A 51,224-nucleotide genomic window follows, 5' to 3' on the forward strand; every position below is an offset into this window, starting at 1 on the left:
TTGCCGTCCTGCTCGTCCGGCACCCGGTTCAGCTGCATCCGGGTCGAGGACGCCCCGGAAGCCTCCGCTTTGAGCTGGTTCCACTCGTCCCACGCCATGGTGGCTCCTCCTCGTCGACCCGTCGATGCGGTAGCAACGCCGGACCGCATCCTATTGAGGGACACGAGCGGCGCCACCGCCGGGACGGGGGTTCCGGGGCCTTCACACGTCCTTCGCAAGGGAAAATTCCGTTTGCGGTGGGATGGGGCGGGTGTGACCCGACCACGCTCGACAGTTGTCGGTGGCGGCTGCTTGACTCGATGGTCCACACGGGGAGGGGAACCCAGTCATGCGCAGTGGAGTCAGAACGGGGATCGTCGGGGGAGTGTTCCTGGTCGTCGCCGGCGGCGTCGGGTACGGGGGGTACAACCTCTGGACCGGGATCACCGGCGGTTCGACGGACATCGGGACGCAGTCGGCGCCGCGGACGGGGCCGGTGACGCCGGAGGAAGTCACCGCGACCGCGCGGGAGTTCCTCGCCGCCTGGGCGGCCGGCGAGGCCGATCGGGCCGGTCAGATGACGAACGATCCGGTGACGGCGGGCCCGGCGATCGCCTCGTACCGGGAGGGGGCCGGCGTCTCGGAGGCACGGATCACGCCCGGGACGCCGGTCGGGGCGACGGTGCCGTTCACCGTGACGGCGACCGTGACGTACGGCGGGGTGTCGAAGCCGTGGACGTACGAGTCGAAGCTCGCCGTGGTCCGCGGCGAGTCCACCGGCCGGCCGCTGGTGCGGTGGGCGCCCGCCGTGCTGCACCCGAAGCTCACCGCCGGCGCCACGCTGCGGACCGGCACGGCGAAGGCCCCGGCGGTGAGGGCCGTCGACCACAAGGGCGTCGCGCTGCCGCCCGAGAAGTACCCCTCCCTCGGACCCGTCCTTGACGCGCTGCGGCAGCGGTACGGCGGGAAGGCCGGCGGCGAGGCCGGGGTCGAGACCTGGATCGAGAACGAGAACGGCACGCCGAGCAGCACGCTCCTCGTGCTGTCGGCCGGGAAGCCCGGCGAGCTGCGGACGACCATCGACGCCGAGGTGCAGGCGGCGGCGGAGAAGGCGGTGAAGCGGTTCCCGAAGGCGGCCGTCGCCGCCGTCGAGCCGTCGACGGGAGCGATCCGGGCGGTCGCCAACAACCCCGCCTCCGGCTTCAACACCGCCTTCCAGGGCAAGCAGGCCCCCGGCTCCACGATGAAGATCGTGTCGGCCGCGATGATGATGCGGTACGGGATCGCCCAGCCGGGCACGCCCGTCGAGTGTCCGGCGACCGTGCAGTGGGACGGGGCCACCTTCCAGAACCTCGGCCGCTTCACCACCTCCGGCGATCTGACCAACGCGTTCGCCATGTCCTGCAACACCGCCTTCATCAAGGCGATCAAGCCCCTCCAGGCCAAGGGCGTCCACAACACCGCGCTCGGCGACACCGCCCGCGAGTGGTTCGGACTCGGCGAGTTGTGGTCGGTCGGCGTGCAGACCACCGACGGGTCCGTGCCCGAGTCCAGCGGCACCGAGACCGCCGCCTCGTACATCGGCCAGGGCAGGATCACCATGAACGCGCTCAACATGGCGTCGGTCTCCGCCACCGTGAAGGACGGCCGCTTCCGGCAGCCGTACCTGGTCCCGAAGGACCTGGACGGGCGGGAGTTCGCCACCGCCGAGCCGCTGCCGGACGCGGTCGCCTCCGGGCTCCGGAAGATGATGAAGGAGACGGCCACCGGCGCGCGCGGCACCGCCGTGCGGGCGATGACCGGGGTGCCGTCGCCCAAGGGCGCGAAGACGGGTTCGGCGGAGGTCGGGACGCAGTCCACCTCCAACAGCTGGTTCACCGGCTACTCGGGCGACCTCGCCGCCGCGGCCGTCGTCGAGGCCGGCGGCCACGGCAGCGACGCGGCGGGCCCGGTGGTGGCGGACGTGCTGAAGGCGGGCTAGCCGGGCCTTTCCTTCCGGGTTCCTCCGGGTTCCTTCCGGGTTCCTTCCGGGTTCCTTCCGGGTCGGGCCGGCAGGATCCGGAAGGAAACCCCGGTCCGGACGCCCCCCCCGGTGACCAGGGGGCGGAAAGGCGTCGCATGGCTCGTACACCTACCGCTACCGTGCGGGCATGACGACCGACGCCTCCGCCGCCCACCCCCAGTTCGCCGCCGCCCTCGCCGAGGCGGGCCTCGACGTCGAGGTCCGCCGCTTCCCCGACGAGACGCGCACCGCGCAGCAGGCCGCCGACGCCATCGGCTGCCGGGTCTCCGAGATCGTGAAGTCGCTGATCTTCGCCGCCGACGGGGTGCCGGTGCTGGTCCTGATGGACGGGGCCTCGCGGGTGGACGTCGAGCGGGTCCGGGAGGCGCTGGGCGCCGGGGAGGTCACGCGGGCCGACGCGCGCGTGGTCCGCGAGACGACCGGGTACGCGATCGGCGGCGTACCGCCCTTCGGGCACCGCACCCGGACCCGCGTCCTCGCCGACGAGGGCCTGCTCGACCACGCCCTGGTGTGGGCGGCGGCCGGCACCCCGCACTCCGTCTTCGCCCTGCCCCCGAAGGAACTGATCGCCCACGCGGGCGCGACCCTCGCGGACGTGCGTGAGCGTACGGCGTGACGCCATTGGTCGCGTGCGTGGTGCTGATCGCGGCGGTCACGCACGCGTCGTGGAACGCCCTCGCCCACCACATCCGGGACCAGCTGCTCTCCTTCACCCTCATCGCGGGCGGCGGAGCGCTGATCGGCCTGGCGCTCGTCCCCTTCGTCCCCGTGCCCGCCGCCGGGGCGTGGCCGTACCTGATCGCCTCGGCGGCGCTGCACGTCGCCTATTACGCGCTGCTGATGAAGTCCTTCACGCTGGGGGACTTCGGGCAGATGTACCCGATCGCGCGCGGTACGGCCCCGCTGGTCGTGACGCTCCTCGCGGCCGTCTTCGTCCACGAGGTGCCGGACAGCCGGCAGCTCCTCGGCGTGGCCGTGGCGTGCGCGGGCCTGACCGGCCTCGCCCTGTGGGGCGTCCGCGGCAAGGGCGCGTCGCAGGGGCCGGCGCTGCTCGCGGCCCTCGCCACCGGCCTGTCCATCGCCCTGTACACGGTCGTCGACGGCGTCGGCGTCCGCGCCTCCGGCACCACGCTCGGCTACATCGCCTGGCTGATGGTCCTGGAGGGCCTGGTCATCCCGGCGTACGCCCTGGCGGTCCGGCGCCGCGCGCTCCTGCCCGCGCTGCGCCCGCACGCGGCGCGCGGCCTCCTCGGCGCGGCCCTCTCGGTCGCCGCCTACGCCCTCGTCCTCTGGGCCCAGACCCAGGCCCCCCTCGCCCCCATCGCCGCCCTCCGCGAGTCGTCCATCATCGTCGGCGCCGCCATCGGCGCCCTCTTCTTCAAGGAGCGCTTCGGCGGCCCCCGGGTCGCCGCGGCCGGCCTGATGGTGGTGGGGATCGGCCTGATGCTGCACATGGGCTGAGCCCGGGCGGCGGCCGCCGCCCCGCGCCCTACGGCACGGGGGTGGGGTGCGCGACGGACGGGGCCGCCGGGCCCGGGGTCCGTGTCGGCGGCGGGGACGGCGGCGCGGACGGCGTGACGTCGCGGCTCGGCCGGTGGGCGGGCGGGACGGGGGCCGGCGAGGTGCCGGTGGGGAGCAGGGTGAGGACCGCGAGCGCGGCCGCGACCACGACGGCGGCGAAGGCGGCTCCGCAGACACGGCGGGTGCCCCAGGTGCGGCCCTCGGGAGGGGCGGCGGGGCGCAGGTCCCGGTGGGTGAGGAGGGCGGCCCGGGCGGCGAGGGCGGCGCGGAGGCGGTCCTCGGCGGGGGTCCCTCCGGGGCGGCGCGGGGTCGTCATCGGGACGCCTCCAGTCTCTTCTCCAGGGCGTCGAGGGCTCGGCTGGCGGTGGATTTGACGGTGCCCCGGGAGAGGCCGAGGGTCTGGGCGATCTGCGCCTCGGTGAGCCCGGACCAGTAGCGCAGGACGAGCACCTCGCGCTGGCGGCGGGTGAGTCCGGCCAGGGCGTCGAGGACCTCGCGGTGCTCCTCGGCGAGGAGGAGCCCCTCGTCGACGGGCGGTCCGGCGCCCTGGTGGGGCGGGGTGTAGGCGCGGGCGGTGCGGCGGCGGCGCAGGACGGAGCGGGACGCGTTGACGACGGCGGTGTGCAGGTACGCGCCGGGGTCCTGGAGGCCGGCGAGCGAGGTGCCGTACGCGCGGCAGACCGCGGCGAAGGCGTCCTGGACGACGTCCTCGGCCGTGTGCAGGTCGTCGACCAGGAACAGCGCGAGCCGCACCATGTCGAGCCGCCAGGCCCGGTACAGCTCGGTCAGGGAGGGCGGTCGCCCCTCGTCGTGCCACGCCGGCGGCGCGCGCAGGGGGCGGCCCCGGGGCACGTGGACGTCCTCGGCGCGGGACACGCGCGCGAGGAGACGGGACCACCACGTCGGTGGCGCTGCGGCTGTCGCGTACTGCATGGGACTCGTTCCGGAGTGCCGGCGGGGAGGGGCGGGCCGGCCCGCCCCTCCCCCTTGCCTGGTGCTACTTCGCGGCGCCGGCGCCCGGGTGGATCACCTCGGGCGCGCGCTCGGGGGCGACGGGGGCCGGGACCGGGACCGGGGTCGAGACGGGGGCCGGAACCGGAGCCGGGGTCGAGACGGGGGCCGGAACCGGAGCCGGGGTGGCCTCGCCCGCCGGCGTACGCGGCGCCGCGGGCCTCGGCGTCACGGCCTTCGGCGCCGCGGGCCTCGGCGTCACGGCCTTCGGGGCCGCCGCCTCCGGCGCGGGCGCCGCCTGGGGAGCCGCCGGGGCCGGGGCCGCCTGGTCCGGCGCCGTGGCCTTCGGCGCGGCCGGGGCCGGGGCCGGGCCCGCGTCGGCGACGGCCTGGGCGGTGAAGGCGCCGCCGAGGAGGAGTCCGGCGGCGGTGAGGGCGCCGAGGATCCGGGGGCGGCGCGGAGATGCGGTGGACATGGGTTCTCCCGAGGGGGCGAGGGGACACGGTCTGAAGGGCGCCTTCAACCCACCAGACGTGCGGCACCTCCCGGGGTTGCGCCCCGGCCGGGAAATTCTCCGGAGCGGCCTCAGTCGCCCAGGATCTCGCGGAAGTGCCGGTTCACGGCCAGGAGGCCGCCGTCGACGCGGAGGGTGGTGCCGGTGATCCAGCCGGCGTCGGCGGAGCCGAGGAAGGCGACGGCGGCGGCGATGTCGTCGGGGGTGCCGACGCGGCCCAGGGGGTAGGCGCGCGCGGCGAGGGCGGCGAGCCCGGTCTCCTTGCCGGCCCAGGCGGGGGTGGCGACGGTCCCCGGGTTGACCTGGTTGACGCGGACCCCGAGGGCCGCCGCCTCCCCGGCGAGGGTGCGGGTGAAGGAGCCCAGGGCGGCCTTCGCGGCGCTGTAGGCGTGGTCGCCGAAGTCGGCCTCGGCGTTGACCGAGCCGACGGTGACGACCGCCCCGGCGCCGGCCGCGAGGTGCGGGAGGGCGGCGCGGGAGCAGTGGACGGCGCCGAGGAGGGTGCCGTCGAGCTGGCGGCGCCAGTGCTCGTCGGGGTCGTCGGCGAAGGGGACGAAGGCGTTGTTGACGAGGACGTGGAGGGCGGGCAGCTCCCGGAACACGCGGTCGATCGACGCGCGGTCGGTGATGTCGAGGCGGACGGCCGCGGCGTCGGGCAGCTCCGCCGCCACCCGCCGGGCCGCGGCCTCGTCGACGTCCGTGACGAGGACCCGCGCCCCCTCCGCCGCCAGCCGGCGCGCGGTCGCCGCGCCGATCCCGCTGCCCGCGCCGGTGATCAGCGCCGTCCGCCCCGCGTACCGCCTCGTGAGATCCACCCTCCGATCTCAGCACCGCCTGCGGGGCCACGGCTACCCTCACGGCCCGCCGTGACGGAGGAACCGGGCGGTCAGGCCGGGCCGGGCGGGAGGTTCCGGGCGTCGAGGGACGCGCGGACCGCGCGGACCAGGGCCTGGGCCCTCGGGTCCGAGGTGACCGTCTTGCGCATGCCGTTGGTGACGTAGGCGAAGGCGGTGCCGGAGTCGGGGTCGGCGAAGGCGAGGGAGCCGCCGCGGCCGGGGTGGCCGAAGGAGGTGGGGCCGAGGAGGGGAGAGGCGGGGCCGTGGAGCATGTGGCCGAGGCCGAAGCGGGTGCCCACCAGGAGGACCCGGTCCGGGCCCGCCGATTCCTCGGTGCGGGCCAGGGCGAGGGTCGCGGGGGCGAAGAGCCGGGGGGCGCCGTCGGCGAGGGGGCCGAGGGTGGCGGCGTAGAAGCGGGAGAGGGCGCGGGCGGTGGCGACGCCCGCCGCGCCGGGGAGTTCGGCGGCGCGGTAGGCCGGGTCGTTCTCGTCGGGCCGCGGGGTGATGACCTCGAAGGCGCGGCGGGTGAGGGAGCCGGGGTCCTCCCACGCCTGGGTGACCGAGCGCTTGGGGCGGAGGCGGAGGGCGCCGGTGTCCTCGGGGGCCTCCACGGGGGCGACGCGGCCGACGCGGTGGGCCTCGGTGCCGGGGAGGCCGATCCAGAGGTCGAGGCCGAGCGGGCCGGACACCTCGTCCGCGACCCAGTGGCCGAGGGTGCGGCCGGTGACGCGGTGGACCAGGCCGGAGAGGAGCCAGCTGAAGGTGTGGGCGTGGTAGCCGTGGGCGGTGCCGGGCTCCCAGACGGGCGCCTGGGCGGCGATGGCCGCGGTGGACGTCTCCAGGTCGGTGGCCTCGGCGAGGGTGAGCGGGCGGTCGAGGACGGGGACGCCCGCCTGGTGGGCGAGGAGCTGCCGGACCGTCACGCGGTCCTTGCCGGCCGCCTTGAACTCGGGCCAGTAGGTGGCGACGGGGGCGTCCAGGTCGATCCGGCCGCGCTGGTGGAGGAGGAGGGGGACGGCGGCGGCGACCCCCTTGGTGGCCGAGCGGACGATCTGCGCGGTGCCCTCTTCCCAGGGTTCCGTGCCGTCGGCGTCCTTGGTGCCCGCCCACAGGTCGACGACCTTCGCTCCGTCGTGGTGGACGGCGACCGCCGCGCCCTTCTCCCCGCGCTCCTCGAAGTTGCGCAGGAACGCGGCCCCGACCGGTTCCCAGCCCGGCGCCACCGTGCCCTGGACGTCCACCTGACCCACTCATCCTTTCGTATGAACGGGTCCCATGGTCTCAGGCGACGGAACCCGGAACGAATCCGAAAGGCAGTTCGAGCCGGTGGCGGGCCATGAGCTCCTCGTCGGAGAGGATCGCGCGGGTCGGGCCGTCCGCGGCGATCACGCCCTCGCTGAGGATCAGCGCGCGCGGGCAGAGCTCCAGGGCGTACGGCAGGTCGTGGGTGACCATGAGGACGGTCACGTCGAGGGAGCGCAGCACGTCGGCGAGTTCGCGGCGGGAGGCCGGGTCCAGGTTGGAGGACGGCTCGTCCAGGACGAGGATCTCGGGCTCGGTGGCGAGGACGGTCGCGACGGCGACCCGGCGCCGCTGGCCGAAGGAGAGGTGGTGCGGGGGCCGGTCGGCGTACGCGGCCATGCCGACGCGGGCCAGCGCCCGCTCCACGACCGCGTCCAGCTCGGCGCCGCGCAGTCCGGCCGCGGCCGGGCCGAAGGCGACGTCCTCGCGGACGGTCGGCATGAAGAGCTGGTCGTCGGGGTCCTGGAAGACGATGCCGACCTTCCGCCGGATCTCCGCCATGTGCTTCTTGCCGACGGGCAGCCCGGCGACGGTGACGCTGCCCGCGCCGGCGGCGAGGATGCCGTTGAGGTGGAGGACGAGGGTGGTCTTGCCGGCGCCGTTGGGGCCGAGGAGCGCGACCCGCTCGCCGCGCCCGATGGTGAGGTTCACGCCGAAGAGGGCCTGGTGGCCGTCGGGGTAGGCGTAGGCGAGGCCGCGCACGTCGAGGGAGGGGGCGGTGGTCATCGTGGTCATCCCAGGAGGGCGAGGAGGCGGATCGAGAGGGCGGCGAGCGGCAGCGCCAGGGCGGTCGCCCACTGGGCGCGGGCGGCGGGCCGCTCGTCGAGGACCGGCATGGTGCCGGCGTAGCCGCGGCTGACCATGGCGAGGTGGACGCGTTCGCCGCGCTCGTAGGAGCGGATGAAGAGCGCGCCGGCGGACTTGGCGAGGACGCCCCAGTGCCGGACGCCGCGGGCCTCGAAGCCGCGGGAGCGGCGGGCGATGGACATCCGGCGCATCTCGTCGGTGATGACGTCGCCGTACCGGATCATGAACGAGGCGATCTGGACGAGCAGCGACGGCAGGCCGAGGCGCTGGAGTCCGAGGATCAGGGCGCGGAGTTCGGTGGTGGCGGCGAGGAGCACGGAGGCGGCGACGCCGAGGGTGCCCTTGGCGAGGATGTTCCAGGCGCCCCACAGCCCGGGGAGGCTCAGGGAGACGCCGAGGACCGTCGTCCGCTCGCCGGGGACCACGAAGGGCATGAGCAGGGCGAAGGCGACGAAGGGGATCTCGATGGCGAGCCGCCGCAGCAGGAAGCCGGCGGGGACACGGGCCGCCGCGGCGACCGCGGCGAGCAGCGTCGCGTAGCCGGCGAAGGCCCAGACGGCCTCGCGCGGGGTGGTGACGACGACCAGCACGAAGCCGAGGACGGCGACGAGCTTGGTGTGCGGGGGCAGGCCGTGCACCGGCGAGTCCCCCCGCCGGTACAGCTTGTGCGCGTGCCCCGCTCCCATGTCAGACCCGGGCGCCGGTCTCGGCCGTACGCCGGCGGTGGCGGACGGCCCAGAAGGCACCGGTGCCGACGGCGAGGGTGAGGCCGACGCCGATCACGCCGGCGAGGCCGCCGGAGAGGCGGGCGGAGTCGACGCCCCGGACGCCGTAGTCGGCGAGCGGGGAGTCGGCGGTGGCGTGCTCGTACTCCTCGGCCTTGGCGTCGATGCCCTGGTCGGCGGCGACCTTCTCCAGGCCGTCGGGGCTCTGGGACGCGTAGAAGGAGACGACGCCGGCGAGGACGAGGGCGGTGACGACACCGCCGATCCACACCTTCTTCGTGCTCTTCGGGGCGGGGGCGGCGGGGGCCTCGGCCGGGGCCGCGTCGACGAGTTCGCCGTCGACGCGGAGCTTCAGCGGGGCGGTGAGGCCGCGGGCGCCGTGCACGAGGTCGGGACGGACGGCGAGGACGGCGCCGACGGTGAGGGCGGTGATGGCGGCCTCGCCGACGCCGATGAGGACGTGGACGCCGAGCATGGCGGTGAGGACCTTGCCGATCGGCACGTCCGTGGTGCCGCCGACGGCGTAGACCAGGGTGAAGGCGGCGGCCGAGGCCGGTACGGAGACGAGCGCGGCGACGAAGGTCGCGGCGGTGACGCCGCCCCGGGTGCGGGGCAGCACGAGGCGCAGGCCGCGGAAGAGGAAGTGGGCGGTGACGACGGTCACCACGCCCATGACGGTGATGTTGACGCCGAGGGCGGTGAGGCCGCCGTCGGCGAAGAGGACGCCCTGCATGAGCAGGACGACGGCGATGCACAGGACGCCGGTCCAGGGGCCGACGAGGATCGCGGCGAGCGCGCCTCCCAGGAGGTGCCCGCTGGTGCCCGCGGCGACCGGGAAGTTGAGCATCTGGACGGCGAAGACGAAGGCGGCGACGAGGCCCGCGAGCGGGGCGACCTTCTCGTCGAGTTCTTTGCGCGCGCCGCGCAGGCTCACGGCGACGGCGCCGGCGGCGACGACGCCGGCGACGGCCGACACGGGAGCGTTGATGAATCCGTCAGGTACATGCACGACCCGAATGATGAGCGCTCCTGCAAACGACTTGCAAGAGCGTACGGGTCACAAGATGGCGTAGGCACCGGCGCACGGGGCAGACGTGTGAGCCCGGCCACTGTCCGGCCACATCGGGAGTGAGCGCGCCGATACGGGGGAAGAATGCGACATTGAGTAGCAAAACGCACACGACCGCATGCCCGTGACCGCATTACACGACCGCATTCCACGACCGCATTCCTGCGAAGTGAGGAGCCCGCGATGGCCGTCGTCGAGGACCGTGCCCGAGGCCGGCTGATCGGCGACGCCCCGGTCGCCCGGGCCGTACCCGTGACCCTGCGCTACGACCCCGGCTTCTCCCCCGCCACCGTCCGCTTCGTCCTCCCCGGCGGGGTCGAATGGTCCTTCCCCCGCACCCTCCTGGAGGACGGGCTGCGGGAGCCCGCGCACCGCGGCGACATCGCGGTCTGGCCGTGCGGGCGGGCGCAGACGGTGGTGGAGTTCCACGGCGAGGACGAGGTCTCCGTCGTCCAGTTCGACAGCGTCGCCCTGAACCGGTTCCTGGAACACACGTACGCCCTCGGTACGTCGCTGACGACGCACTGACGGCGTACGGCCGCGTCGGCTCCCCGTCCCCACAGGTCCCGGCGCGGTCCGGGGCGCGCCCCCCGCTCAGGGGCCGCCCCGGGGACTACGGGGGTGTCACGCCTTCACGAGGTCCGGCTTCGCGGCGCCCGCGTGGTCCTCGGCGAGCCCCTCGCCCTCCACGTCCACGTTGGGCAGCGCCCGGTCGAGCCACTTCGGCAGCCACCACGCCTTGTGGCCGAGGAGCGCGAGGACGGCCGGGACGATGGCCATGCGGACGACGAAGGCGTCGAAGAGGACGGCGACGGCGAGGCCGAAGCCGATCATCTTGATCATCTGGTCGGTCATCCCGATGAAGCCGGAGAAGACCGCGATCATGATCACCGCAGCGGCGGTGACCACCCGGGCGCTGTGCCGGAAGCCGGTCACGATCGCCTCGCCGGGCCGCTCGCCGTGGACGTACGCCTCGCGCATCCGGGTCACGAGGAAGACCTCGTAGTCCATCGCGAGGCCGAAGACCACGCCGACCATGAAGATCGGCATCATCGACATGATCGGGCCGGTCTGCTCGACGCCGAACAGGCTGCCCAGCCAGCCCCACTGGAAGACCGCGACGACGGCGCCGAGGGCGGCGACCACCGACAGCAGGAAGCCGAGGGCGGCCTTGAGCGGGACCAGGATCGAGCGGAAGACCACGGTCAGCAGGACGAAGGCGAGGCCGACGACGAGTGCCAGGTAGGGCACGAGGGCGTCGTTCATCTTCTGCGAGAAGTCGATGTTCATCGCGGTGGCGCCGGTGACGAGGACGTCGTCGCCGGTGGCGCCGCGGATGTCGTGGACCAGGTTCTCGGTGGCGCCGGAGGACGGGCGGTCCTTCGGGATCACCGTGATCATGGCGGCGTCGCCGGCCTTGTTGGGCGTGACCGGAGTGACGGCGGCGATGCCGTCGAGGCCCTTGATGGTGGCGGCCGTCTTGTCGGCGGTGGCCCTGTCGCCGTCGACGACGACGAGCAGCGGGCCGTTGAAGCCGGGGCCGAAGCCGTCGGAGAGCAGGTCGTAGGCGCGGCGCTCGGTCGCGGAGACCGGCTTCACGCCGTCGTCGGGCAGGCCCATCTCCAGGGAGGCGGCCGGGACGGCGATGGCGCCGAGGCCGATGACGCCGGCCAGCAGGACGAAGAGCGGGCGGCGGAGGACGAAGCGGGCCCAGCGGGTGCCGGCGTTCGGCTTCCCGGACTTCTCCGGGGCCCCGGCGCCCTGGCGCTGCTTGCGGCCGAGCACCTTGTCACCGGCGAAGCCGAGCAGCGCCGGGATGAGGGTGAGGGCGATCAGGACGGCGATGACGACGGTGCCGGCGGCGGCGAAGCCCATCTTCGTCAGCATCGGGATGTTGACGACGGCGAGACCGACGAGGGCGATGACGACGGTGAGTCCGGCGAAGACCACGGCCGAGCCGGCGGTGCCGGTGGCGCGGCCGGCGGCCTCCTCCTTGTCCCGCCCGTCGGCCAGTTCGGCGCGGTAGCGGGAGACGATGAAGAGGGCGTAGTCGATGCCGACGGCGAGGCCGATCATCATCGCGAGGGTGGACGTGGTGGTGCCGAGGTCCAGGACGCTGGCGAGCGCGGTGATCGCGGAGACGCCGATGCCGACGCCGATGATGGCGGTGAGCAGCGGGAGTCCGGCCGCGACGAGCGAGCCGAAGGTGATGACGAGGACGATGCCGGCGATGACGACGCCGACGATCTCGCCGGCGCCGGTCTCGGGCATGGTCTGGAGGGCGTCGCCGCCGAGCTCGACGGTCAGGCCCTTGCCCTGGGCCGCGTGTCCGGCCTGCTTGAGGGCCTCACGGGTCTCGTCGGTCAGCTCCATCCCGTTGACCTTGTAGGCGACGGAGACGTAGGCGGTGGAGCCGTCCCGGGAGACGGCCTGGGCCGTGTAGGGGTCGGAGACGGAGACGATCTGGTCCGAGCCGGACTTCAGCGCGGCGACGGTCTCCTCGACGACGGCCTTGGGGGCCGCGTCGGTCATCTTGGTGCCGTCGGGGGCCTTGAAGACGACCCGGGCGGTGGCGCCGTCGGCGCCGGCGCCGGGGAAGCGCTCTTCGAGCAGGTCGAAGGCTCGCTGGGCCTCGGTGCCGGGGATGGAGAAGGAGCTGGAGGTCGCCGCGGGCGCGGTGGCGGCGCCGACTCCGGCGAGCGCGAGGAGCGCCACCCAGAGGAGGGCGACGAGCCGTCGGCGCCGGAAGGCGGTGCGGCCCAGCTTGTACAGGAAGGTGGCCACGGGTGCGTACTCCCATAGTGGGGCGGGACAGGGCATGGGGAGCCGGCCCGACGGCGTGAGCGGTGCGCAGTCAGGTGGAGCAGGGGACTTGCGGGTCCGACCCGGGGGTCGGGGGTGGGGTCAGACGCCGAGTGAGGGGAGCACGACGGCGTCGACGTAGGCGCTGAGGAAGGCGTGGTCGACCGGCTGGTCGTCGACCAGCGGGCGGGCGACGAACGCTCCGATCAGCATGTGCGGGACGAGCTTGAGAGCCGGGTTGTCCGGGTCGATCTCGCCGCGCCGGACGGCACGGGCGAGGACCTCGTCGAAGCTGTTCAGCTCGGGTTCGATGAGCAGCTCGCGCAGGGCCCGGTGCAGGTCCGGGTTGTCGTGGACGGCATGGGCGAGACCCCGCATCAGCGCGGTGTCCTTCTCCATCTGGCAGTCGTCGGTGAGGGCCATGAGGGCCTGGAAGTCGCCGCGCAGCGAGCCGGTGTCGATCTCGGTGAGATTGACCGGCTTGTTGTGGCGCAGGGCCCGGGCGACCAGCTCCGGCTTGCTCCCCCACTGGCGGTAGAGGGTGGCCTTGCTGGAGTGGGTGCGGGCGGCGACGGCGTCCATGGTGAGGGCGTCGTAGCCGACCTCGCGGAGGAGGTCGAGCACGGCCGCGTACAGCTCGGACTCACGCTCGGGGGTGAGTCTGCTGCGGGCCATGCGGAACCTCCGGCCGAACGAAACGGTTTCGTACTCTTCGTACGGTACGAAGGTACCCCGCCGCACAGCGAAACGAAACCGTTTCGTACGTGTCGTGGGCCACAGCGCCGGCGAACCCGTACGACCGTACGAGTTGCCGCACCCCCTCCGCGCGGAAAGCATGAACGGGTGAGAGACGACGTGGCCTACCTCCGCTTCCCGCACCTCCACGACGACCTGCTGTGCTTCACGGCCGAGGACGACCTCTGGATCGCCCCCCTCGCCCCCGAGGGCGAACGCCCCGGCCGCGCCTGGCGGCTCACCGTCGACCGCACCCGGGCGGGACACCCCCGCTTCTCCCCCGACGGGCGCCACATCGCCTACACGAACTGGCGCAGCCTCGACCCCGAGATCCACCTCGTGCCGGTCGACGGCGGACCCGCCCGCCAGCTCACCCACTGGGGCTCCACCGACACCCGCGTCTGCGGCTGGTCCCCCGACGGGGACATCCTCGCCGTCTCCTCGCAGGGCCAGCCCTTCTCGTACTTCTCCTGGGCCTACACCGTCGCCACCGACGGCTCGCCCGGCGGCCGGATGCCCTGGGGACCCGTCTCCGACATCGCCGTCCGGGACGTCGACGGCGAGCGCCGCACCCTCCTGCTCACCGGCACCCCGCCGCATGAGCCCGCCGCCTGGAAGCGATACCGGGGCGGCGCCACCGGCCGCCTCTGGCTCCACGGCGAGCGGCTCCTGCCCGACATCGGCGGCCACCTCGCCGACCCGATGTTCGTCGCCGCGCCGCCCGGCGAGGAGGGGCACCGGGTCGCCTTCCTCTCCGACCACGAGGGCGTCGGCAACCTCTACTCCTGCCGCCCCGACGGCACCGGCCTGCGCCGCCACACCGACCACGCCGACTTCTACGCCCGGCACGCCTCCTCCGACGGGCGCCGGGTCGTCTACCAGTGCGCCGGCGAGCTGTGGATCGTCGACGACCTCACCGCCGGCTCCGTACCGCGCCGCCTGGAGGTCCGCCTCGGCGGCCAGCGGGCCGGCCGCCGCCCCTACCAGGTGCCCGCCTCCCGGCACGTCGACGCGCTCTCCGTCGACGAGACCGGCCGGGCCAGCGCCGTCGGCGTACGGGGCAGCCTGTACTGGCTCACCCACCGCGACGGACCCGCCCGCGCCATCACCGACACCCCCGGCGTCCGCGTCCGGCTCCCCGAGATGCTCGGCAGCGGCGGCCAGATCGCCTACGTCACCGACGCCGAGGGCGACGACGCCGTCGAGATCGCCTACCTGCCCCGGGCCAGCGGCGACCGGCCGCCGCGCCGGCTCGCCGCCGGGGAACTGGGCCGGGTCGAGGAACTGGTCGCCGACCCCGACGGCGAACGCCTCGCCATCGCCTCGAACGACGGCCGCCTCCTCCTCGTCGACGCCACCGAGGACTCCAACGGCGAGGTCACCGAACTCATCCGCTCCCTCAACGGCCCCGTCCGCGACCTCGCCTTCTCCCCCGACGGCGCCTGGCTCACCTGGTCCCACCCCGGCATCGGCCGCTCGCTGCGCTCCATCAAGCTGGTCCGCATCTCCGGCCCGGGACCGCGCGCGATCATCGACGTCACCAACGGCCGGTTCGAGGACGAGAACCCGGTCTTCACCAGCGACGGGCGCTACCTCGCCTTCCTCTCCTGGCGCGGCTTCGACCCCGTCTACGACGTCCACACCGGCGACCTGTCCTTCCCGCTCGGCTGCCGCCCCTACCTCGTCCCGCTCTCCTCCGCGACCCCCTCCCCCTTCGCCCTGCTCCCCGACGGGCGCCCGGCGGCCGGCGGCCTCGACCCGGCCGACGACGGCGCCGACACCGGCGACGGCACGGTCACCGTGGAGATCGAGGGCCTGCCCGACCGGGTCACCCCCTTCCCCGTCGCCGCCTCCAAGTACTCGGCGCTCGCCCCGGTCTCCGGCGGCGGACTCGTCTGGCTGCGCTGGCCCATCTCCGGCGCCCTCGGCGAGACCTTCGCCAACCCCGCCGACACCTCCGGCCGCCCCACCCTGGAGCACTACTCCGTCGTGAAGGCCCGCCGCACCGAACTCGCCCGCGACCTCGACTGGTTCGCGGTCAGCGGCGACGGCAGCCGGCTCGTCGTCTTCGACGAGGGCGAACTGCGCGCGGTCCCCGCCACCGAGCCCGGCGACGGCGACTCCACCGTCTACCTCGACCTGCGCCGCATCCTCCACGACGCCGACCCCGGCGCCGAATGGCGCCAGTCCTACGACGAGGCCGGGCGGATCGTCCGCGCCTACTTCTGGGAGCCCGGCATGGGCGGCGTCGACTGGACGGCGATCCTCGACCAGTACCGGCCGCTCCTCGAACGGGTCGCCTCCCCCGACGAGTTCGCCGACCTGCTCCGCGAGGTCATGGGCGAACTCGGCACCTCCCACGCCTACGTCACCCCCGCCCGGCGCAACGAGGGCCCCGCGCACTACCAGCGCCCCCAGGGCCTCCTCGGCGCCAACCTCGTGCCCCGGGACGGCGGCTGGGTGGTGAAGCGGATCCTGCCCGGCGAGTCCTCCGACTCCAAGGCCCGCTCCCCGCTGGCCGGCACCGGCATCCGCGAGGGCGCCGCCCTCACCCACGTCGACGGCCGGCCCGTCGACCCCGTCGCCGGCCCCTACCCGCTGCTCGCCGGCACCGGCGGCACCACCGTCGAGCTGACCTTCACCCCGGCCGGCGGCGAGGGCCGCTCCCGCCGCGTCGCCGTCGTCCCGCTCGTCGACGAACGCCCGCTGCGCTACCAGGACTGGGTCGCCAAACGCCGGGCCGTCGTCCGGGAGCTCAGCGGCGGCCGCTGCGGCTACCTCCACATCCCCGACATGGGCGGCTCCGGCTGGGCCCAGTTCAACCGCGACCTGCGGATGGAGGTCTCCCGCCCGGCCCTCATCGTCGACGTGCGCGGCAACGCCGGCGGCCACATCAGCGAACTCGTCGTGGAGACCCTCACCCGCAGGATCATCGGCTGGGACCTCACCCGCAACGCCCAGCCCGTCAGCTACGCCTCCAACGCCCCGCGCGGCCCGGTGGTCGCCCTCGCCGACGAGGCCACCTCCTCCGACGGCGACATGATCACCGCCGCCTTCAAGCTCCTCGGCCTCGGCCCGGTCGTCGGCCAGCGCACCTGGGGCGGGGTCGTCGGCATGACCGGCCGCCACAAGCTCGGCGACGGCACCCAGATCACCGTCCCCATGAACGCCGCCTGGTTCACCGAATGGGGCTGGTCGGTGGAGAACCACGGCGTCGTGCCCGACCTCGCCGTCCTCCGCACCCCGCTCGACTGGGCCGAGGGCCGCTACGCCCAGCTCGACGACGCCGTCCACAAGGCCCTCGCCCTGCTGGGCTCGGAGCCCGCGGCCGACCCGCCCGGCTACGAGGACGTGCCGGACCGCTCCCGCCCGAAGCTCCCGCCGAGGTCCAGCTCGTAGGCGGTGCCCAGCTCGCCGACCTCCAGGACGACGGCACCGACGGCACCGAAACCGGCGCGGGCGAGGACCGCGCGGGAGGCGTCGTTGCCGTGGGACACGACGGCCGTCAGCCTGCGGAGCCCGTACTCCTCCGCGGCCCGCCGGATCACCTCGCGCACCCCGAAGGTGGCGAGCCCCCGGCCGGTCGCCTTCTCGGCGAGCCGGTAGCCGAGTTCGGCGGTGCCCGCCTCCGGGTCCACGTCGTTGAGGTTGACCCGGCCCAGGACCTCGCCGCCGGCGGCGACGAGCACGTGGAAGTGGATCTCCCCGGCCTCCTGCGCCTCGATCAGCTCCCGGTGCCGGGCGTCGAACCCGGCGAAGTACGCGTCCCCCCGGTCGGGGACGCGGCCGGCGAAGAAGGCCCGGTTCTCGCGCTCGAAGACGAGAACGGCGGGAGCGTGGTCGGAGCGTATGCGCTCGAGTGCGACGGACATGGGAGGAGCGTACGAAGATCCCCCCGGCGCGCGCGCGTGAGTTACGCCACCGCACGCGCGAGGGGCGCACCCGGCGTCCCGGGTGCGCCCCTCGTCCCTGACAGGCGTCAGGCGTCGCGGCCGCGCTCGGTGCGCGCCCGCAGCTCCCGCTCGGCGCGCTCCTTCGCCTCCTGGGCGCTCTCGCGGCCCTGGGAGGCGCGCTGGGACGCCTCGTCCTTGGCGTCCTTGCCCTTGACGGCCTGCTTGCCGCGCTCGGCGAGCTCCTGCGCCTTGTCCTGGAACTGGTCCTTGATGCCCATGAAGTTCACTCCTAGAAGGGTGAGAGGGGGTGCGGGGCAGCGTGCCCCTGGGCCTCGACCAGCCTTGCACGAGCGAACATTCCACGCATTTCGATCAGTTACCGAGGGTGCCGGGGCACGGTCACGCCTTCCCCGTGCGGGCCTGCTCGTCCGCCGCGCCGCCCGCGCCCACCAGCCCCGTGGAGACCGAGGCCAGCCGGGGCTCGAAGCGCTTCATCTCGCGCTGCCCGACGGTGGCGATCAGGCCGGGCAGGTAGCCGCGGATCGACTGCATCCCGCGCAGCCACCACTGTGCGTACACGTGGGCCGAGCGCCGCTCGATGCCCTCGATGATCCGGTCGACGGCCGGGCCGAGGGGGTAGGTGCGGTTCGACGGCCACGGCAGCCGCTGCCGCAGCTCCTTCATCACGTCGTCCTGGTCCGCGCCCCGCACCATGTCGGTGTCGGTCCAGGAGAGGTAGCCGACGCCGACCCTCACGCCCTTGTACGCGACCTCGGCGCGCAGGCTGTGCGCGAACGCCTCGACGCCGGACTTGGAGGCGCAGTACGCGGTCATCATCGGGGCCGGGGTGATCGCGGCGAGCGAGGCGATCTGGAGGAAGTACCCGCGGGACTCCATGAGGACCGGCAGGAAGGCGCGGCCGGTGACCGCCCCGCCGATCAGGTTGACCTCGATGACCCGCCGCCAGGCGACCGGGTCGGAGTCGGCGAACGGACCGCCCGCCGCCACGCCCGCGTTGGCGACGACGATGTCGACCTTCCCGAACCGCTCCTTGACCTCGGCGGCGACCCGGGCCATCGCCTCGTGGTCGGTGACGTCCGCCTCCCACCAGTCGGCCTCGGTGTGCAGCCGGCCGGCGACCTCCTTCAGGAGCTCCGGCTCCAGGCCGACGAGCGCGATCTTCGCGCCGCGCGCGGAGAGCTTGCGGGCGAGGAGCTCGCCGACACCGCGGGCGCCGCCGGTGACGACCGCGACCTGTCCTTCCAGGCTGACCCTGCTCATGCCCCTGCCTCCTTGACTCCGAGATACGTGAGCGTCAGTTCGCGGATCTGCGCCGTGACGGCCTCCGGGGCCTCGACCGGCGTCATGTGGCCCATGCCGGCCAGTTCGGTCAGGCCGGTGCAGTGCGGCAGCGCCTCGGCCAGGCCCCGGGAGTGGACCGGCGGGGTGAGCCGGTCGGCGGTCCCGACGAGGACCGCGGCCGGCACCCTGAGCTCCCGGACGTTCGCCTCCAGGTCCAGCCCGGCGAGCACCTGCGACCAGCCGTAGCGGGACGGGCGCGGGCAGGCGTGCACGATGCGGGCGCAGGCGTCGACCCGGTCGGGCGCGGAGCCCGGTCCCATCGTCGCGTACTTGAGGACCTTCTTCGAGACGCCGTTGACCGGGCCCAGCGGGGCCTTCGAGCCGAGGACGGCGCCGGTGAGCCGGGTCCGCAGTCCGCCGGGGCCGAGCGGCACCACGGTCGCCTCGGAGGTGAGCCGGGACGGGCCGGTCGAGCAGAGCAGGACCGCGGCGGCGTGCTGGACGAAGCCGGGGCGGCCGGCCGCGGCCATGATCGTCATGCCGCCCATGGAGTGGCCGGCGACGACGGCCCGCTCGCCGGGCCCGAGGGTGGCCGCGAGCACGGCCTCCAGGTCGTCGGCGAGCGCGGTGGTCGAGTAGCCGCCGGAGGCGGGGACCGGGGAGCGGCCGTGGCCGCGCTGGTCGTAGGCGACGACCCGGTGGTCGGCGGCGAGCGCCCGGATCTGCTCGGCCCAGAAGCCTATGGAGCAGGTCCAGCCGTGGGCGAGGACGACGGCGGGGGCGCCCTCGGGGCCGTACACCTCGGTGTGCAGTTCGGCGCCGTCGGCGGAGCGGACGGTGAGGGAGCGGGGCTCGGGAAGGCGGATCACTGGGCGGCCTCCCTCTTGCGGGCGGCGCGGCGGGCGGCCGGCCCGGGGGTGGCCTCGACCGGCTTCGGGGCGCGGACGACCTCGTACTCGGAGAGGTCGACCTGCCGGGTCTCGCGGCGGAACTCGCCGGTGGTGCCCGGCCAGAGGGTGGTGTTGCGGCCGTTGGCGTCGAGGTACCAGCTGTCGCAGCCGCCGGACTTCCAGACGGTCCGCTCCATGCGGTTCTGGACCTTGCGGTTCCAGGCGTTGACGGCGGAGGGCCGGGCGGCGAGCGCGGCCCGGCCGCCGAGCACGTTCAGCTGGCGCAGGTAGTCGGCCATGTAGTTCAGCTGGGACTCGATCATGAGGATCATGGAGGAGTTCCCGAGGCCGGTGTTGGGCCCGATGATCGTCATCCAGTTGGGGAAGCCGGCGGCGGTGGCGCCGCGCAGCGCCTCCATGCCGTCCTTCCACGCCTCGGCGAGCGAGCGGCCGTCGGCGCCGATGACGCGCGGGGCGATCGGCATGTCGGTGACGTGGAAGCCGGTGCCGAAGACGATCGCGTCGACCTCGGTCTCGCTGCCGTCGGAGCCGACGACGACGTTCCCGCGGACCTCCTTGAGCCCGCCGGTGACGACGTCGACGTTGGGCTGGGCGAGGGCCGGGTAGTACGCGTTGGAGAGCAGGATCCGCTTGCAGCCGATGCGGTACGAGGGGGTGAGCTTGGCCCGCAGCACCGGGTCCTTGACCGACTTGGCGATGTTGGCCTTGGCCAGCTTCTCGACCAGGCCCAGCTCGCCCGGGTGCTTGGTGAAGGCGCCGACCTGGAGCTCCCGGATGCCCCACAGGATGCCGCGGCGCAGGGTCGCGGTGACGGGCAGCTTCCGGTGCAGCCAGCGCTCGGGGCCGCTGATGGCCCGGTCCATGCGGGGCATGACCCAGGGGGCGGTGCGCTGGAAGAGGGTCAGCTTCGCGACCTCGGGCTGGATCGCGGGCACGATCTGGATGGCGGAGGCGCCGGTGCCGATCATGGCGACGCGCTTGCCGCGCAGGTCGTAGTCGTGGTCCCAGCGGGCCGAGTGGAAGACCTTGCCGGTGAAGCCGTCGAGTCCCGGGATGTCCGGGATCCTGGGGTCGGAGAGCGGTCCGGTGGCGGAGACGACGACGTCGGCGGTGAACGATCCGGAGCTGGTGGTGATCTGCCACCGCAGCGCGTCGGCGTCCCACTCCATCCGCTCCACCTCGTGGTTCAGCCGCAGGTGCGGCCGGATCCCGAAGGTGTCGGTGACGTGCTCCAGGTAGGCCCGGATGTGCCGCTGGCCGGAGAAGGTGCGCGGCCAGTCCGGGTTGGGCGCGAAGGAGAAGGAGTAGAGGTGCGAGGGCACGTCGCAGGCGCACCCGGGGTAGCTGTTGTCCCGCCAGGTGCCGCCCACGGAGTCGGCCCGTTCCAGGACGACGAAGTCGGTGATCCCCTCGCGGCGCAGCCGGACGGCGGCCCCGAGCCCGCCGAACCCCGATCCGATCACCGCCACCCGAACGTGCTCGTGCTTCGCCATGCCGCCTCCCGTGCGCCCGGCCAAGATTCCGCCAGCAATCACTGGCACAGTCGGGACTGTAGAGCAGCTCCATACCGAGCGGTAGGGGTCGCGCGAGGGAAAGTTACCGGCGGTACAACATAGGCTGGCGGGCGTGGCGGAACGATCAGGAGAACAGGCGATGCCCGCGGAGGCCCCGGAGCCCCCGCACGAGTACCGCGTGGCCGAGCTGGCCGAGGCGGCCGGGATCACCGTGCGGACCCTCCGGTTCTACCGGGAGCGGGGGCTGATCCCCCCGCCCCGCCGGGAGGGACGGATCGCCTGGTACGACGAGCGGCACCTGGCCCGGCTGCGGACCATCGCGGCACTCCTCGAACGCGGCCACACGCTCACCGGCATCGCCGACCTCACCACCGCCTTCGAGTCCGGGCGGGACGTCGGGGAGGTGCTGGAGCTGGGGACGCCGTCCGAGGAGGAACCGGTACGGCTCACCCCCGAGGAGCTGGCCGACCACTTCGCCGGCGAGGTCACGCCCGAGAACCTCGCCGCCGCCCTCGACCTCGGCTACCTCGCCACCGACGGCGAGGACATCGTCCACGTCAGCCGCCGGCTCCTCGACGTCTCCGCCGCCCTCGTCCGCGAGGGCGTGCCGCTCGCCGAGGTGCTGAAGGCCGGGGCCCGGGTCCGCGAGCACGCCGAGGCGCTCGCCGAACTCTTCGCCGAGGTGCTGGGCGCCCACGTCAGGGAGGGCGACGTCCAGCGGCTGCGGCCGCTCGCCAAGAGCGTCGTCGAGGCGGAGCTCTCCATGGCCCTCGACCGGCGGCTGCGCGGCACGGGCGCCTGATCCCCGCCCTCTCCGGTCCCTGACAGGTTCTTCGAAGGTTCTTCATCGGACCCGCCCTACGGTCGGTCCGCCCCGCCGCGCTCCCGCGGCCGGGCGGACCGAGCCAGGAACGGGGACCGAGGAACCGATGAGGACGAACCGGATGCTGCTCGCCGCCGTCGCGGCGGCCGCGGCCGTCGCGCTGACCGGCTGCGGCGGGAACGACCCGGGGACCGGGATCCCCACCGCCCGGGAGACCACCGGCACCCCCCGCGCCGGGGCCGCCACGACGGGCACGAGCGGCGCGGGCGGCGACGAGGCCGAGATCGCCGCGTACGTCGAGGCCAAGCGGGCCTGGGTGGCCTGCCTCCGCGAGGGCGGCATCGACGCCCCCGACCCGGACGAGAACGGACAGGTCGAACTCACCGACGCCCGCGCGGTCAAGGCGAACCCCGCCCTGAGCAAGGTCCTCGCCGACTGCGGCAAGGACCTCCCGAACGTCCCCGCCGCCCTGGAACGCAGGCTCGCCCCCAAGCTCACCCCCGAACAGATCAGGAAGCAGGTCGAGTTCGCCGACTGCATGCAGAAGAACGGCGCCCCCGACTTCCCCGACCCCGAGGCCGACGGGCACGTCTACGGCGACGAGCAGCAGTGGGACTCCACCACCGCGGCGGCCAAGCGCGCCGCCCGCCTCTGCGGGCCGATCGTCGGCCGCCCCGCCGAGACCGGCCCGGGCAAGGGCTGAGCCATGGGCGAGACCACCACCGCGACGGAGACGGACCCCGGTGCCGGCGGCGCGCCGCCGCGCCGCCGGCACCGGACCACCCTGCTCGTCGCCGTCTCCGTCACCGCCGTCGCGGCCGTCGCCGTCGTCGGCCGGCTCGGCCTCGGCGGCGGCGCCGGACAGCCGCCCGGGGCCCTCCCTCGGGCCGGCTCCACCGTCGCCGTCACGCGCACCACGCTCACCGAACGCACCGAGGTCGAGGGCGAGCTGGGATACGGCGCCGAGATCCCCCTGCCGGTCCGGGCGACCGGCACCGTCACCTGGCTCCCGGAGCCCGGCGCCACCGCCGGGCGCGGCGAGACCCTGCTGCGCGTCGACGACCGGCCGGTGGTGCTGCTGTACGGCACCCTGCCGATGTACCGCGAACTCGGCCGTACCCAGGCCCCCGCGGCCACCGGAACCCCCGGACCGGAGACGGGCACGGACGGCACGGAAACGGGCAAGGGGGGTACGGGCACGGGCGCCGGACCGGGCAAGGCGACGGCGCCGCCGCCCGCCGACCCGGCCCCGCCCGCCCCGGTGCCCCTGCGCGGCATGGACGTCCTCCAGTTCGAGTCCAACCTCGCCGCCCTCGGCTACACCGGCTTCACCGTCGACGAGGAGTTCACCGCCGGCACCGAGCGGGCGGTGCGGCGCTGGCAGCGCTCGCTCGGCCTGCCCGAGACGGGCCGGATCGGCCTCGGGGACGTCGTGTACGCCTCCGGCCGCGTCCGCCTCGGCCGTCCCGGGGTCCGGCCCGGCCAGCCCGCCGGCGAGAACACGCTGTCCTTCACCGGCTCGTCCCGCAAGGTCACCGTCCAGGCGTCCGCCGAGGAGGTCTCCTGGGCGACCCGCGGCACCGCCGTCACCGTGACCCTGCCCGACGGGCGGACGGTCGCCGGCGAGGTCGCGGGCGTGGGGCGGACGGCGTCCGCGCCCGAGGGCGGCCAGGCGGGCGCCCCGCCGACCGTGCCCGTCACCGTCACCGTCGCCGACCAGCGGGCCCTCGGCCGTCTGGAGAGCGGCCCGGTCACCGTCGCGTACGTGGGCCGGGAGCGCGCCGGCGTCCTCGCCGTGCCGGTCGCCGCGCTCGTCGCCCTGGCCGAGGGCGGACACGGCCTGGAGACGGACGACGGCCGCTTCGTCGCGGCCCGCACCGGACTGTTCGCCGACGGGAAGGTCGAGGTGAGCGGCCCGGAGGTGCGCGAGGGCCTGAAGGTGAGGATCCCGAAGTGACCGCTCCCGCACCGGCGCCGGTCGTCGAGTTCCGCTCGGTGTCGAAGACGTACCCCGGCGGGGTCGCGGCCGTCCGGGACGTCAGCCTGACCGTCGGCCGCGGCGAACTCCTCGCGATCGTCGGCCCGTCGGGCTCCGGCAAGTCCAGCATGCTGCACCTGATGGGCAGTCTGGACGTGCCGACGTCCGGACGGGTCCTGGTCGACGGGCACGACGTGGCCCGGCTCTCCGACCGGCAGGTCTCGGCGCTGCGGGCGACCCGCATCGGCTTCGTCTTCCAGCAGTTCCACCTGGCCGTCGGCGTCCCGGTCCTGGACACCGTCGCGGACGGCCTGCTGTACGCCGGGGTCCCGCGCCGCCGCCGCAGGGCGCGGGCCGCGGCCGCCCTCGCCCGGGTCGGGCTCCGCCACCGGGTCCATCACCTGCCGCACCAGCTGTCCGGCGGCGAGCGCCAGCGGGTGGCGGTGGCGCGGGCGGTGGTCGGCGAGCCGGCCGTCCTCCTCGCCGACGAACCCACCGGCAACCTCGACTCCGTCTCCGGGGCCGCCGTCCTCGGCCTGCTGCGCGAGCTCAACGCGGCCGGCACGACGGTCGTGGTCATCACCCACGACCGGGACATCGCGGCGGCGCTCCCCCGCCGGGTGGAGCTGCGCGACGGCCGGGTGGTGGCCGACTCCGCCCCGTGCGCCCCCGCCGCCGGCCCCGGCCCGGGTCCCTCCGGCCGTCCCTCGACGGGAGCCCCCGCATGACGCGCACCGCCGCCCGCCCCACCGGGGACGACCGGCTGCGGGCCGCCCGGCTCCGGCCCGGCGACGCCGTCCGCCTCGGCGGCACCGGACTGCGCACCCGGCCCCTGCGGGCCTTCCTCTCCGCGCTCGGCATCGCGATCGGGGTCGCCGCGATGATCGCGGTGGTCGGCATCTCCGGCTCCGGCCGGGCCGAGGTGGAGCGCCGGCTCGACGCGCTCGGCACCAACCTGCTCCGGGTGGAACCCGGCGTCGAGCTGGGCGGGGACCGGGCGAGGCTGCCGGCGGACGCGGTCCGCATGATCCGCCGCGTCCCGCCGGTCCTGGAGGTCGCCGCCACCGGCCGTACGGCGGCGAACGTCTACCGCAACGAGCGGATGCCGGAGGGCCGCACCGGCTCGCTGACCGTCCAGGCCGCCGACGGCGACCTGCTCGCCGCCGTCGGGGGCCGGATCGGCCGGGGCCGCTGGCTGGACGCGGCGACCGAGCGGTACCCGGCGGTCGTCCTGGGCGCCACCGCCGCCCAGCGGCTCGACGTCCGCACGCCGGGCACCCGGCTGTGGATCGGGGGCCGCTGGTTCTCGCTGGTCGGCGTCCTCGACCCGGTGCCGCTCGCGCCCGAACTGGACGGGGCGGCGCTGGTCGGCGGCCCGGCCGCCCGCGCCTACCTGCGGTTCGACGGGCACCCGTCGACGGTGTACGTCCGCGCCGAGGACCGCGCGGTCGCCGGCGTACGGGGGGTGCTCGCCGCGACCGCCGACCCGGCCCACCCCGGCCAGGTGCGGGTCTCCCGCCCCTCCGACGCGCTCGCCGCCCGCGAGGCGACGGAGTCGACGCTGACCGGGCTGCTGCTCGGGCTCGGCGGGGTGGCGCTGCTCGTCGGCGGCGTCGGCGTGGCCAACACGATGGTGATCTCGGTCCTGGAGCGCCGCCCCGAGATCGGGCTGCGGCGGGCGCTGGGCGCGACCCGGGCGCAGGTCCGGGGCCAGTTCGTCACGGAGTCGCTGCTGCTGTCGGCGCTGGGCGGGGCGGGCGGCGTGCTGCTCGGCGCCCTCGTCACCGGCGTGTACGCGGTGGGCCGGGGCTGGCCGACGGTCGTCCCGGCGTGGGCGACGGCCGCGGGACTCGGGTGCACGCTGGTGATCGGCGCGCTGGCGGGCGTCTGGCCGGCGGTACGGGCGAGCCGCCTCGCCCCGACGGTGGCGCTGTCCGGCAGCTGACCGGCCGGCCGTGGCCGCGCGGATCAGTGGTCCGCGCGGCCGCCGGCGTCCGGAAGCAGCACCGTGAACACCGATCCCGTGCCGACCTCGCTCGTGACGCCGACCGATCCGCCGTGGTCGGCGACGATCCGCCGGCAGATGGAGAGGCCGAGGCCGCTGCCGCCGGTGGCCCGCCCGCGGGCCGCGTCCGCGCGCCAGAAGCGGTCGAAGAGATGGGGGAGGTCGGCGGCCGGGATGCCGCCGCCGGTGTCCCGGACCGCGATCCGTACCCGACCGTCCTCCCGGTCCAGTTCCAGCCGGACGGAGCCCCCCGGCGGGGTGTGCCGGACGGCGTTGCCGACGAGGTTGCCGAGCGCCTGCCGGAGCCGGTCCGGGTCCCCGTGCAGCCGGACCGTGCCCGCCGCCGCGCCGGTCACGGCCAGTTCCACCCCGGCGGCGGCCGCGCGGGCGCTGTGCGCGGTGCGGCAGGTGTCGAGGAGGTCGCGGGCGTCGAGGGCGCGCCGGTGGTAGGTGAGGGCGCCGGCCTCGGCGAGCGCCAGGTCCTGGAGGTCGTCGACGATCCGCTGCTGGAGGAGGACCTCCTCGTGGAGGGAGTCGAGGAGTTCCGGGTCGGCCTCCAGGACGCCGTCGCGAAGGGCCTCCAGGTAGCCGCGGAGGTTGGCGAGCGGGGTGCGGAGTTCGTGCGCGATGTCGCCGACGAGGCGGCGCTGGCGCTCCTCGCTGGCGGCGAGGGAGTCGGCCATGCGGTTGAAGGCGCGGCCGAGCTCGCCGATCTCGTCCTTCCCGGCGGCGGGGACCCGGCGTCCGAGGTCGCCCTCGCCGAGGCCGCGGGTGGCGGTGGTGAGGGCGCGCACGGGGCGGAGCACGGCGCGGCTGAGGAGGGCCGCGCAGGCGAGGGCGGCGAGGGCGACCCCGGCGGCGCCGGCGAGGGCGGGGCCGGCGGAGAGGCTGCGGCCGACGTCGTCGACGGCGCCGAGGCGGACGGTGAGGGGCTGCGGGGCGACGGCGGCGGTCCGTTCGCCGAAGACGCGCCGCAGGCAGGCGTGGAAGGCGCCGGCGGGTCCGGTGCGGCAGGCGTCGAGGGCGGCGAAGTGGGCCTGGTGGACCGCGCTCGGGGCCTCCTCGACGCGGACGCAGGCGGCCGACCCGGCCGGTGCGCCGGGGGCCCTGCCGCCGTCCTCGAAGTCGGGCAGGCCGAGGAGGCCGGGGACGGTGACGACCTTGTGCCCGGCGCGGGTGAGGCAGGCGGCGTAGGCGGCGCCGGTGCCGTACTCGAAGACGGCGGTGCCGGCCAGCTTGGTGGCGGCGAGCGGGACCTCGGCGGAGGACAGGTCGAGCCGGGGCCGGGGGTCCACGAGGAGGGCGGGGGCGGTGCCGCCGGGGCGGGGGGCGCGGCCGAGGAGGGTGTCGGAGTCGGCGAGCTGGCCCTGGGCGTCGGTGCCGATCCGGATCCGCTGCCCGGTCTCCTCGGCGAGGGCGCGGACGAGCGGCAGGACGCCGTCCCAGGTGCCGTGCCCGGCCGCGTAGCCGCGGAGCTCCTCGGTGATGCGGGTGACGGAGCGCTGGTCGGCGGCGGCGGACTCGCGGACCTGGCCGGCGGCCTGGCGGAGGGTGAGCCAGGCGGTGGCGGCGGTGGCCGCGGCGGCGACGAGGAGGACGAGGGCGAGGACCCGGAGGCGGAAGCTCACGGGCGCTCCGCGGGGGCCGGGCCGGGGGTGCCGTCCGGTGCCGTGTCGGCGATCCGGTATCCGCGTCCGTACACGGTCTCCAGGTAGCGGGGGCGGGCCGGGTCGGGTTCGAGCTTGCGGCGGAGGTTGCGCACATGGGCGTCGACGGTGCGTTCCAGGACGTCGCTGTCGAAGCCGAAGACGCGCTCGATGATGAGGGTCCGGGTGAAGACCCGGCCGGGCTCGCGGACCAGGGCCTCCAGGACCGCGAACTCCTTCGCGGTCAGCGCGACGGGACGGCCCTCGACGGTGACCTCGAAGCGGGCGGTGTCGAGGGTGATGCCGCCGGCCCGGATCGGCTCGGCCGGGGCGGAGCCCCCGGCGCGGGAGCGGCGCAGCAGGGCGCGGACGCGGGCGGTGAGCTCGCGGGGGCTGTAGGGCTTGGCGAGGTAGTCGTCGGCGCCGAGGTCGAGGCCGAGGAGGAGGTCCTCCTCGGTGCCGCGGGCGGTGAGCAGCAGGATCGGCACGTCGGAGCCCTCGGCGCGCAGGATCCGGCAGACGTCGAGGCCGTCGACGGAGGGCAGCATGACGTCGAGGACGACGAGTTCCGGGCGGGCCGCCCGGATCCTCTCCAGGGCGGCCCGGCCGTCCGCGACGACCTGGACGGAATTCCCTTCCCGTTCCAGATAGAGACGGATGAGCCGGGACTGCTTTTCGTCGTCCTCGGCGACCAGAATGCGCGCGCTCAAGAATTCCCCCCGCCCGGGCCCCGTATTTCCGGGAAACGGTACCCCGGGCGGGAGGGCCGGGACGGGCGGGAAGGGCGGGAAGGGCGGTCGTGCCTAGAGGACGTAGACGGCCGTGACGGGGGCGTGGTCGCTCCACCGCTCGGCGTGGGTGGCGGCCCGCTCCACGTACGCCTTGGCGGCCTTCGCGGCCAGCCCCGGCGTGGCCATCTGGTAGTCGATGCGCCAGCCGGTGTCGTTGTCGAAGGCGCGGCCGCGGTAGGACCACCAGGAGTAGGGGCCCTCCTGGTCGGGGTGGAGGGCGCGCACCACGTCGACGTATCCGCCGTCGGTCTCCTCCAGGACGCGGGTGAGCCACTCGCGCTCCTCCGGGAGGAAGCCGGCGCTCTTGCGGTTGGCCTTCCAGTTCTTGAGGTCGGCCTCGCGGTGGGCGATGTTCCAGTCGCCGCAGACGACGACCTCGCGCCCGTCGGCGGCGGCGCGGACCCGCAGCTCCTTGAGGTAGGGCAGGAACTCGCCCATGAAGCGGTACTTCTCGTCCTGCTTCTCGGTCTCGGCCTCGCCGGAGGGGAGGTAGAGGCTGGCGACGGTGACGCCGGGCAGGTCGGCCTCGATGTAGCGGCCGGAGCCGTCGAACTCGCTCGATCCGAAGCCGATCCGGACGGCGTCGGGCTCGCGGCGCAGGTAGAGCGAGACGCCGGCGCGGCCCTTGGCGGCGGCGGGCGCGTGGGCGGTGAACCAGCCCTCGGGGGTCCGTACCTCCGCGGGCAGCTGCGCCTCCTCGGCGCGCACCTCCTGGAGGCAGACGGCGTCGGCGGAGGTCTCCGCCAGCCACTCGACGAAGCCCTTCTTGGCGGCGGCGCGGAGGCCGTTGACGTTCGCGGTCGTGACAGTGAACATCCCGGGAGAATACCGACACCCGGCCTTCGCATACACGTACGATGGCCGGCATGCGCATCCAGCCGACGCCGTACGACCACCCCGACGCCGTGAAACTGCAGGACGCGGTGCAGGCCGAGTACGCCGTCCGCTACGACAGTGAGGGCGACGCCACACCGCTCGACCCCGCGATGTTCGTCCCGCCGCGCGGCCTCTACCTGCTCGCGTACGACGCGGAGGACCGCCCGGTCGCGAGCGGCGCCTGGCGCCGCCAGGACGAGAACGAGGAGGGGTACGCGGACGGGGACGCCGAGCTGAAGCGGATGTACGTCGTGCCCGAGGCGCGCGGCCTGGGCCTGGCCCGCCGGCTGCTCGCCCTCCTGGAGGACGACGCCCGCGCCGCCGGCCGGACCCGCATGGTCCTGGAGACCGGCACCGCCCAGCCCGAGGCGATCGCCCTGTACGTCTCCAGCGGCTACGAGCCGTGCGCCAAGTTCGGCCACTACCGGCACTACGAGAGCAGCCGCTGCTTCGCGAAGCCCCTGGTCTGACGCCGGGTCCGGCACGCCGCGCCCACCGCCCGCCGCCCGTCGCCCGCCGCTTGTCGCCCGCCCTGATCCCGGTGACCGGCACGTGATCGACCTCGGGTGCCGGGGCGAGCGGGGGCGGGCGCCGGCGCGTTGCCGGGCCCTGAACGACGAAGATCCCGCCCGATCTTTCGATCGGACGGGATCTCGTCATCCGCTGGTGGACCTGAGGGGATTCGAACCCCTGACCCCCTCGATGCGAACGAGGTGCGCTACCGGACTGCGCCACAGGCCCCTGCGACGTGTGAAACATTAGCATCTCGGTCGGCGAGAAGAAAAATCGCTTCCGCCGCAGGTCAGGCGAGGACCCGCCGGACCGCCCTCATTCGTTGGCGGCGCGGGGGCGGTCCTCCTCCGCGTACTGGTCGAAGAGCGGGGTGCGGCCGTGGTCGCGGCCGCGGCGCGGCGGGGCCGGACGGCGGCGCGGGGCCGGCGAGGCGGCCGGGGGCTGCTCGGCGGCCGTGGAGGAGCGGGCGGCGCTCCAGGTCTCCGGGTCGGTGACGTCCACGCCGTTGGAGGCGCGCGGGGCGACCGGCGCGGTGACGTACGTGGGCAGCGGCACCGGCACCGGGTCCCAGCTGTCGCCGCGGGCGGGGCCGCGCTCGCGCTGCTGGTCCACCCACTCCGCGTGGTCGGTCTGCTCGACCAGCGCGCGCCGGTCGGCCTCCTGCGGGGAGACCACGGACGCGGGCGTCGGCTCCGGCTCGGGCGCGGGCGCGGCGGCCCGGCGGCTCTCGCGGAGCCGGGCGGCGGCGGCCTCGGCGCGGCGCCGGTCCATCACGTAGACGAAGCGGCGGCGCTCCTGCCCGCGCAGATGGACGATGTACGCGCTGAGCAGCACGGCGGGGAGGGCCGGCGCCCACAGGAAGGTGACGCCGCCGACGGCGGCGACCACGGCCCCGAGGGTGAAGGCGGAGAAGAGCACGATCGTGGTGCGCCGCCGGCGCGCCAGGACCTTGCCGCGGCGGGCCCGCTCGGCGGCGCCGCCGGCCGCGGCCTGCCGGGCGGCCGGGGCGGGCGCCGGTTCCGGGTCGCGCTCGGGCCGGCGCTCCGGCTCGGGCGCGGGCCCGGGGAGTTCGAGGCGCGCCTCGGTCCTGGCCGGAGGCGCGGAGAAGGCCCGGACGTCGACCGAGCTCAATTGCTCGGTCGCCGCGTCCGGGTCCACGTCGGGCACCGAGTCCCGGGCCATGAGGTCCCGCTCGCGAAGCTCCTTGGCGTACCGGCGCTCCATGCCCGCCCGTCCGGACAGCAGCCGGATGGCGGTGCTGAAGCGTTCCGTCGGACGGGCTTCGTTCAGCTCGTCCTGCCTGCGGAGCCACATCGGCACCAAGTAGGCGGCCCAGGCCCCGACGATGACTGCGTAGATGAGGCCGCTGCTGCTCACGCCTCACACGGTAGAGGGGTTCGCGACGGGGCATCGGCCAATTGGCCCGGTGTGTCGCACGATCTGGCTGATATCACTGAACTTTTTTGTGATTGTTCAGATCGATCGGTGTTCATATGCCACTGGAATTCGAACAGTTATATGAATACCGAGGGGGTGGCGCCCGGACGGGTCCTCAGGCCGCGTCCCTGCGCCGGGTGCGGTGCCAGCGGGCGAGCAGACCCTCCGGGATCTCCTCCGCCGTCAGCGCGAAGACCAGATGGTCCCGCCACGCCCCGTCGATGTGCAGATAGCGCGGCCGCACGCCCTCCTCCCGGAAGCCGAGCTTCTCCACCACCCGGCGCGAGGGGCCGTTCTCCGGCCGGATGCACACCTCCATGCGGTGCAGCCCCACCGTCCGGAAGCAGTGGTCGGTCGCCAGCGCGACCGCCGTCGGCATCACCCCGCGCCCGGCGACCCCGCTGTCCACCCAGTACCCCACGTGCCCCGAGCACATCGAGCCCCAGGTGATCCCGGCCACCGTCAGCTGCCCGGCCATCCGGCCCTGGTACTCGATGACGAACGGCAGCATCCGCCCGGCGTTCGCCTCCGACCGCAGATGGCGCACCATCTGACGGTACGTGGGACGCTGCGCCGGCGGCATGCCCGGCGCGGGCGGCGGCACCGTCGCCTCCCAGGGCCGCAGCCACTCGCGGTTGCGGCGGTTCACCTCCCGCCACTCCCGCTGGTCGCGCATCCTTATCGGGCGGAGCAGCACGTCTCCGTCGACGAGGACGACCGGCCAGGGCGTGATCATGACGCCGGGCCCGCTTCCGCCGGTCTCGGGTGGTCACCGCCGCGGATCTGGTCCACGGCGTGCCGCAGCAGCGGCTCCAGGACGGCGAGCCCGTCCCGCACCCCGCCGGTCGACCCCGGCAGGTTCACGATCAGCGTGCCGCCCGCGACCCCGGCCAGCCCGCGCGAGAGCGCCGCCGTCGGCACCTTCTCCCGGCCGTACGCCCGGATCGCCTCCGGGATCCCCGGGATCACCCGCTCCAGCAGCCGGGCGGTGACCTCGGGCGTCTCGTCGGTCGGCGAGACGCCGGTGCCGCCGGTGGTGAGGATGACGTCGTACCCGGCCGCGATCCCGGCGCGCAGCGCCGCCTCGACGGGCGCCCCGTCGGGCACCACCCGCGGCCCGTCGACCGCGAAGCCCATGCCCCGCAGCCCCTCGGCGATCAGCGGCCCGCCCTTGTCCTCGTAGACCCCGGCGGAGGCCCGGTTGGAGGCGGTGACGACGAGCGCCGCGTACGGCGTGGCCAGGGCGCCGCCGACGTCCGCGGCGAGCGCCGCCGGAGGGGTCTGCGCGTGGTCGTGCGCGCCCGCGACCCGGCCGCCGCGCGTCACGCGTCGTCCCGGGTCCAGTGGCCCGACTTGCCGCCGGTCTTCTCCTCGACCCGTACGTCGGAGATGACCGCGCCCTTGTCGACCGCCTTCACCATGTCCACGACCGTCAGCGCCGCCACCGAGACGGCGGTCAGCGCCTCCATCTCGACGCCCGTGCGGTCGGTGGTCCTCACGGTCGCCAGGATCTCCACGGCGTCGTCCGCCACGGTGAGGTCCAGCGTCACTCCGGAGACGGCCAGCGGGTGGCAGAGCGGGATGAGGTCGGGGGTCTTCTTGGCGCCCATGATCCCGGCGATCCGCGCGGTCGCCAGCGCGTCCCCCTTCGGCACGCCCTCGCCGCGCAGCAGCTCGATCACGCGCGGCGAGACGAGCACCCGCCCGCTGGCGCGCGCCGTGCGGGACGTGACGTCCTTCGCCGATACGTCGACCATGCGGGCGGCGCCCGCCTCGTCGATGTGGGTGAGACCTTGCTGCGTGCTCATGGCCGTGACACTCCCGGTCGCTGTGTGGGACGACACACCGTACCCCCGACCTGCCCCTCTCAGCCGAGGAGGACCACGTCCAGCTCGTCGCCCGGGTCGGCCCCGGTGCGGTCCTCCGGGACCACGAGCAGCGCGTCCGCCTGGGCGAGGGCGGCGATCAGGTGGGAGCCGGCACCGCCCACGGGGGTGACGGTCCCGGACTCGGCGTCGTACGTCCCTCGGAGGTACTGCCGGCGGCCGGACGGGGAGGAGAGCGGGGCGTCGGCCTTCAGGGTGGCGCGGACGACCGGGCGGTGCAGGTCGTCGAGGCCCATCAGCGCGCGGATCGCGGGGCGGACGAAGAGTTCGAAGGAGACGTACGAGGAGACCGGGTTGCCCGGCAGCGCGAGGAGCGGGGTCTGCTCGGGGCCGATCGCGCCGAAGCCCTGCGGCTTGCCCGGCTGCATGGCCAGCTTGCGGAAGTCGACCTGGCCGTCGGCGGTCAGGGCCTCCTTCACCACGTCGTAGGCGCCGACGCTGACGCCGCCGGTGGTGACGATGAGGTCGGCCCGGATCAGCTGGTCCTCGATGGTGGCCCGGAGCGACTCCGCCTCGTCGGCGACCGCGCCGACCCGGTAGGACAGCGCGCCCGCGTCCCGGGCGGCGGCGGCGAGCGCGAAGCTGTTGGAGTCGTGGATCTGACCGGGGCCCAGTTCCTCGCCGGGCTGGACGAGTTCGCTGCCGGTGGAGAGGACCACCACGCGCGGGCGGGGCCGGACCGTGACCGTGCCCCGGCCGATGGCGGCGAGCAGTCCGAGCTGCGGCGGCCCGAGGACCGTGCCGGCGGCCAGGGCGAGCTCTCCGGCCCGCACGTCGCTGCCGGTCCGGCGGACATGGGCGCCGGCCTCCGCCGCGCGGTGCACCCGCACCTCGCCGCCGGCGCCCTCCGGTGCGGTGCTCGCGGCGCGCATGCCGGTGGCCGCGCCCCCGCCCGCGCCGCCGTCGGTCCACTCGACCGGGACGACGGCCTCGGCGCCGGGCGGCAGCGGGGCGCCGGTCATGATCCGGGCGGCCTGCCCGGGGCCGACCTCCGGCAGGCCGCCGGCGCCCGCCGCGACGTCGCCGACGACCGTGAGGACCGCGGGGTACTCCTCGGTCGCGCCCGCGACGTCGGCGACCCGGACCGCGTACCCGTCCATGGAGCTGTTGTCGAACGGCGGCAGCGCCGCCGGCACCGTCACGTCCTCGACCAGGACGCAGCCCTGCGCGTCGAGCAGCGGGAGCTCGATCGGGTCCAGGGGCCGGACGGTCGCCAGGATGTCGGCCAGGTGCTCGTCGACCGACCACAGGCGCGTCCCGGCGTGGCCCGGTCCCGCGCAGGGGTCGCCCGGCCCGTGGTCGTGACCGTGACCGTGGTCGTGGTCGTGGCCGGGGTCCTGGGACGGTGCCGTGTCGCTGCTCAAGGTCCTACATCTCCTCGCTGACGTATCTCCGGAGCCAGGCCCGGAAGTCCGGTCCCAGATCTTCACGTTCGCACGCGAGTCTGACAATGGCACGCAGATAGTCACCGCGGTCCCCGGTGTCATAGCGGCGCCCCTTGAAGACGACGCCGTGCACCGGACCGCCGATCTTCTCGTCGCTCGCCAGCTTCTGCAGGGCGTCGGTCAGCTGGATCTCGCCGCCCCGGCCGGGCTCGGTCTCCCGCAGCGTGCCGAAGACCGCCGGGTCGAGCACGTAGCGGCCGATGATCGCGTAGTTGCTGGGCGCCTCGGCCGGCTCCGGCTTCTCCACCAGGTCCGTCACGCGGACCACGTCGCCGTCGGCGGTCGGCTCGACCGCCGCGCAGCCGTACAGGTGGATCTGCGAGGGCTCGACCTCCATCAGCGCGATGACGCTGCCGCCCTCGCGCTCCTGGACCTCGACCATCCGCGCGAGGAGGGGGTCGCGCGGATCGATCAGGTCGTCACCGAGGAGGACCGCGAAGGGCTGGTCGCCGACGTGCGGAGCCGCGCACAGCACCGCGTGACCGAGGCCGCGCGGGGCGCCCTGGCGCACATAGTGCATGGTGGCCAGGTCGCTCGACTCCTGGACCTTGGAGAGGCGCTCGTCGTCGCCCTTGCGGCTCAGCGCCTCCTCCAGCTCGTAGTTCCGGTCGAAGTGGTCCTCCAGCGGCCGCTTGTTCCGTCCGGTGATCATGAGCACGTCGGAGAGTCCGGCGGCGACGGCCTCCTCCACGACGTACTGGATGGCCGGCTTGTCGACGACCGGCAGCATCTCCTTCGGCGTCGCCTTCGTCGCCGGCAGGAAGCGGGTGCCGAGGCCGGCGGCCGGGATGACGGCCTTGCTGATCCGGCCGAGGCGGGGGAACGACTGATTCATGCAGGCACCTTAACCGCTGGAGAATGAGGGAAAGATGTGGCTCCGATTAACTTTCTCCCCATAAAGACGGTTACGAGACTTTTCTAGGGATCCCCTGTGCAGAAAGAGAATCCGGACTTGTCCGAAAAGGCCCTCCTGCGCCGCCGGCTGCTCGACGCCCGCGCCGCCCTCTCCCCCGACGAGCTCGCCCGCGCCGCCGAGGCGCTGGCGGCGCACGGCCCCGGTCTGCCCGAACTGGCCGGCGCCGCCACCGTCGCCGCCTACGTGTCGGTCGGCCGCGAGCCCGGCACGCGCGTGCTGCTCGACACCCTGCACGCGCGCGGGGTGCGGGTCCTGCTCCCGGTGCTGCTGCCCGACAACGACCTGGACTGGGCGGTGTACGAGGGCCGGGAGACGCTCGCCGGGGCCGGCCGCGGACTCCTGGAGCCGACCGGCCCGCGGCTCGGCCCGGACGCCGTGTGCACGGCGGACGCGGTGCTGCTGCCCGGCCTCGCGGTGGACGGGCGCGGGATGCGGCTCGGCCGGGGCGGCGGCTCGTACGACCGGGTCCTCGCCCGGCTCGCCCGCGCCGGGAAGGACCCGGCCCTGGTGGTGCTCCTCTACGCGGACGAGGTGGTCGCGCGGGTCCCGGAGGAACCGCACGACCACCCCGTGCACGCGGTGGTCACCCCGGACGGGGTGGCCCGTTTCGGCCGTCCCTGATCACGGAGCGAGCGCCTTTCGGCCGTCCCTGATCACGGCTTGAGCGTCAGCGTGTCCTTCGCCGCCGCGTCGACCGCCGCCTTCCCGTAGGCCCAGTCGTACAGATCGCCGTTGGCCCAGGCGTCCGTCTGGTCCGTGTAGTTCGCGTGGAAGGCGTGGCCGGAGGCTCCGGTCAGGTTGATCCACCGGGACTTGTCCCAGTCGCCGACGTTGACGACCATCCGCATGGACGGCACCCAGATGACCTCGTAGCCGCCGGCCGCGTTCCAGCCGGTCGCGTCGACCGCGGCCTCGCCGCCGCCCAGGTTCCACGGGCCGCGGTTGAGCAGCGCCTGGACCATGCCGGGGCCGGCGGTACCGAGGGTCTGGTTCTTCAGGGTCAGCTGGTGCAGCCGGCCCCAGCTCCAGGTGGAGACGTCCTTGCCGAGCTTGGCGGTCAGCTCCCAGCGGGCGTCCTTCATGGCCCGGGCGAGCAGCTGGTCACGGGTCTCGGTGGCCGGGTCGATGCGGGTGGCGGGGGTCTTCCACCACTCGCTCTTCTCCTGCTTGAGCATCGGGCGGACCACCTCGTACCAGCGGTCGCCGCCGTCCGGCTGGGCCGAGTCGGCGTCGCGCTCGCCGCACTCGCGGACCAGCTTGTTCTGCTCGTCCACCGGACCGGTGGCGTCGACCGGACGCACGTTGATGCAGTCGCCCTCGGCGCGCACCTCCTTGGGCAGCTTGTCGCCGAAGGAGAGCTTGAGGACGTTGCGCCAGACCGCGTTGAAGTACGCGGCGGCGGCCGAGTCGGGCTCCTGGGTGTAGTCCCAGCCCTCCAGGAGCTTCTGCGCCTCGCGGACGTACGGGTCGGAGATGTCGACCTTCAGCAGCAGCGGGTTGAGCAGGGTGGCGATCTCGCTGCGGTTGTCGGTCTGCATGGTCCGCATGTCGTCCGGCGAGATCTTGCCGCCGTCCTTGGTCTTCGACTCGATGAGGTCGTTGATCCGCTGGCTGCGGGAGCCGTAGCCCCAGTCCTTCGTGAGCGTCTCGGAGTACTGGTCCGGGGAGATCACGGCCTGGTTGGCGGTGACGATGTAGCCGCGCTCCGGGTCGAACTCGTACGGCAGCTGCTCGAAGGGGATGTATCCCTTCCAGCGGTAGCGGGAGTCCCAGCCGGGCGCGGGCAGCGTGCCGTCGCCGGTGGCGCGGCGCGGGATCTTGCCCGGGGACTGGTAGCCGATGTGGCCCTCGGTGTCGGCGTAGACGAGGTTCTGCGAGGGGACCTCGAAGTTCTTCGCGGCGGCCCGGAACTGCGGGAAGTCCTGGGCGCGGTTGAGCGCGAAGATCGCGTCCATGGACTTGCCGGGCTGGAGGGCGGTCCACTGGAGGGAGACGCCGTAGCCGGTGCCGCGGTCGGGGGCGGCGTTGCCGACGGGGGCCTTCTGGCCGACCTTCTCCAGCTCGGAGGAGCGGTCGGAGACGAGCGGGCCGTGGTCGGTGGAGCGGACCGTGATGGTCCGGTCCCCGCCGCCGGCGACCTTGATGGTCTCCTCGCGGGTGTCGAACGGCTTGACCTTGCCGTCGACCAGGTAGCCCTCGGGGCTGACCTTCTCCAGGTAGAGGTCGGTGACGTCGGCGCCGAGGTTGGTGAGGCCCCAGGCGATCGAGTCGTTGTGGCCGATGATCACGCCGGGCATGCCGGAGAAGGTGTAGCCGGCGACGTCGTAGCGGCAGGTCGCCGAGACCGAGCGGCAGTGCAGGCCCATCTGGTACCAGAGGGACGGCAGCATTGGCGCGAGGTGCGGGTCGTTGGCGAGCAGCGGCTTGCCGGAGGTGGTGAGGTCCCCGGAGACGACCCAGGAGTTGGAGCCGATGCCGTTGCCGTTGGGGCCGAGGAGCGCGGGGACGGAGTCGAGGACGTCCGAGAGGCCGGAGAGCGCGGCGAGCTGGGCGCTCGCGCCGGAACCGTCACCCGAGCCGGAGCCGTCGCCGGAGCCGTCGCCGGAACCCTCTCCGTCCTTGCCGGCCGCCGGGTCGAACTTCTTCGTCACCGGGTCGACCGCGCCGCGGTCGAGGATCGGCTGGTGCAGGTCGTACGGGTACTCCGGGTAGAGCTGCTTGATCTGGGCCGGGGTCAGCCGGCTGGTGAGCAGGGAGCGGTCGATCTCGTCCTGCATGTTGCCGCGCAGGTCCCAGGCCATGGCCTTGAGCCAGGCGACCGAGTCGACCGGCGTCCACGGCTCGATCGCGTAGTCGTTGCTGAAGGCGAGGGCCGCGTACTCGACGGAGACGTCCGCCGGCTCCCGGTCCTTCAGGTAGGCGTTGACGCCCTCCGCGTACGCCTGGAGGTACTTCTTCGTCTCCGGGGTCAGGACCTTGTCGTACTCCTGCTGCGCGACCTGGCGCCAGCCGAGGGTGCGCAGGAAGGCGTCGGTGTCGACCTGGCTCTCGCCGAACATCTCGGAGAGGCGGCCGGCGGTGAGGTGCCGGCGGACGTCCATCTCGTAGAAGCGGTCCTGGGCCTGGACGTAGCCCTGCGCGCGGAAGAGGTCGGTCTCGTTGTCCGCGTAGATCTGCGGAATGCCGTTGGCGTCCCGTTTGACCTCGACGTCGCCGGAGAGCGAGTCGATCCTGGCCTCGCCGGTGGTCTGCGGGAACGAGGCCCGGACGGTGCCCACTCCCCACCAGCCGCCGAAGGCGACGGCCCCGACCAGCGCAAGGACCAGGAGCAGGACGATCAGGCGGGCGCGCCTGCCTTTCTTCTTGGCGGGGGGCGCGGTCGTGTTGGAGGGCATCGCTGTCCTTCGAGGGGCAGGGTGGTCCTGGAGTACGGGAGCAACCTTAGGCGCAGCGCCTGAGCGCCCTGGACTCGGTGTCAGGGACGAACCGCACTGATGACCGCATGAGAGACCCCGGAGCGCAAAGAAGGCGTCAAGAAAGCGTTAAAGATTAGGTAAGGTAACGAAGTACCTGCGGCTGGAGGAACGATCCGGCGCGTGCGAGGGGAAGGAACGGCGCACTGACTGTCCACGAGCTCAACGAACTCCTGCTGATCAGCTCACTGGTGCTGCTGATCGCGGTCGCCGCCGTCCGGATCTCGTCCCGGAGCGGGCTCCCCAGCCTGCTGCTCTACCTCGGCATCGGCGTCGCCATCGGACAGGACGGCATCGGCAACGTCGCCTTCGACAACGCCGAACTCACCCAGGTCATCGGCTACGCGGCCCTCGTCGTCATCCTCGCCGAGGGCGGTCTCGGCACGAAGTGGAAGGAGATCAAGCCGGCCCTGCCGGCCGCGGTCGTCCTCTCCACCGTCGGCGTCGCCGTCTCCGTCGGCATCACCGCCGCCGGCGCCCACTACCTCGTCGGCCTGGAATGGCGGCAGGCGCTGATCATCGGCGCCGTCGTCTCCTCCACCGACGCCGCCGCCGTCTTCTCCGTGCTGCGCAAGGTGCCGCTGCCGTCCCGCGTCACCGGCGTCCTGGAGGCCGAGTCCGGCTTCAACGACGCCCCCGTCGTCATCCTCGTCGTCGCCTTCTCCTCCGCCGGACCCGTCGACGACTGGTACATGCTCGTCGGGAAGATCGCCCTGGAGCTCGCCATCGGCGCCGCCGTCGGCCTCGCGGTCGGCTTCGTCGGCTCGTACGGGCTCAAGCACGTCGCCCTGCCCGCCTCCGGCCTCTACCCGATCGCCGTCATGGCCATCGCCGTCACCGCCTACGCGGCCGGCGCCCTCGCCCACGGCTCCGGCTTCCTCGCCGTCTACCTGGCCTCGATGGTCCTCGGCAACGCCAAGCTGCCGCACGCCCCCGCCAACCGCGGCTTCGCCGAGGGACTCGGCTGGATCGCCCAGATCGGCATGTTCGTCCTGCTCGGCCTGCTCGTCACCCCGCACGAGCTCGTCAACGACTTCTGGCCGGCGGTCGTCATCGGCCTCGTCCTCACCATGGTCGCCCGCCCCATGGAGGTCCTGGTCAGCCTGGCGCCCTTCCGCATCCCCTGGCAGGAGCAGGCCCTGATGTCCTGGGCCGGCCTCCGCGGAGCCGTCCCCATCATCCTCGCCACCATCCCGATGGTGGGGCAGATCGAGGGCAGCGAGCGGATCTTCAACATCGTCTTCGTCCTGGTCGTCGTCTACACCCTCGTCCAGGGCCCGACCCTGCCCTACCTGGCGAAGGCGCTGAAGCTCGGCGACTCCTCCGGCGCCGCCGACCTCGGCGTCGAGTCCGCCCCGCTGGAGCGGCTCCGCGGCCACCTGCTCTCCGTCGCGATCCCCGAGGGCTCCCGGATGCACGGCGTCGAGGTCGCCGAGCTGCGCCTGCCCACCGGAGCCGCCGTCACCCTCGTCGTACGGGAGGACACCAGCTTCGTGCCGGGCCCGGCGACCGTGCTGCGCAAGGGGGACGAGCTCCTCGTCGTCGCCACCGACCCGGTCCGCGACGCCACCGAGCGCCGGCTGCGCGCGGTCGGCCAGGGCGGCAAGCTCGCCGGCTGGCTCGGCACCGGGGACGGGCGCAGGACGGTCACCACGACCGCGACCCGGTTCCACAAGCCGGCGTCCGCGACGGGGAAGCAGAAGCCGACAGAACGTTAATCGCCGGCATTATTTCGGGGTCAGGAGCGTTCTCCCCTGTGGAATCACAGGCAGGAGAGCGCTCCTCCCTGTACCATGAAGGCACACTTGATCGAACCAACTCTGCCTGACGCAGAGCTGGCGCGACCGTATGGCGGCCGCGGTGCACCCTCCCGCAGTGGGGGCCCTCCCGGTATCTACCGCAGTTCCGCGCAAGAGGACAGCTCTCGGCGAGACCGGCACCACCGTGCCCGCGCGCTACCAGGCGGCAGAAAGGCCAGGACCGTGGCGTCCACGGTCGTCTCCGAGAAGCGGCCCGGCTACGGGCAGCTGCTGCGCACCCCCGGTGCGCTCTCCTTCCTGATCCCCGGGTTCGCCGCACGGCAGCCCTTCGCGATGCTCACCATCGGCATCGTCCTGCTCGTCCAGCACACCACCGGTTCCTACGGCAGCGCCGGCGCCGTCGCCGCCGTCACCGGTGTCTCCATGGCGATCTTCGCCCCGCAGAGCGGCAAGCTCGCCGACCGCTTCGGCCAGCGGGCCGTCCTCGTCCCCGGCGTCCTCGTCCACTCCGCGTCCGTCGTGCTGCTCGTCGTGCTCGCGCTGGCCGGCGCCCCGCTGTGGGCGCTGTTCCTCGCCGCCGTACCGGCAGGCGCCTCCGTCCCGCAGGTCGGCCCCATGGTGCGGGCCCGCTGGGCCGCCAAGCTCGACGGCAGCCCGCTCATGCCGACCGCGGCGGCCTTCGAGTCGGTCACCGACGAGTTCACCTTCGTCGTCGGCCCGGTCCTCGCCACCGCCCTGTGCACCGGCGTCCACCCGGCCGCCGGCCTCGTCACCGAAGCCGCCCTCACCCTCGTCGGCGGCCTCTTCTTCGCCGCCCAGCGCGCCACCCAGCCGCCGCACGGCATGCTCGCCGCGGCCGGCCGCGCCGACGCCGAACCGCACCGCTCGGCGCTCTCCGTCCCCGGCGTCCGCGTCCTGATCGTCGCCTTCCTCGGCATCGGCGCCGTCTTCGGCGGCATGCAGGTCTCGCTCACCGCCTTCAGCGAGGAGATCGGCAACCCCGGCGCCAACGGCCTGCTCTACGGCGTCTTCGCGGCCGGCAACATGCTCGCCGGCATCGCCATGGGCGCCATCGCCTGGAAGAGCGGCCCCCGCCGCCGCCTGATCCTCGGCTACACCGGCCTCACCCTCGCCGCGGCCCTGCTGTGGACCGCGCACTCGGTGGTGCTGCTCGGCGCCCTCGGCCTCGTCGTCGGCCTCTGCATCGCCCCGGCCCTGATCGCCGGCTACACCATCGTCGAGACCCTGATCCCGGCCTCCGCCCGCACCGAGGCGTTCACCTGGCTCACCGGAGCCGTCGCCCTCGGCCAGGCCCTGGCCGTCACGGTCGCCGGACAGCTCGCCGACGCCCACGGTTCCGGCGCCGGGTTCCTCGTCCCGGCCGCCGGCACCGCTCTCGCCTTCGTCACCCTCGTCGCCCTGCGCGGGAAGCTCAAGCCGCGCGAGACGAGCCGGGTCGCGGCACGGGTCGCGGCACGTGGTGTCGGTCACCGCGTGCCGGTGGCGGTGGACTGAACCCGCGGAATACGTCACTATGGAACGTCGTTAGCACTCGATGAGTGTGAGTGCCAGGAGGAAGACTAGTGCCGACCTACCAGTACCAGTGCACCGAGTGCGGCGAGGGCCTTGAGGCGGTCCAGAAGTTCACGGATGACGCGCTGACCGAGTGCCCCGCCTGCCACGGCCGCCTCAAGAAGGTTTTCTCGGCCGTCGGCATCGTCTTCAAGGGCTCCGGCTTCTACCGGAACGACAGCCGTGGCGCCTCGTCCAGCAGCTCCCCGGCCTCGAAGAGCTCGACGTCCACCACGACGTCCACCTCCTCGACCTCGTCGGACGCGAAGCCGGCCTCGACGACGTCCACCTCGACGTCCTCGTCGTCGTCCTCGACCCCGGCCGCCTGAGGCCCACCCCGCACCGACGCCCCGGCCCCGGCCCCCTCCATGGGGACCGGGGCCTCGGCACGTCCGGGCCGGGGTTCGGGCCGGGGTTCGGGCCGGGGTTGGGCGTGGGCTTCGGCGCGGAGCCGGGCCTCCGTGGGACGTGGGCGTGGGCTTCGGCGCGGAGCCGGGCCTCCGTGGGACGTGGGCCGCTGCGTAGGGTGACGGCATGGCGACGACCGCGGGCACCGTCCCCGCTCACGACGACAGCGACGACGACCGCGACCGCGACTACGCCGAGATCGGCGTGATCGGCGGATCCGGCTTCTACTCCTTCCTCGACGACGTCCGCGAGGTCCCCGTCACCACCCCCTACGGCGACCCCAGCGACTCCCTCTTCCTCGGCGAGGTGGCCGGCCGCCGGGTCGCCTTCCTCCCCCGCCACGGGCGCGACCACCGCATCCCCCCGCACCGGATCGACTACCGCGCCAACCTCTGGGCCCTCCGCTCCGTCGGCGTCCGCCAGGTCCTCGGCCCCTGCGCCGTCGGCGGGCTGCGCCCCGAGTACGGCCCCGGCACCCTCCTCGTCCCCGACCAGCTGATCGACCGGACGAAGAACCGCGCCCAGACCTACTTCGACGGCGCACCGCGCCCCGACGGCACCGTCCCCCACGTCGTCCACGTCTCCTTCGCCGACCCCTACTGCCCCGACGGACGCCAGGCCGCCGTCAAGGCCGCCCGCGGCCGGGACTGGCAGGCCGTCGACGGCGGCACCCTCGTCGTCGTCGAGGGGCCCCGCTTCTCCACCCGCGCCGAGTCCCGCTGGCACGCCGCCAACGGCTGGTCCGTCGTCGGCATGACCGGCCACCCCGAAGCCGTCCTCGCCCGCGAGCTCGGCCTCTGCTACACCTCCCTCACCCTCGTCACCGACCTCGACGCGGGCACCGAGACCGGCGAGGGCGTCTCCCACACCGAGGTCCTGCGCGTCTTCGGCGAGAACATCGGCCGGCTCCGCGACGTCCTCTTCGACGCGATCGCCGCCCTTCCGGCCACGGCGGACCGCGACTGTCTCTGCACCCATGCCCACGATGGATGGGACCTCGGCATCGAACTGCCGTGACGGAGCTCAAACCGCCCGCGAAGGTGGGCGAGTTCTCCACAGGCGGCGGACCGTCCACAGGCCGCGGCGGGATCGGAGGGCGGGCGCCACAGTGGCCGCATGAACACGACGCACGCATCCGCCACCGACTCCGCCCTCCACCCCTTCCAGGCCCCCGCCTCCGCCCTCCGCACCGTCCCGGCCCCCGTCTCCGTCCCCGCCCCCTGCGAGGTGCCGGAGTTCGCGCCCCTGCGGGTCCGCGGCGCCCGGTTCCGGCCGCGGACCCGCCGGCTGCCCGGCGCGCTCCTCGTCCTGGCCGCCGCCGCACTCGCCCTGGCCTCCGCACCGGACCGCCCACCCGGCCCGGACGCCCCCGGCCCCCGCCCGGTCGCGGCGGCACCCGCGGCCCGCGCCCCCGCTCCTGTGCGGCTCGTCTCCGCGCCGGTGCGGATCGCGGACGCGGAGGCCGTACGGCTCCTGCGCGCCGGCGACCGCGTGGACGTCGTCGCCGCGCCGGCCGTCAGCTCCTCGGCCGGCGGCGGCGGCAGCGCGGTGCGGGTGGTGGCGCGGTCCGCCCGGGTGGCCGAAGTCCCGCGGCCGGGCGAGACCCGTCCGGACGGAGGGGCGTTGATCGTCCTGGCCGTGCCCCGGGCGGTCGCGACGGAGCTGGCCGGTGCCGGTGTCACTTCCCAACTGGCGGTGACACTGTGCTGATTCGCACTGACTCACTGTCAAGTCACCGTCCCGTGTGTACGGATTGGACGACTCTGCGCCGTTCACGGCCTAATGGCTGCGCACACAGCAGCCCATCCGAAGAAAGGCACCTCGGTGGCCGAGAAGAAGGAAAGTGTGATGGCGGGCTTCAAAGCCTTCCTCATGCGCGGAAACGTGATCGACCTCGCGGTGGCGGTCGTCATCGGTGCCGCGTTCACCAACATCGTGAACTCGGTGGTCAAGGGCATCATCAACCCGATCGTGGGCGCCTTCGGCACGAAGGACCTGGAGAGCTACGTCACCTGCATCAAGGACCCCTGCCGGATCGTCGACGGCGAGATGCAGGGCATCCAGCTCCAGTGGGGCCTGGTGCTCAGTGCCATCCTCAGCTTCATCATCACCGCGGCCGTCGTCTACTTCCTGATGGTCCTGCCGATGGCCAAGGTCCTCGCCAAGCGCGCCGCGCACGACAAGGCGAAGGAGGGCGTGCAGGAGACCATGGAGATCAGCGAGCTGGAGGTGCTCAAGGAGATCCGCGACCACCTGGTCGCTCAGCGCGGCCCGGGCAGCACCACCGGGACGCACTCCACCTCCTGACCGGAGGGACGCTCCGGCGTCAGAGGTGGTGCGGCGGCTTCTCGTCGAGGAAGCGCGCGAGGTCGGCGGCACCGCCACCGGCCGGAGGCCGCTCGCCCCACCCGCGGTCCGTGTCGTCCGCGGACTGCGTGTCCAGCGGATCGTCGAAGACGATCACCGGCTTCGGAGGGTTCTCGGAATTCGGCCGAATGCCGTTCGGCTTCGCGTCTCGCGGTCCGTGGGCGGGGGCGGTGCTCATGTCTTCAGAGTACGCCCGCTCCCCCGCCCCGGACCCGCCTGATCAGCGGTCCTTCGGATCCAGCGCCCACAGGCCGAGGACCACCAGGAACGACAGGACGAGGAAACCCGCGCCCCACCACGCGGTGCCGGTGTCCCCGGTCATCCACTCGTCCACCACGATGGTCAGCCCCCAGAGCTGGCCGATCACCACCGTGAGCGCCAGCGCCAGCCGCGCCGACAACTTCGAGGAGCGCTCCGGTTCCTGCTCCGTGCCGGCGCCGGGGCCAGGCCCCGTGTGCCGGATCCGCGGGTCGCCGTAACCACTGGTGGGCCGGATCTGCGGATAGCGCTCGTGCACCGGCCGGTTCAGCCGCGGCTGCGCGCTGCCCGGGTGGTACGAGGGCGGCTGGGTCGTCGGCGCCGGGGGGCGCGGCGCCTCCGGGTCCTGCGGGAAGGGGCTCTCCGTCATGTGCGGGCGCTCCTCTCGGCCGCGGCGCCGCCGGCGGCCCGGTCGCGGCAGAGCCGCAGCGCGTCGCCCTGCTGGCGGCACAGGCCCTCCTCCAGGCTCTCGCCGGAGCGGGCGGTGCCGATGGCCCAGACGCTGCCGTCGACCTGCTCGATCAGCAGGACCTTCGGCAGGCCGCGCGGCGGCGGACCGGCGGCGACCTCTCCCGTGCGGGCGTCGAAGACGCCCTCGTGGCAGGGGCAGTACAGCTCGCCCTCGCTGCCCCGGTCCCTGCGCCAGAGGACGGCGCAGGCCAGGTGGGTGCAGACGGCGGAATAGCCGGCCAGGGTGCCGTCCTCCATGCGGACGGCGATGGCCCGGTCCTCGTCCCCGGGGTAGCGGAAGGCGAGCGACTCCCCCGGCAGGATCTGGTCGGCGATCCGCTTCGGCGCGGGGGCGCCCTCACTGTCGCCGTGGCGGTGCAGGATGCCGGAGGCGACGGCGACGCCGCCGACGGCGAGGCCGCCGGAGACGGTGGCGACGATCCGCAGGTAGTCGCGGCGGGTGGTGAGGGAGTCGGCGGCGATCCGGTCGCGGAGCGCCTCCTGGGCCGCGTCGGCGCCGGCGTCCGGCGCGGGCGGCTGCGGGTCGGTGACGCTCATCGGACGCCCTCCCGTCGCCCGCCGCCACCCTTGTTCGCGTGGGCCTCGCTCACATCCACTCCGTTGATCTCGACGACGGGGAGGCCCCCGGGCACGGGCCACTGGACCTTGTCGGCGGGGACGACCATCGCCACGCCGGTGGTGACGGTGCTGCTGCCGAAGGCGAAGGAGTCGGCGACCTGGACGCCGGGGCGCTCGGCGCGGAGCTCGTCGAGGGTGCCGTAGAAGAGGGCGCCGGTGGGGCAGACGGTGGCGCACATGGGGGCGAGGCCGTAGGCGGTGCGGTCGTAGCAGAGGTTGCACTTCATCTGGAGCTTCGCCTGGAGGTCGATCTTGGGCACGCCGAAGGGGCAGGCGTTGACGCAGTTGGCGCAGCCGATGCAGCGGGTGGTGTCGGCCTGCTGCACGACTCCGTCGGCGGTCACGAGGATCGCGTCGGCGGGGCAGACCTCGGCGCAGGGGGCGACGGGGTCCTCGCAGTGCATGCAGACGGTGGGTAGGGAGGCGACGGAGTGGCCTTCGTCGGGGTAGTCGAGGTGGATCATCGACTTTCCGCGGTGCGAGTCGCATTCGCGGCAGGCGGAGACGCATGCCTGGCAGCCGATGCAGCGGCCCGGGTCGATGAAGATCGTGCGGCCCATCATGTGCGGTCAGCTCCTCTCCGCGGTGCCCCGGCCCTGCGGGGACGTGGGCGGCAGGGGGTCGGTGCGGGAGACCTGGGTCTCGGGGTAGGCGAGCTGCCCCGGGGCGGTCGGCGGCGGGGGGACCTCGTCGACGCGTTCGGCGGACTCGATCCGGGCGGCGCACACCTTGTACTCGGGGATCTTCGAGCGGGGGTCGAGGGCGTCGATGGTGAGGGCGTTCGCGGCGGTGGGGACGGGCCAGTGGTAGGGGACGAAGACGGTGTCGGGGCGGATGGCCTCGGTGACCAGGGCGGGGAAGACCTCGCTGCCGCGGCGGGTCACGACCCGTACCGGATCGCCGTTGCGGAAGCCGTGCGAGGGATGGACCTCGACCCAGGGGCGGGGCGTCTGCTCGACGAGGGCGCCGAGCCGGCGGGTCTGGTTGCCGGAGAGGAAGTGGGCGACGGTGCGGCCGGTGGTGAGCGAGAGGGGGTACTCCTCGCTGTACGGGTCCATCGGCGGGTGCCATTCGACGACCTGCATGTGGATCTTGCCGTCGGGGTGGTAGGTGCGGCCGTCCTCGAAGAGGCGGGGGGTGCCGGGGTGCTCGGTGGTCGGGCAGGGCCAGGCGATGCCGCCGGTCTCCTCCAGGCGTTCGTAGGTGATGCCGTAGTAGTCGTTGACGGTGCCGGCGGAGGCGATCCGCAGCTCCTCGAAGACGGAGCGCGAGTCGGGGAAGGCGAACTTGTCGCCGGCGCCGAGCCGCTTGGCGAGCTCGCACATCACCCAGGTGTCGGTGCGGACCCCGGCCGGGGGTTCCTGGGCCTTGTTGTGCTTGACGACGCGGGCCTCGGCGTTGGCCATGACGCCCTCGTCCTCGGCCCAGACGGTGACGGGGAAGACGACGTGGGCGTTGGCGGCGGTCTCGGAGAGGAAGAAGTCGAACTGGGCGTGGAACTGGAGGCTGTCGTAGCCCTCCTTGACCGTGGCGTAGTTCGGCAGGGAGACGAAGGGGTTGTTGCAGATGCCGATGAGGCCGCGGATCTCGGCGCGCTGCATCTGCCAGACCATCTCCATCATGGAGGTTCCGGCGGGCGGGAGTTCGGACTCCTCGATGCCCCAGATCTCGCAGATCTGGCGGCGGTGCTCGGGGTTGGAGATGGAGCGGCCGCCGGGGAGGAGGTCGGACTTCTGGCCGTGTTCGCGGCCGCCCTGGCCGTTGCCCTGGCCGGTGATGGTGCCGTAGCCGGCGCCGGGCTTGCCGATGTTCCCGGTGGCGACGCAGAGGTTGATGATGGTGAGGCAGTTCTCGACGCCCTGGGAGTGGTGCTCGACGCCGCGGGCGTGCCAGGCCATGGCCCTGCCCGCGCCGGCGAACATGCGGGCGACCTGGACGATCTGCTCCTCCGGGACGCCGCAGATCTGTGCGGAGCGGGACGGCGGGTACTCGGCGACGGTGGCGCGGACCTCGTCCCAGCCGGTGGTGTGCGCGGCGAGGTACGCCTCGTCGGTGAGTCCCTCGGCGACGATCACGTGCAGGACGGCGTTGAAGAAGGCCGAGTCGGTGCCGGGCTTGAGGGCGACGTGGACGTCGGCGGTGCGGGCGATGGCGGTCTGCCGGGGGTCGATCACGATGAGGCTCGCGCCGCGGTCGCGGGCTCCCCACAGGTACTGGGTCATCACGGGGAAGCATTCGCCGACGTTGGAGCCGGCGATGAGGAGGCAGTCGGTGAGGAGGATGTCGGAGAAGGGGTTCCCGGCCCGGTCGATGCCGAAGGCGAGCTTGTTGGCGCCGGCGGCGGAGACCATGCAGAGGCGGCCGTTGTAGTCGACGTGCTTGGTCCTGAGCGCGACCCGGGCGAACTTCCCGACGAGGTACGTCTTCTCCGAGTAGAGGCTCGCCCCGCCCAGCAGTCCGAAGGCGTCGTTGCCGTACTCGCCCTGGATGCGGCGGATCTCGGCGACGGTGTGGTCGAGCGCCTCCTCCCAGCTGACCGGGCGGAACTCCTCGTCCCGGTTGCGGCGCATGAGCGGGGAGGTGAGCCGGTCGGGGTGGTTGACCTGCTGGTAGGCGTTGATGCCCTTGGGGCAGAGCCGCATCCGGTTGATGTCGTGGTTGCGGGGTTCGACGCCGAAGACCTTGCCCGCGCGGTCGACCCGGAGGTACATGCCGCACTGCACGCCGCAGAAGCAGCAGTGGGTGGGGACGAGGGTCTCCTCGTTCTGGTCGGCGTGCCAGCGGTCGGCGGGGATCCCCCCGGCGTCCCGGAAGTTCCGCGTACCGGGCGGGGCGACGGACGGGTCGATCGGCAGTGCGCGGGGCGGGTCGGTCGCGGTCACTTACTTGAAGCCCTTCTTGACGTGGGTGAGGTAGGCGTTGCCGCGGAGGACGCGCTTGCAGCGGGGGCAGTACTCGGCCCATTCGTCGAAGTCGAGCTTCAGGTCCTGCATGGTGCCGCGCAGGTTCTCGACGTACGCGGGGGTGTCGATGGGCTCGTGGCAGCGGCGGCAGGTCTGGAGCTCCTCGGCGGCCCCGTCCTTGCGGCGGGAGGTGTACTTGAAGAGCTGCATGCCGACGGCGGCGGGCCGCTGGACGATGTGGAAGAACTTCCCGAAGGGGATGTAGATGAGGGTGAAGACGACCGAGACCATGTGGAGGATCGCCAGGAACTCGTAGCCGCCGCCGTGCAGGAAGATCGACGAGAAGGTGAGCAGCAGGCCGGTGACCGAGATGACGATGAGGGCGATCAGCGGGATCAGGTCGTAGGCGAAGCGCTGGCCGGTGATGGCGCCGCGGTCCTTCATGCGCCGCCACAGGAAGTAGGAGGCGCCGGCGATGACGAGGACGGCGGCGATGTCCAGGCCGTGGAACATGAGCCAGCCGATGATGTTGAGCGCGTCGAAGCCGAGGACCTTGAATCCCCAGATGCGCATCTCGTAGCCGGGGCCGTCGCCGCTGTCGGAGGTGAAGGTGAACCAGCCCCAGGTGAGCGGGAAGGTGATGAGCGCGGCGAGGATGCAGCCCCAGAAGAGGAGCTGGTGGGCGGCCCAGCGGGCGTGCGAGCGGGCGCCGAGGAACTTCTGGAAGCCGAGGTAGGTGGCGATCATCTTCGGCAGGGCGGTGGGGGCCTTGCGGAAGTTCGCGGCGGAGAAGAAGGAGCGCCAGCCCTGGCGGAAGAGGCGCCGGGCGCCGGGGGCGGAGATCCAGACGGTGTAGCGGTAGGCGACGCCGAAGGCGAGGAAGACGGTGGCGACGGCGTAGGGCAGCAGGGCCGAGTCGAAGTCGCGGAGCAGCCGGCTGCCGAGGACGATCGCGACGATCAGGAGGGCGGAGACGGCGGTGCCGGCGAGGACGGCGCGGCGGCGGACGGCGGCGGGGGTCTGGGGCGCGCGGCCGTCCGGGACCGGGGCGGGCGCCTCCGGCTCGGGAGGGGTGGGCGCGACGGTCTGCGGTGGCTCGGTCACGGAGCCACGGTAGGACGTTTGTACCCTTTGGGCTCGTTTTGAGCTTCTGCGGGGTGAACGCGTCGCGCCCGGCGCGCGCCGGGCGGCTCAGACGGCGTTCAGGCCGTGCGCCCGGAAGACGTCGCGGACGGCCGCGACCTGCTCGGGGCTGGGCGACGGGGTGTCGTGGAGGGTGAACGGCATGTCCAGTGCCTGCCATTTGGCCTCGCCCAGCTTGTGGAAGGGGAGGACGTCGACACGGGAGACGTTGCCGAGGCCGCCGGCGAAGGCGGCGACGCCCTCGACATCGGCGGGGTCGTCGGTGAGGCCGGGGACGAGGACGAAGCGGACGTGCACCTCCTGGCCGAGGTCGGCGAGCCGGCGGGCGAAGTCCAGGGTGGGCCGCAGCGGCCGGCCGGTGACCTTCCGGTACGTCTCCGGGTCCCAGGACTTGATGTCGAGGAGGACGAGGTCGGTGTCGCGCAGCAGGGCGTCGGTGGCGCGGACGCCGAGGAAGCCGGAGGTGTCGAGGGCGGTGTGCAGTCCCAGTTCGTGCTTCATGCGGTGCAGCAGCTCGCCGGTGAAGACGGGCTGGAGGAGCGGTTCGCCGCCGGAGAGGGTGGCGCCCCCGCCGGAGGCGGTGATGAAGCGGACGTACTTGGACGCCTCGGCGATCACGTCGTCGGCGGAGGTCCGCCTGCCGTTCCGCATCTTCCACGTGTCGGGGTTGTGGCAGTAGAGGCAGGTCAGCGGGCAGCCGGAGAGGAAGGTGACGAAGCGGGTGCCGGGGCCGTCGACGCCGGTGGAGAGGTCCCAGGAGTGCACCGAGCCCGCGGAGGGGCGGTGGGTCGCGGCGGCGGCCGGCGTGGCGGCCTGGACCGGGGTGACGGGGCGGACGGGGATGTCCGGGCCGAGGAGCGTGGCCATGGCGGGACCTCCTGAGGGAGGAAGGGGTGGGTGGGGGCGGGAGGGGTGGGGTGGGGAGGGGGAGGGGGGAGGGGCCCCCACCCCCCCACCCCGTATAACACGGGGTGTGTACAACGCGCCGGGGTAGGTTCGCGTCAGAACCGAGCGAAGATTTTTTCGGGGGTGGCGGAAGAATTTAACCCCG

At 73.9% G+C, this 51,224-nt stretch carries 51 protein-coding genes and 1 tRNA gene (1 of these 52 only partly in view); 18 read left to right on the forward strand and 34 right to left on the reverse strand.

Translation table 11 applies throughout. The annotated features are described in order from the left end of the window. On the reverse strand, nucleotides 1-98 hold the 5' portion of the coding sequence (locus tag ACFVU3_RS08575) for a hypothetical protein (RefSeq protein ID WP_390064833.1). The gene continues 424 nt to the left of window position 1, outside the view; the window shows 98 of its 522 coding nt (coding positions 1-98); it begins with the start codon at nucleotides 96-98; its stop codon lies beyond the left edge, outside the window. A 230-nt stretch (nucleotides 99-328) separates the two neighbouring features. On the opposite strand from ACFVU3_RS08575, the gene ACFVU3_RS08580 reads away from it, so the two are divergent. The 3 genes from ACFVU3_RS08580 (at nucleotide 329) to ACFVU3_RS08590 (ending at nucleotide 3,463) form a co-directional block, all read left to right on the forward strand. Continuing rightward, entirely contained in the window at nucleotides 329-1,960 is a 1,632-nt protein-coding gene (locus tag ACFVU3_RS08580; protein WP_390064834.1) for a penicillin-binding transpeptidase domain-containing protein, read from the forward strand. 169 nt (nucleotides 1,961-2,129) lie between these two features. After that, the gene (locus tag ACFVU3_RS08585) at nucleotides 2,130-2,618 is read left to right on the forward strand and encodes a YbaK/EbsC family protein (RefSeq protein ID WP_390064835.1); all 489 of its coding nucleotides are present in this window, start codon (nucleotides 2,130-2,132) and stop codon (nucleotides 2,616-2,618) included. Next, nucleotides 2,615-3,463 (forward strand): EamA family transporter, encoded by an 849-nt coding sequence (locus ACFVU3_RS08590; RefSeq protein WP_390064837.1) that lies wholly within the window; start codon nucleotides 2,615-2,617, stop codon nucleotides 3,461-3,463. The genes ACFVU3_RS08585 and ACFVU3_RS08590 overlap by 4 nt, the downstream gene beginning before the upstream one ends. A 28-nt stretch (nucleotides 3,464-3,491) precedes the next feature. On the opposite strand, the gene ACFVU3_RS08595 is transcribed toward ACFVU3_RS08590, so the two are convergent. From ACFVU3_RS08595 to ACFVU3_RS08630, 8 genes are all read right to left on the reverse strand, one after another. Continuing rightward, nucleotides 3,492-3,839: a hypothetical protein gene (locus ACFVU3_RS08595; RefSeq protein WP_390064838.1), complete on the reverse strand. Its 348-nt coding sequence runs from the start codon at nucleotides 3,837-3,839 to the stop codon at nucleotides 3,492-3,494. Next, complete coding sequence (locus ACFVU3_RS08600; protein WP_390064839.1) at nucleotides 3,836-4,456, reverse strand: RNA polymerase sigma factor; 621 nt, start codon at nucleotides 4,454-4,456, stop codon at nucleotides 3,836-3,838. Before ACFVU3_RS08600 ends, ACFVU3_RS08595 begins: the two co-directional genes overlap by 4 nt. Nucleotides 4,457-4,520: 64 nt before the next feature. Beyond that, the gene (locus ACFVU3_RS08605) at nucleotides 4,521-4,949 is read right to left on the reverse strand and encodes a hypothetical protein (RefSeq protein ID WP_390064841.1); all 429 of its coding nucleotides are present in this window, start codon (nucleotides 4,947-4,949) and stop codon (nucleotides 4,521-4,523) included. Between the two features lie 110 nt (nucleotides 4,950-5,059). After that, nucleotides 5,060-5,803, reverse strand: coding sequence for an SDR family NAD(P)-dependent oxidoreductase (locus ACFVU3_RS08610; protein WP_390064842.1), 744 nt, complete (start codon nucleotides 5,801-5,803; stop codon nucleotides 5,060-5,062). A 71-nt stretch (nucleotides 5,804-5,874) separates the two neighbouring features. Further along, on the reverse strand, nucleotides 5,875-7,065 hold the full coding sequence (locus tag ACFVU3_RS08615) for a serine hydrolase domain-containing protein (protein WP_390064918.1): 1,191 nt from the start codon (nucleotides 7,063-7,065) through the stop codon (nucleotides 5,875-5,877). A 40-nt stretch (nucleotides 7,066-7,105) separates the two neighbouring features. Then, nucleotides 7,106-7,861: an energy-coupling factor ABC transporter ATP-binding protein gene (locus tag ACFVU3_RS08620; RefSeq protein ID WP_390064843.1), complete on the reverse strand. Its 756-nt coding sequence runs from the start codon at nucleotides 7,859-7,861 to the stop codon at nucleotides 7,106-7,108. Beyond that, nucleotides 7,858-8,619: a cobalt ECF transporter T component CbiQ gene (gene cbiQ, locus ACFVU3_RS08625; protein ID WP_390064845.1), complete on the reverse strand. Its 762-nt coding sequence runs from the start codon at nucleotides 8,617-8,619 to the stop codon at nucleotides 7,858-7,860. The genes ACFVU3_RS08620 and cbiQ overlap by 4 nt, the downstream gene beginning before the upstream one ends. 1 nt (nucleotide 8,620) lies before the next feature. Further along, nucleotides 8,621-9,667, reverse strand: a complete 1,047-nt coding sequence (locus ACFVU3_RS08630; RefSeq protein WP_390064847.1) for an energy-coupling factor ABC transporter permease — start codon at nucleotides 9,665-9,667, stop codon at nucleotides 8,621-8,623. A gap of 243 nt (nucleotides 9,668-9,910) precedes the next feature. Here ACFVU3_RS08630 and ACFVU3_RS08635 point away from each other — a divergent pair, with 243 nt between their 5' ends. Further along, nucleotides 9,911-10,255 carry an SsgA family sporulation/cell division regulator gene (locus ACFVU3_RS08635; RefSeq protein WP_390064848.1) on the forward strand — a complete coding sequence of 115 codons (345 nt, stop codon included), beginning with the start codon at nucleotides 9,911-9,913 and terminating at the stop codon, nucleotides 10,253-10,255. Nucleotides 10,256-10,351: 96 nt separating this feature from the next. Here ACFVU3_RS08635 and ACFVU3_RS08640 read toward each other — a convergent pair whose 3' ends face one another. Both ACFVU3_RS08640 and ACFVU3_RS08645 read right to left on the reverse strand, forming a co-directional pair. Then, nucleotides 10,352-12,511 carry an MMPL family transporter gene (locus ACFVU3_RS08640; RefSeq protein WP_390064850.1) on the reverse strand — a complete coding sequence of 720 codons (2,160 nt, stop codon included), beginning with the start codon at nucleotides 12,509-12,511 and terminating at the stop codon, nucleotides 10,352-10,354. Nucleotides 12,512-12,631: 120 nt separating this feature from the next. Further along, on the reverse strand, nucleotides 12,632-13,204 hold the full coding sequence (locus ACFVU3_RS08645) for a TetR/AcrR family transcriptional regulator (RefSeq protein WP_390064852.1): 573 nt from the start codon (nucleotides 13,202-13,204) through the stop codon (nucleotides 12,632-12,634). Nucleotides 13,205-13,372: 168 nt separating this feature from the next. Between ACFVU3_RS08645 and ACFVU3_RS08650 the strand changes: the two genes are divergently transcribed. Next, complete coding sequence (locus ACFVU3_RS08650) at nucleotides 13,373-16,663, forward strand: S41 family peptidase (protein ID WP_390064853.1); 3,291 nt, start codon at nucleotides 13,373-13,375, stop codon at nucleotides 16,661-16,663. Here ACFVU3_RS08650 and ACFVU3_RS08655 read toward each other — a convergent pair. From ACFVU3_RS08655 to ACFVU3_RS08675, 5 genes are all read right to left on the reverse strand, one after another. Next, nucleotides 16,606-17,136: a GNAT family N-acetyltransferase gene (locus ACFVU3_RS08655; protein ID WP_390064854.1), complete on the reverse strand. Its 531-nt coding sequence runs from the start codon at nucleotides 17,134-17,136 to the stop codon at nucleotides 16,606-16,608. The two genes, ACFVU3_RS08650 and ACFVU3_RS08655, sit on opposite strands and share 58 nt — an antisense overlap. A 107-nt stretch (nucleotides 17,137-17,243) precedes the next feature. Next, nucleotides 17,244-17,435 carry a hypothetical protein gene (locus ACFVU3_RS08660; protein ID WP_390064856.1) on the reverse strand — a complete coding sequence of 64 codons (192 nt, stop codon included), beginning with the start codon at nucleotides 17,433-17,435 and terminating at the stop codon, nucleotides 17,244-17,246. 121 nt (nucleotides 17,436-17,556) lie between these two features. Further along, the gene (locus ACFVU3_RS08665) at nucleotides 17,557-18,438 is read right to left on the reverse strand and encodes an SDR family oxidoreductase (RefSeq protein ID WP_390064857.1); all 882 of its coding nucleotides are present in this window, start codon (nucleotides 18,436-18,438) and stop codon (nucleotides 17,557-17,559) included. Further along, entirely contained in the window at nucleotides 18,435-19,328 is an 894-nt protein-coding gene (locus tag ACFVU3_RS08670; RefSeq protein WP_390064858.1) for an alpha/beta fold hydrolase, read from the reverse strand. The genes ACFVU3_RS08665 and ACFVU3_RS08670 overlap by 4 nt, the downstream gene beginning before the upstream one ends. After that, on the reverse strand, nucleotides 19,325-20,863 hold the full coding sequence (locus ACFVU3_RS08675; RefSeq protein WP_390064859.1) for a flavin-containing monooxygenase: 1,539 nt from the start codon (nucleotides 20,861-20,863) through the stop codon (nucleotides 19,325-19,327). The genes ACFVU3_RS08670 and ACFVU3_RS08675 overlap by 4 nt, the downstream gene beginning before the upstream one ends. A 160-nt stretch (nucleotides 20,864-21,023) precedes the next feature. On the opposite strand from ACFVU3_RS08675, the gene ACFVU3_RS08680 reads away from it, so the two are divergent. From ACFVU3_RS08680 to ACFVU3_RS08700, 5 genes are all read left to right on the forward strand, one after another. After that, entirely contained in the window at nucleotides 21,024-21,686 is a 663-nt protein-coding gene (locus ACFVU3_RS08680; RefSeq protein WP_390064920.1) for a MerR family transcriptional regulator, read from the forward strand. Between the two features lie 127 nt (nucleotides 21,687-21,813). After that, nucleotides 21,814-22,410 carry a hypothetical protein gene (locus ACFVU3_RS08685; RefSeq protein WP_390064860.1) on the forward strand — a complete coding sequence of 199 codons (597 nt, stop codon included), beginning with the start codon at nucleotides 21,814-21,816 and terminating at the stop codon, nucleotides 22,408-22,410. 3 nt (nucleotides 22,411-22,413) lie between these two features. Further along, nucleotides 22,414-23,664, forward strand: coding sequence for a peptidoglycan-binding protein (locus tag ACFVU3_RS08690; protein ID WP_390064862.1), 1,251 nt, complete (start codon nucleotides 22,414-22,416; stop codon nucleotides 23,662-23,664). Beyond that, entirely contained in the window at nucleotides 23,661-24,413 is a 753-nt protein-coding gene (locus ACFVU3_RS08695) for an ABC transporter ATP-binding protein (RefSeq protein ID WP_390064863.1), read from the forward strand. Before ACFVU3_RS08690 ends, ACFVU3_RS08695 begins: the two co-directional genes overlap by 4 nt. Beyond that, nucleotides 24,410-25,630, forward strand: a complete 1,221-nt coding sequence (locus tag ACFVU3_RS08700) for an ABC transporter permease (protein WP_390064864.1) — start codon at nucleotides 24,410-24,412, stop codon at nucleotides 25,628-25,630. The genes ACFVU3_RS08695 and ACFVU3_RS08700 overlap by 4 nt, the downstream gene beginning before the upstream one ends. 23 nt (nucleotides 25,631-25,653) lie before the next feature. On the opposite strand, the gene ACFVU3_RS08705 is transcribed toward ACFVU3_RS08700, so the two are convergent. The 3 genes from ACFVU3_RS08705 to ACFVU3_RS08715 all read right to left on the reverse strand — a co-directional run bounded on the left by ACFVU3_RS08705 (nucleotide 25,654) and on the right by ACFVU3_RS08715 (nucleotide 28,943). Beyond that, on the reverse strand, nucleotides 25,654-27,318 hold the full coding sequence (locus ACFVU3_RS08705; RefSeq protein WP_390064865.1) for a sensor histidine kinase: 1,665 nt from the start codon (nucleotides 27,316-27,318) through the stop codon (nucleotides 25,654-25,656). Continuing rightward, nucleotides 27,315-28,046, reverse strand: coding sequence for a response regulator transcription factor (locus ACFVU3_RS08710; protein WP_390064866.1), 732 nt, complete (start codon nucleotides 28,044-28,046; stop codon nucleotides 27,315-27,317). The genes ACFVU3_RS08705 and ACFVU3_RS08710 overlap by 4 nt, the downstream gene beginning before the upstream one ends. A 93-nt stretch (nucleotides 28,047-28,139) precedes the next feature. Beyond that, entirely contained in the window at nucleotides 28,140-28,943 is an 804-nt protein-coding gene (locus ACFVU3_RS08715) for an exodeoxyribonuclease III (protein WP_390064867.1), read from the reverse strand. A 50-nt stretch (nucleotides 28,944-28,993) separates the two neighbouring features. Here ACFVU3_RS08715 and ACFVU3_RS08720 point away from each other — a divergent pair, with 50 nt between their 5' ends. Beyond that, nucleotides 28,994-29,473 carry a GNAT family N-acetyltransferase gene (locus tag ACFVU3_RS08720; protein WP_390064869.1) on the forward strand — a complete coding sequence of 160 codons (480 nt, stop codon included), beginning with the start codon at nucleotides 28,994-28,996 and terminating at the stop codon, nucleotides 29,471-29,473. Between the two features lie 194 nt (nucleotides 29,474-29,667). On the opposite strand, the gene ACFVU3_RS08725 is transcribed toward ACFVU3_RS08720, so the two are convergent. The 7 genes from ACFVU3_RS08725 to galU all read right to left on the reverse strand — a co-directional run bounded on the left by ACFVU3_RS08725 (nucleotide 29,668) and on the right by galU (nucleotide 35,119). Next, nucleotides 29,668-29,744: transfer RNA gene (locus ACFVU3_RS08725), tRNA-Ala, on the reverse strand. Nucleotides 29,745-29,831: 87 nt separating this feature from the next. Then, nucleotides 29,832-30,893, reverse strand: coding sequence for a gephyrin-like molybdotransferase receptor GlpR (glpR, locus tag ACFVU3_RS08730; protein ID WP_390064871.1), 1,062 nt, complete (start codon nucleotides 30,891-30,893; stop codon nucleotides 29,832-29,834). 175 nt (nucleotides 30,894-31,068) lie between these two features. After that, nucleotides 31,069-31,689, reverse strand: coding sequence for a GNAT family N-acetyltransferase (locus ACFVU3_RS08735; protein ID WP_390064873.1), 621 nt, complete (start codon nucleotides 31,687-31,689; stop codon nucleotides 31,069-31,071). Next, nucleotides 31,686-32,195: a molybdenum cofactor biosynthesis protein B gene (locus tag ACFVU3_RS08740; protein ID WP_390064922.1), complete on the reverse strand. Its 510-nt coding sequence runs from the start codon at nucleotides 32,193-32,195 to the stop codon at nucleotides 31,686-31,688. Before ACFVU3_RS08740 ends, ACFVU3_RS08735 begins: the two co-directional genes overlap by 4 nt. An 80-nt stretch (nucleotides 32,196-32,275) precedes the next feature. Continuing rightward, nucleotides 32,276-32,761: a cyclic pyranopterin monophosphate synthase MoaC gene (moaC, locus tag ACFVU3_RS08745; protein ID WP_384668100.1), complete on the reverse strand. Its 486-nt coding sequence runs from the start codon at nucleotides 32,759-32,761 to the stop codon at nucleotides 32,276-32,278. Between the two features lie 59 nt (nucleotides 32,762-32,820). After that, complete coding sequence (gene glp / locus ACFVU3_RS08750; RefSeq protein WP_390064924.1) at nucleotides 32,821-34,089, reverse strand: gephyrin-like molybdotransferase Glp; 1,269 nt, start codon at nucleotides 34,087-34,089, stop codon at nucleotides 32,821-32,823. 118 nt (nucleotides 34,090-34,207) lie between these two features. Beyond that, on the reverse strand, nucleotides 34,208-35,119 hold the full coding sequence (gene galU, locus ACFVU3_RS08755) for a UTP--glucose-1-phosphate uridylyltransferase GalU (protein WP_390064875.1): 912 nt from the start codon (nucleotides 35,117-35,119) through the stop codon (nucleotides 34,208-34,210). A 117-nt stretch (nucleotides 35,120-35,236) separates the two neighbouring features. Between galU and ACFVU3_RS08760 the strand changes: the two genes are divergently transcribed. Then, nucleotides 35,237-35,821, forward strand: a complete 585-nt coding sequence (locus ACFVU3_RS08760) for a 5-formyltetrahydrofolate cyclo-ligase (protein ID WP_390064877.1) — start codon at nucleotides 35,237-35,239, stop codon at nucleotides 35,819-35,821. 32 nt (nucleotides 35,822-35,853) lie between these two features. Here ACFVU3_RS08760 and ACFVU3_RS08765 read toward each other — a convergent pair whose 3' ends face one another. After that, on the reverse strand, nucleotides 35,854-38,595 hold the full coding sequence (locus ACFVU3_RS08765) for a penicillin acylase family protein (RefSeq protein WP_390064878.1): 2,742 nt from the start codon (nucleotides 38,593-38,595) through the stop codon (nucleotides 35,854-35,856). Nucleotides 38,596-38,864: 269 nt separating this feature from the next. Between ACFVU3_RS08765 and ACFVU3_RS08770 the strand changes: the two genes are divergently transcribed. From ACFVU3_RS08770 to mscL, 6 genes are all read left to right on the forward strand, one after another. After that, nucleotides 38,865-40,391: a potassium/proton antiporter gene (locus ACFVU3_RS08770; protein WP_390064880.1), complete on the forward strand. Its 1,527-nt coding sequence runs from the start codon at nucleotides 38,865-38,867 to the stop codon at nucleotides 40,389-40,391. A gap of 264 nt (nucleotides 40,392-40,655) precedes the next feature. Next, nucleotides 40,656-41,948, forward strand: coding sequence for an MFS transporter (locus ACFVU3_RS08775; RefSeq protein WP_390064881.1), 1,293 nt, complete (start codon nucleotides 40,656-40,658; stop codon nucleotides 41,946-41,948). A 68-nt stretch (nucleotides 41,949-42,016) separates the two neighbouring features. Then, nucleotides 42,017-42,334, forward strand: a complete 318-nt coding sequence (locus tag ACFVU3_RS08780; RefSeq protein WP_390064883.1) for an FmdB family zinc ribbon protein — start codon at nucleotides 42,017-42,019, stop codon at nucleotides 42,332-42,334. A 205-nt stretch (nucleotides 42,335-42,539) separates the two neighbouring features. After that, nucleotides 42,540-43,430, forward strand: a complete 891-nt coding sequence (locus ACFVU3_RS08785; protein WP_390064885.1) for an S-methyl-5'-thioadenosine phosphorylase — start codon at nucleotides 42,540-42,542, stop codon at nucleotides 43,428-43,430. A gap of 99 nt (nucleotides 43,431-43,529) precedes the next feature. Beyond that, complete coding sequence (locus ACFVU3_RS08790; protein WP_390064886.1) at nucleotides 43,530-44,123, forward strand: hypothetical protein; 594 nt, start codon at nucleotides 43,530-43,532, stop codon at nucleotides 44,121-44,123. Nucleotides 44,124-44,195: 72 nt separating this feature from the next. Further along, on the forward strand, nucleotides 44,196-44,720 hold the full coding sequence (gene mscL, locus ACFVU3_RS08795; RefSeq protein ID WP_390064887.1) for a large conductance mechanosensitive channel protein MscL: 525 nt from the start codon (nucleotides 44,196-44,198) through the stop codon (nucleotides 44,718-44,720). Nucleotides 44,721-44,739: 19 nt separating this feature from the next. Here the strand turns inward: mscL and ACFVU3_RS08800 are convergent, their stop codons facing one another. The 7 genes from ACFVU3_RS08800 to pflA all read right to left on the reverse strand — a co-directional run bounded on the left by ACFVU3_RS08800 (nucleotide 44,740) and on the right by pflA (nucleotide 51,040). Further along, nucleotides 44,740-44,958, reverse strand: coding sequence for a hypothetical protein (locus ACFVU3_RS08800; protein WP_390064889.1), 219 nt, complete (start codon nucleotides 44,956-44,958; stop codon nucleotides 44,740-44,742). Between the two features lie 42 nt (nucleotides 44,959-45,000). Further along, on the reverse strand, nucleotides 45,001-45,408 hold the full coding sequence (locus tag ACFVU3_RS08805) for a hypothetical protein (RefSeq protein WP_390064891.1): 408 nt from the start codon (nucleotides 45,406-45,408) through the stop codon (nucleotides 45,001-45,003). Continuing rightward, the gene (locus tag ACFVU3_RS08810) at nucleotides 45,405-46,046 is read right to left on the reverse strand and encodes a ubiquinol-cytochrome c reductase iron-sulfur subunit (RefSeq protein ID WP_390064892.1); all 642 of its coding nucleotides are present in this window, start codon (nucleotides 46,044-46,046) and stop codon (nucleotides 45,405-45,407) included. The genes ACFVU3_RS08805 and ACFVU3_RS08810 overlap by 4 nt, the downstream gene beginning before the upstream one ends. Continuing rightward, nucleotides 46,043-46,690: a 4Fe-4S dicluster domain-containing protein gene (locus tag ACFVU3_RS08815; protein ID WP_390064893.1), complete on the reverse strand. Its 648-nt coding sequence runs from the start codon at nucleotides 46,688-46,690 to the stop codon at nucleotides 46,043-46,045. The genes ACFVU3_RS08810 and ACFVU3_RS08815 overlap by 4 nt, the downstream gene beginning before the upstream one ends. Nucleotides 46,691-46,696: 6 nt before the next feature. Further along, a complete protein-coding gene (locus ACFVU3_RS08820) occupies nucleotides 46,697-49,009 on the reverse strand; it encodes a molybdopterin oxidoreductase family protein (RefSeq protein WP_390064894.1) in 2,313 nt (770 codons plus the stop codon). Then, the gene (locus ACFVU3_RS08825) at nucleotides 49,010-50,134 is read right to left on the reverse strand and encodes an MFS transporter (RefSeq protein WP_390064895.1); all 1,125 of its coding nucleotides are present in this window, start codon (nucleotides 50,132-50,134) and stop codon (nucleotides 49,010-49,012) included. Between the two features lie 87 nt (nucleotides 50,135-50,221). Further along, nucleotides 50,222-51,040, reverse strand: coding sequence for a pyruvate formate-lyase-activating protein (pflA, locus tag ACFVU3_RS08830; RefSeq protein WP_390064897.1), 819 nt, complete (start codon nucleotides 51,038-51,040; stop codon nucleotides 50,222-50,224). Nucleotides 51,041-51,224: the final 184 nt, after the last annotated feature.

This window comes from Streptomyces sp. NPDC058052 (assembly GCF_042885515.1).
GTDB lineage: Bacteria > Actinomycetota > Actinomycetes > Streptomycetales > Streptomycetaceae > Streptomyces.

Coding starts and splice junctions, on each gene's coding strand:
- ACFVU3_RS08580 (WP_390064834.1), top strand. CDS start 329: ATGCGCAGTGGAGTCAGAACGGGGATCGTCGGGGGAGTGTTCCTGGTC.
- ACFVU3_RS08585 (WP_390064835.1), top strand. CDS start 2,130: ATGACGACCGACGCCTCCGCCGCCCACCCCCAGTTCGCCGCCGCCCTC.
- ACFVU3_RS08595 (WP_390064838.1), bottom strand. CDS start 3,839: ATGACGACCCCGCGCCGCCCCGGAGGGACCCCCGCCGAGGACCGCCTC.
- ACFVU3_RS08600 (WP_390064839.1), bottom strand. CDS start 4,456: ATGCAGTACGCGACAGCCGCAGCGCCACCGACGTGGTGGTCCCGTCTC.
- ACFVU3_RS08605 (WP_390064841.1), bottom strand. CDS start 4,949: ATGTCCACCGCATCTCCGCGCCGCCCCCGGATCCTCGGCGCCCTCACC.
- ACFVU3_RS08620 (WP_390064843.1), bottom strand. CDS start 7,861: ATGACCACGATGACCACCGCCCCCTCCCTCGACGTGCGCGGCCTCGCC.
- cbiQ (WP_390064845.1), bottom strand. CDS start 8,619: ATGGGAGCGGGGCACGCGCACAAGCTGTACCGGCGGGGGGACTCGCCG.
- ACFVU3_RS08635 (WP_390064848.1), top strand. CDS start 9,911: ATGGCCGTCGTCGAGGACCGTGCCCGAGGCCGGCTGATCGGCGACGCC.
- ACFVU3_RS08645 (WP_390064852.1), bottom strand. CDS start 13,204: ATGGCCCGCAGCAGACTCACCCCCGAGCGTGAGTCCGAGCTGTACGCG.
- ACFVU3_RS08655 (WP_390064854.1), bottom strand. CDS start 17,136: ATGTCCGTCGCACTCGAGCGCATACGCTCCGACCACGCTCCCGCCGTT.
- ACFVU3_RS08660 (WP_390064856.1), bottom strand. CDS start 17,435: ATGGGCATCAAGGACCAGTTCCAGGACAAGGCGCAGGAGCTCGCCGAG.
- ACFVU3_RS08665 (WP_390064857.1), bottom strand. CDS start 18,438: ATGAGCAGGGTCAGCCTGGAAGGACAGGTCGCGGTCGTCACCGGCGGC.
- ACFVU3_RS08675 (WP_390064859.1), bottom strand. CDS start 20,863: ATGGCGAAGCACGAGCACGTTCGGGTGGCGGTGATCGGATCGGGGTTC.
- ACFVU3_RS08680 (WP_390064920.1), top strand. CDS start 21,024: ATGCCCGCGGAGGCCCCGGAGCCCCCGCACGAGTACCGCGTGGCCGAG.
- ACFVU3_RS08685 (WP_390064860.1), top strand. CDS start 21,814: ATGAGGACGAACCGGATGCTGCTCGCCGCCGTCGCGGCGGCCGCGGCC.
- ACFVU3_RS08690 (WP_390064862.1), top strand. CDS start 22,414: ATGGGCGAGACCACCACCGCGACGGAGACGGACCCCGGTGCCGGCGGC.
- ACFVU3_RS08700 (WP_390064864.1), top strand. CDS start 24,410: ATGACGCGCACCGCCGCCCGCCCCACCGGGGACGACCGGCTGCGGGCC.
- ACFVU3_RS08715 (WP_390064867.1), bottom strand. CDS start 28,943: ATGTTCACTGTCACGACCGCGAACGTCAACGGCCTCCGCGCCGCCGCC.
- ACFVU3_RS08720 (WP_390064869.1), top strand. CDS start 28,994: ATGCGCATCCAGCCGACGCCGTACGACCACCCCGACGCCGTGAAACTG.
- ACFVU3_RS08735 (WP_390064873.1), bottom strand. CDS start 31,689: ATGATCACGCCCTGGCCGGTCGTCCTCGTCGACGGAGACGTGCTGCTC.
- moaC (WP_384668100.1), bottom strand. CDS start 32,761: ATGAGCACGCAGCAAGGTCTCACCCACATCGACGAGGCGGGCGCCGCC.
- galU (WP_390064875.1), bottom strand. CDS start 35,119: ATGAATCAGTCGTTCCCCCGCCTCGGCCGGATCAGCAAGGCCGTCATC.
- ACFVU3_RS08765 (WP_390064878.1), bottom strand. CDS start 38,595: ATGCCCTCCAACACGACCGCGCCCCCCGCCAAGAAGAAAGGCAGGCGC.
- ACFVU3_RS08785 (WP_390064885.1), top strand. CDS start 42,540: ATGGCGACGACCGCGGGCACCGTCCCCGCTCACGACGACAGCGACGAC.
- ACFVU3_RS08790 (WP_390064886.1), top strand. CDS start 43,530: ATGAACACGACGCACGCATCCGCCACCGACTCCGCCCTCCACCCCTTC.
- mscL (WP_390064887.1), top strand. CDS start 44,196: ATGGCTGCGCACACAGCAGCCCATCCGAAGAAAGGCACCTCGGTGGCC.
- ACFVU3_RS08800 (WP_390064889.1), bottom strand. CDS start 44,958: ATGAGCACCGCCCCCGCCCACGGACCGCGAGACGCGAAGCCGAACGGC.
- ACFVU3_RS08805 (WP_390064891.1), bottom strand. CDS start 45,408: ATGACGGAGAGCCCCTTCCCGCAGGACCCGGAGGCGCCGCGCCCCCCG.
- ACFVU3_RS08810 (WP_390064892.1), bottom strand. CDS start 46,046: ATGAGCGTCACCGACCCGCAGCCGCCCGCGCCGGACGCCGGCGCCGAC.
- ACFVU3_RS08815 (WP_390064893.1), bottom strand. CDS start 46,690: ATGATGGGCCGCACGATCTTCATCGACCCGGGCCGCTGCATCGGCTGC.
- pflA (WP_390064897.1), bottom strand. CDS start 51,040: ATGGCCACGCTCCTCGGCCCGGACATCCCCGTCCGCCCCGTCACCCCG.